Annotated in this window: 54 protein-coding genes, 1 tRNA gene and 1 other RNA gene (1 of these 56 only partly in view); 28 read left to right on the top strand and 28 right to left on the bottom strand. The window is 70.4% G+C overall.

What is annotated here, in order from left to right; genetic code table 11:
- The 3 genes in view from HGB44_RS05890 to HGB44_RS05880 are tightly spaced (each overlapping or abutting the next) and all read left to right on the top strand, a layout consistent with a single transcriptional unit that may run on beyond the window.
- Positions 1-433, top strand: the 3' portion of a protein-coding gene (locus HGB44_RS05890; protein ID WP_061081783.1) for a hypothetical protein. It extends 266 nt beyond the left edge of the window; only the last 433 of its 699 coding nucleotides appear in the window; its start codon lies off the left edge, out of view; the stop codon is at positions 431-433.
- On the top strand, positions 433-1137 hold the full coding sequence (locus HGB44_RS05885; RefSeq protein ID WP_061081784.1) for a maleylpyruvate isomerase family mycothiol-dependent enzyme: 705 nt from the start codon (positions 433-435) through the stop codon (positions 1135-1137). Before HGB44_RS05890 ends, HGB44_RS05885 begins: the two co-directional genes overlap by 1 nt.
- Positions 1134-2339: a flavin-containing monooxygenase gene (locus tag HGB44_RS05880; RefSeq protein ID WP_168443968.1), complete on the top strand. Its 1206-nt coding sequence runs from the start codon at positions 1134-1136 to the stop codon at positions 2337-2339. Before HGB44_RS05885 ends, HGB44_RS05880 begins: the two co-directional genes overlap by 4 nt.
- Positions 2340-2391: 52 nt before the next feature.
- Here HGB44_RS05880 and HGB44_RS05875 read toward each other — a convergent pair whose 3' ends face one another.
- The 7 genes from HGB44_RS05875 to HGB44_RS05845 form a co-directional block, all read right to left on the bottom strand.
- Positions 2392-2850 carry an SRPBCC family protein gene (locus HGB44_RS05875; RefSeq protein ID WP_061082478.1) on the bottom strand — a complete coding sequence of 153 codons (459 nt, stop codon included), beginning with the start codon at positions 2848-2850 and terminating at the stop codon, positions 2392-2394.
- Positions 2851-2912: 62 nt separating this feature from the next.
- The gene (locus HGB44_RS05870; RefSeq protein ID WP_168443967.1) at positions 2913-5168 is read right to left on the bottom strand and encodes an MMPL family transporter; all 2256 of its coding nucleotides are present in this window, start codon (positions 5166-5168) and stop codon (positions 2913-2915) included.
- A 158-nt stretch (positions 5169-5326) separates the two neighbouring features.
- Positions 5327-5818, bottom strand: coding sequence for an ester cyclase (locus tag HGB44_RS32665; protein WP_061082476.1), 492 nt, complete (start codon positions 5816-5818; stop codon positions 5327-5329).
- Positions 5815-6543 carry a hypothetical protein gene (locus HGB44_RS32660; RefSeq protein ID WP_061082475.1) on the bottom strand — a complete coding sequence of 243 codons (729 nt, stop codon included), beginning with the start codon at positions 6541-6543 and terminating at the stop codon, positions 5815-5817. The genes HGB44_RS32665 and HGB44_RS32660 overlap by 4 nt, the downstream gene beginning before the upstream one ends.
- A 12-nt stretch (positions 6544-6555) precedes the next feature.
- Positions 6556-7779 (bottom strand): cytochrome P450, encoded by a 1224-nt coding sequence (locus HGB44_RS05855; protein ID WP_061082474.1) that lies wholly within the window; start codon positions 7777-7779, stop codon positions 6556-6558.
- Between the two features lie 40 nt (positions 7780-7819).
- Positions 7820-9349, bottom strand: coding sequence for an NAD(P)/FAD-dependent oxidoreductase (locus tag HGB44_RS05850; RefSeq protein WP_061082473.1), 1530 nt, complete (start codon positions 9347-9349; stop codon positions 7820-7822).
- The gene (locus HGB44_RS05845) at positions 9336-10286 is read right to left on the bottom strand and encodes a UbiA family prenyltransferase (protein ID WP_061082472.1); all 951 of its coding nucleotides are present in this window, start codon (positions 10284-10286) and stop codon (positions 9336-9338) included. The genes HGB44_RS05850 and HGB44_RS05845 overlap by 14 nt, the downstream gene beginning before the upstream one ends.
- A gap of 116 nt (positions 10287-10402) precedes the next feature.
- On the opposite strand from HGB44_RS05845, the gene HGB44_RS05840 reads away from it, so the two are divergent.
- On the top strand, positions 10403-10894 hold the full coding sequence (locus HGB44_RS05840; protein ID WP_061082471.1) for a hypothetical protein: 492 nt from the start codon (positions 10403-10405) through the stop codon (positions 10892-10894).
- A 10-nt stretch (positions 10895-10904) separates the two neighbouring features.
- On the opposite strand, the gene HGB44_RS32655 is transcribed toward HGB44_RS05840, so the two are convergent.
- The 8 genes from HGB44_RS32655 to HGB44_RS05800 are packed head-to-tail and all read right to left on the bottom strand — an operon-like array spanning position 10905 to position 18321.
- The gene (locus HGB44_RS32655) at positions 10905-12398 is read right to left on the bottom strand and encodes a PEP-utilizing enzyme (protein WP_061082470.1); all 1494 of its coding nucleotides are present in this window, start codon (positions 12396-12398) and stop codon (positions 10905-10907) included.
- Positions 12395-13402, bottom strand: coding sequence for an NAD-dependent epimerase/dehydratase family protein (locus HGB44_RS05830; RefSeq protein WP_168443966.1), 1008 nt, complete (start codon positions 13400-13402; stop codon positions 12395-12397). Before HGB44_RS05830 ends, HGB44_RS32655 begins: the two co-directional genes overlap by 4 nt.
- Positions 13399-14451 (bottom strand): SDR family oxidoreductase, encoded by a 1053-nt coding sequence (locus tag HGB44_RS05825; protein WP_061082468.1) that lies wholly within the window; start codon positions 14449-14451, stop codon positions 13399-13401. The genes HGB44_RS05830 and HGB44_RS05825 overlap by 4 nt, the downstream gene beginning before the upstream one ends.
- Positions 14448-15368 carry an ACP S-malonyltransferase gene (locus HGB44_RS05820; protein ID WP_061082467.1) on the bottom strand — a complete coding sequence of 307 codons (921 nt, stop codon included), beginning with the start codon at positions 15366-15368 and terminating at the stop codon, positions 14448-14450. The genes HGB44_RS05825 and HGB44_RS05820 overlap by 4 nt, the downstream gene beginning before the upstream one ends.
- A complete protein-coding gene (locus HGB44_RS05815; protein ID WP_231972572.1) occupies positions 15365-16090 on the bottom strand; it encodes an SDR family NAD(P)-dependent oxidoreductase in 726 nt (241 codons plus the stop codon). Before HGB44_RS05815 ends, HGB44_RS05820 begins: the two co-directional genes overlap by 4 nt.
- Positions 16087-16773 carry a hypothetical protein gene (locus HGB44_RS05810; RefSeq protein WP_168443965.1) on the bottom strand — a complete coding sequence of 229 codons (687 nt, stop codon included), beginning with the start codon at positions 16771-16773 and terminating at the stop codon, positions 16087-16089. Before HGB44_RS05810 ends, HGB44_RS05815 begins: the two co-directional genes overlap by 4 nt.
- Before the next feature lie 5 nt (positions 16774-16778).
- Complete coding sequence (locus HGB44_RS05805; protein ID WP_061082466.1) at positions 16779-17945, bottom strand: beta-ketoacyl-[acyl-carrier-protein] synthase family protein; 1167 nt, start codon at positions 17943-17945, stop codon at positions 16779-16781.
- A gap of 31 nt (positions 17946-17976) precedes the next feature.
- Positions 17977-18321, bottom strand: coding sequence for a phosphopantetheine-binding protein (locus HGB44_RS05800; protein ID WP_061082465.1), 345 nt, complete (start codon positions 18319-18321; stop codon positions 17977-17979).
- A 321-nt stretch (positions 18322-18642) separates the two neighbouring features.
- On the opposite strand from HGB44_RS05800, the gene HGB44_RS05795 reads away from it, so the two are divergent.
- The 15 genes from HGB44_RS05795 (at position 18643) to HGB44_RS05725 (ending at position 34713) form a co-directional block, all read left to right on the top strand.
- On the top strand, positions 18643-19473 hold the full coding sequence (locus HGB44_RS05795) for a MaoC family dehydratase (protein WP_168443964.1): 831 nt from the start codon (positions 18643-18645) through the stop codon (positions 19471-19473).
- On the top strand, positions 19470-21548 hold the full coding sequence (locus tag HGB44_RS05790; RefSeq protein ID WP_082768532.1) for a tryptophan 2,3-dioxygenase family protein: 2079 nt from the start codon (positions 19470-19472) through the stop codon (positions 21546-21548). Before HGB44_RS05795 ends, HGB44_RS05790 begins: the two co-directional genes overlap by 4 nt.
- A 30-nt stretch (positions 21549-21578) precedes the next feature.
- Positions 21579-22169 (top strand): helix-turn-helix domain-containing protein, encoded by a 591-nt coding sequence (locus tag HGB44_RS05785; RefSeq protein WP_061082463.1) that lies wholly within the window; start codon positions 21579-21581, stop codon positions 22167-22169.
- Between the two features lie 536 nt (positions 22170-22705).
- Complete coding sequence (locus HGB44_RS05780) at positions 22706-24187, top strand: FAD-dependent monooxygenase (protein ID WP_061082462.1); 1482 nt, start codon at positions 22706-22708, stop codon at positions 24185-24187.
- Between the two features lie 52 nt (positions 24188-24239).
- Positions 24240-24566, top strand: a complete 327-nt coding sequence (locus tag HGB44_RS05775; protein ID WP_061082461.1) for a TcmI family type II polyketide cyclase — start codon at positions 24240-24242, stop codon at positions 24564-24566.
- A gap of 61 nt (positions 24567-24627) precedes the next feature.
- On the top strand, positions 24628-25896 hold the full coding sequence (locus HGB44_RS05770; RefSeq protein WP_061082460.1) for a beta-ketoacyl-[acyl-carrier-protein] synthase family protein: 1269 nt from the start codon (positions 24628-24630) through the stop codon (positions 25894-25896).
- A complete protein-coding gene (locus HGB44_RS05765; RefSeq protein ID WP_061082459.1) occupies positions 25893-27107 on the top strand; it encodes a ketosynthase chain-length factor in 1215 nt (404 codons plus the stop codon). The genes HGB44_RS05770 and HGB44_RS05765 overlap by 4 nt, the downstream gene beginning before the upstream one ends.
- 58 nt (positions 27108-27165) lie before the next feature.
- Positions 27166-27417 carry an acyl carrier protein gene (locus HGB44_RS05760; protein ID WP_061082458.1) on the top strand — a complete coding sequence of 84 codons (252 nt, stop codon included), beginning with the start codon at positions 27166-27168 and terminating at the stop codon, positions 27415-27417.
- A gap of 165 nt (positions 27418-27582) precedes the next feature.
- Positions 27583-28368 carry a 3-oxoacyl-ACP reductase FabG gene (gene fabG, locus HGB44_RS05755; protein ID WP_061082457.1) on the top strand — a complete coding sequence of 262 codons (786 nt, stop codon included), beginning with the start codon at positions 27583-27585 and terminating at the stop codon, positions 28366-28368.
- A gap of 40 nt (positions 28369-28408) precedes the next feature.
- On the top strand, positions 28409-29356 hold the full coding sequence (locus HGB44_RS05750; protein ID WP_061082456.1) for an aromatase/cyclase: 948 nt from the start codon (positions 28409-28411) through the stop codon (positions 29354-29356).
- Positions 29349-30839: an FAD-dependent monooxygenase gene (locus HGB44_RS05745; RefSeq protein ID WP_231972571.1), complete on the top strand. Its 1491-nt coding sequence runs from the start codon at positions 29349-29351 to the stop codon at positions 30837-30839. Before HGB44_RS05750 ends, HGB44_RS05745 begins: the two co-directional genes overlap by 8 nt.
- A gap of 9 nt (positions 30840-30848) precedes the next feature.
- Entirely contained in the window at positions 30849-32444 is a 1596-nt protein-coding gene (locus tag HGB44_RS05740) for an acyl-CoA carboxylase subunit beta (RefSeq protein WP_061082454.1), read from the top strand.
- Between the two features lie 15 nt (positions 32445-32459).
- Positions 32460-32660 (top strand): acyl-CoA carboxylase subunit epsilon, encoded by a 201-nt coding sequence (locus HGB44_RS05735; RefSeq protein ID WP_082768531.1) that lies wholly within the window; start codon positions 32460-32462, stop codon positions 32658-32660.
- On the top strand, positions 32657-33703 hold the full coding sequence (locus tag HGB44_RS05730) for a ketoacyl-ACP synthase III family protein (protein ID WP_061082453.1): 1047 nt from the start codon (positions 32657-32659) through the stop codon (positions 33701-33703). Before HGB44_RS05735 ends, HGB44_RS05730 begins: the two co-directional genes overlap by 4 nt.
- Before the next feature lie 2 nt (positions 33704-33705).
- On the top strand, positions 33706-34713 hold the full coding sequence (locus HGB44_RS05725; RefSeq protein WP_210751207.1) for an acyltransferase domain-containing protein: 1008 nt from the start codon (positions 33706-33708) through the stop codon (positions 34711-34713).
- 25 nt (positions 34714-34738) lie between these two features.
- On the opposite strand, the gene HGB44_RS05720 is transcribed toward HGB44_RS05725, so the two are convergent.
- Positions 34739-35227: a MarR family winged helix-turn-helix transcriptional regulator gene (locus HGB44_RS05720; protein ID WP_061082451.1), complete on the bottom strand. Its 489-nt coding sequence runs from the start codon at positions 35225-35227 to the stop codon at positions 34739-34741.
- A 92-nt stretch (positions 35228-35319) separates the two neighbouring features.
- Between HGB44_RS05720 and HGB44_RS05715 the strand changes: the two genes are divergently transcribed.
- Together HGB44_RS05715 and HGB44_RS05710 are read left to right on the top strand one after the other, a co-directional pair.
- The gene (locus HGB44_RS05715) at positions 35320-35826 is read left to right on the top strand and encodes a nuclear transport factor 2 family protein (RefSeq protein WP_061082450.1); all 507 of its coding nucleotides are present in this window, start codon (positions 35320-35322) and stop codon (positions 35824-35826) included.
- 89 nt (positions 35827-35915) lie between these two features.
- Positions 35916-36743, top strand: coding sequence for an AfsR/SARP family transcriptional regulator (locus HGB44_RS05710; RefSeq protein ID WP_168443963.1), 828 nt, complete (start codon positions 35916-35918; stop codon positions 36741-36743).
- Here HGB44_RS05710 and HGB44_RS05705 read toward each other — a convergent pair.
- Genes HGB44_RS05705 through HGB44_RS05695 form a run of 3 tightly spaced genes read right to left on the bottom strand, consistent with a single transcriptional unit; the run spans position 36676 to position 39425 of the window.
- Entirely contained in the window at positions 36676-38019 is a 1344-nt protein-coding gene (locus HGB44_RS05705; RefSeq protein ID WP_061082448.1) for an FAD-dependent oxidoreductase, read from the bottom strand. The genes HGB44_RS05710 and HGB44_RS05705 overlap by 68 nt on opposite strands.
- 54 nt (positions 38020-38073) lie before the next feature.
- Positions 38074-38718: an NAD(P)-dependent oxidoreductase gene (locus tag HGB44_RS05700; protein WP_231972569.1), complete on the bottom strand. Its 645-nt coding sequence runs from the start codon at positions 38716-38718 to the stop codon at positions 38074-38076.
- Positions 38719-38747: 29 nt separating this feature from the next.
- A complete protein-coding gene (locus HGB44_RS05695; protein WP_061082447.1) occupies positions 38748-39425 on the bottom strand; it encodes a hypothetical protein in 678 nt (225 codons plus the stop codon).
- Positions 39426-39599: 174 nt separating this feature from the next.
- Here HGB44_RS05695 and HGB44_RS05690 point away from each other — a divergent pair, with 174 nt between their 5' ends.
- A complete protein-coding gene (locus HGB44_RS05690; RefSeq protein WP_061082446.1) occupies positions 39600-40889 on the top strand; it encodes an NAD(P)/FAD-dependent oxidoreductase in 1290 nt (429 codons plus the stop codon).
- Positions 40890-40905: 16 nt separating this feature from the next.
- Positions 40906-42252 carry a cation:proton antiporter gene (locus tag HGB44_RS05685; RefSeq protein WP_061082445.1) on the top strand — a complete coding sequence of 449 codons (1347 nt, stop codon included), beginning with the start codon at positions 40906-40908 and terminating at the stop codon, positions 42250-42252.
- A gap of 291 nt (positions 42253-42543) precedes the next feature.
- Here the strand turns inward: HGB44_RS05685 and HGB44_RS05680 are convergent, their stop codons facing one another.
- Both HGB44_RS05680 and HGB44_RS05675 read right to left on the bottom strand, forming a co-directional pair.
- Complete coding sequence (locus HGB44_RS05680) at positions 42544-43191, bottom strand: endonuclease (protein ID WP_168443962.1); 648 nt, start codon at positions 43189-43191, stop codon at positions 42544-42546.
- Between the two features lie 298 nt (positions 43192-43489).
- Entirely contained in the window at positions 43490-43837 is a 348-nt protein-coding gene (locus tag HGB44_RS05675; protein ID WP_061080840.1) for a PLD nuclease N-terminal domain-containing protein, read from the bottom strand.
- A 364-nt stretch (positions 43838-44201) separates the two neighbouring features.
- Here HGB44_RS05675 and HGB44_RS05670 point away from each other — a divergent pair, with 364 nt between their 5' ends.
- The gene (locus tag HGB44_RS05670; RefSeq protein ID WP_061080839.1) at positions 44202-44945 is read left to right on the top strand and encodes a GntR family transcriptional regulator; all 744 of its coding nucleotides are present in this window, start codon (positions 44202-44204) and stop codon (positions 44943-44945) included.
- A gap of 224 nt (positions 44946-45169) precedes the next feature.
- Here HGB44_RS05670 and HGB44_RS05665 read toward each other — a convergent pair whose 3' ends face one another.
- The 4 genes from HGB44_RS05665 to HGB44_RS05650 form a co-directional block, all read right to left on the bottom strand.
- The gene (locus tag HGB44_RS05665; protein WP_061080838.1) at positions 45170-46231 is read right to left on the bottom strand and encodes an aspartate-semialdehyde dehydrogenase; all 1062 of its coding nucleotides are present in this window, start codon (positions 46229-46231) and stop codon (positions 45170-45172) included.
- Positions 46228-47499 carry an aspartate kinase gene (locus HGB44_RS05660; RefSeq protein WP_082768385.1) on the bottom strand — a complete coding sequence of 424 codons (1272 nt, stop codon included), beginning with the start codon at positions 47497-47499 and terminating at the stop codon, positions 46228-46230. The genes HGB44_RS05665 and HGB44_RS05660 overlap by 4 nt, the downstream gene beginning before the upstream one ends.
- Positions 47500-47678: 179 nt before the next feature.
- Positions 47679-48278, bottom strand: coding sequence for a recombination mediator RecR (recR, locus tag HGB44_RS05655; RefSeq protein WP_061080836.1), 600 nt, complete (start codon positions 48276-48278; stop codon positions 47679-47681).
- Positions 48279-48524: 246 nt separating this feature from the next.
- A complete protein-coding gene (locus tag HGB44_RS05650) occupies positions 48525-48872 on the bottom strand; it encodes a YbaB/EbfC family nucleoid-associated protein (protein WP_017562872.1) in 348 nt (115 codons plus the stop codon).
- Between the two features lie 413 nt (positions 48873-49285).
- Here HGB44_RS05650 and HGB44_RS05645 point away from each other — a divergent pair, with 413 nt between their 5' ends.
- Positions 49286-50551 (top strand): methyltransferase domain-containing protein, encoded by a 1266-nt coding sequence (locus HGB44_RS05645; protein WP_061080835.1) that lies wholly within the window; start codon positions 49286-49288, stop codon positions 50549-50551.
- Positions 50552-50684: 133 nt separating this feature from the next.
- Here HGB44_RS05645 and HGB44_RS05640 read toward each other — a convergent pair whose 3' ends face one another.
- Positions 50685-50900, bottom strand: a complete 216-nt coding sequence (locus tag HGB44_RS05640) for a DUF6243 family protein (protein ID WP_061080834.1) — start codon at positions 50898-50900, stop codon at positions 50685-50687.
- A 118-nt stretch (positions 50901-51018) separates the two neighbouring features.
- Here HGB44_RS05640 and HGB44_RS05635 point away from each other — a divergent pair, with 118 nt between their 5' ends.
- Positions 51019-51645 (top strand): TetR/AcrR family transcriptional regulator, encoded by a 627-nt coding sequence (locus HGB44_RS05635; protein ID WP_061080833.1) that lies wholly within the window; start codon positions 51019-51021, stop codon positions 51643-51645.
- Between the two features lie 144 nt (positions 51646-51789).
- Here the strand turns inward: HGB44_RS05635 and HGB44_RS05630 are convergent, their stop codons facing one another.
- A complete protein-coding gene (locus tag HGB44_RS05630; RefSeq protein WP_061080832.1) occupies positions 51790-53964 on the bottom strand; it encodes a DNA polymerase III subunit gamma and tau in 2175 nt (724 codons plus the stop codon).
- A gap of 108 nt (positions 53965-54072) precedes the next feature.
- Positions 54073-54168, bottom strand: an RNA gene (ffs, locus tag HGB44_RS05625) — signal recognition particle sRNA small type.
- Between the two features lie 182 nt (positions 54169-54350).
- On the opposite strand from ffs, the gene HGB44_RS05620 reads away from it, so the two are divergent.
- Complete coding sequence (locus tag HGB44_RS05620; protein ID WP_061080831.1) at positions 54351-55709, top strand: DUF2252 domain-containing protein; 1359 nt, start codon at positions 54351-54353, stop codon at positions 55707-55709.
- A gap of 102 nt (positions 55710-55811) precedes the next feature.
- Positions 55812-55896 (top strand) — tRNA-Ser (locus HGB44_RS05615).
- The last annotated feature ends 173 nt before the right edge of the window (positions 55897-56069 follow it).

Raw genomic sequence — 56069 nt, 5'->3', positions numbered from 1 at the left:
GGATTCACGACTGAGTCGGCACATCCTGGAGGACGCCAACCCGGTTGACTGGCTGCGGATGCTGTCCAACAACGCGCTGTGCCAGGTCTCGATCGCCGAGGGGTTCCGAGGTCCCAACCTCCACCTCGTCGGCGACGCGGCGGCCGCCGCCCAGGTGATCTCGGTGTCGGCGGCCGACCTTGCCTCGGGGGCGGCCGAGCAGGCCCTGGTCGTCGCCTACGACACCCTGCCCGAGCACCGCCACCACCCCTCGGGACGGGCCCCCGCCCGGGCGGCCGCGCTCTCCCTGGCGCTCTCTCCCGAGGGTGGCCGTGACGATCTGCCCCGTCTTCTGGAACTGGCCGACTCCCTGTCCGAAGCGGTGGACTCGCCCATGGAGGTCATCAGCCGCTGCGCGGAGGAGATCGCCCCTCTCACGGAAGGAGCCGTGTGATGCCGGGCAGGCGCCAGACGCGACCGCCGCTCGTGCTGCCCCGCACGGAGGTCCTGGAGGGTATCGAGTCCTCCCTGACACGGTTCGTCGGCCTGGTCGACTCCCTGTCCGAGCAGGAGTGGACGGCACCCACCCGCTGTGAGGGATGGCAGGTCCGGGACGTCGCCGGACACGTCGCCGGCCTGTTCGCCGATGTGGCCGTCGGACGGATGCGGGGACAGGGGCTGCCCGAGGTGACCGCACGCCAAGCCGCCGAGCGACACGACCGCACCCCGGCCGAGGTCGCCGGGGAGCTGGCACGCGCCGGGCGCCTGTGCCTGAGGGTCCTGGACGGCTATGACGACGACGCCTGGGCCGCGCGTGCCCCGGGTGGGTTCCCCGGACCGCTGCGCCGCGCCGTGCTGGTCCTGTGGTACGAGCTCTACCTCCATGCCGACGACGTCAGGCACGCCCTCAGGCGGTCCTCCGAACACGGTCCGGGGCTGCGCGCCAGCGTCGTCCACGTCGCCGAGACCCTGGGCCTGTGGGGATGGGGCCCGGCCACACTCAAACTCACCGACCTGGAGGAGCTCCCGATCCGGGGCGGCGGCCCGGAGGTCACCGGGGAGCCCCTGGACTTCCTGCTCACGGCCACCGGGCGGCGCGCGCCCGAGTTGATGGGGCTGGACAAGAACGTCAACGTCTACCGCGAGGTGGTGTCATGACCGTCACCGGAGGGCAGGAACGATCGGGAACGCGCCGCTCCTCTCCTGACGGGAGGGCCCCCGGGACGGTGACGCACACCGCTGTCGTGGGCGCCGGGGTGGCGGGTCTGGCCGTCACCCGCATGCTCGACGCCCAGGACGTCCCGGTCCTGGCCTTCGACCGCAACGACGGCGTCGCGGACGTCTGGCGCGAACGCTATGACGGCCTGCGGCTGAACTCGGTGCGGTGGCTCTCCCAGATGCCGGACATGCCGCTACCCCGGCGCTACGGCCGCTGGGTGACCCGTGACCAGTTCGTGGAGTACCTCACCGAGTACGCCGAGCCCGTGAGGCGCAGGATCCGGACCGGGATCGACGTGCGCCGAATCCGACGCGGTTCCCTCTCCCGGTGGGAACTGGAGACCGACGCGGGGATGGTCGCCGCACACCACGTGGTGCTGTGCACCGGGCTGTACCGCCAGCCGTGGATCCCGGACTGGCCGGGCCGCGGGGAGTTCCACGGTCGCCTGGAGCACGCCTCCGCGTACCGCCGGCCCTCCGACTACGAGGGTGAGGACGTGGTGGTCGTCGGCGCCGGGGTCTCGGGAGTGGACATCGCCTCCGCCCTGCTCGGGCGGGGTTCGGGGTCGGTGACGGTGGCGGTGCGCACCTCCCCCCACTTCCTTCCCCGGGAGATGTGGGGGGTGCCCCTGCAGAACCTGTCGGTCGGCAACCGCTATCTGCCCCTGTGGCTCCAGGACATCGGAGGCAACGTCATCCAGCGGCTGTCGGCGGGCGACCTGTCCCGTACCGCGCTCGGGCGTCCCAGGGGAGGCATGTTCACGCGGCTCCAACGCACCGGTGTCAGCCCCTCTGTGGACGACGGCGTGTTCCTGCCCGCCGTGCGCTCGGGCCGGATCAGGGTGATCGGCGAGGTCACCGGGCTCCACGCCAAGGGCGTGGTCACGGCCGACGGAGAGGAGCACTCCGCGGACACGGTCCTGGCCTCCACCGGCTACCGGACTGGTCTGGACTCGCTGCTGGAGTCGGTGCCGGTCCTCGACTCCAGCGGGGTGCCGCCGCTGTCGCGCCCGGCCACCAGGGCGCTCGCCGACGCGGGCCTGCACTTCGTGGGCTACGTGTCACCGCTGACCGGGCATCTGAGGGAGATCGGTCTGCGCGCCCGCTGGGTGGCCCGTGCGATCGCGGCCGAGCCCCGTTGACGTGTGAACGCCCCGGACGCGGGTCCGGGGCGTCGCGCACGTCCAAGGGGCCTCAGCGGGACGTGGACCCGTTCCGCAGGTACTCCCTGGCGTTGTGCAGTTCTCGGGGTACGTCCCGGGCCAGCCACCGGCCCACGGCCCGGTCCATGAGCCAGGACATCGGTGGTGAGAAGCGGAACTCGACCCTCCGGTGGACGAGTGTGCCCTCATCGACATCGCTGAAGTGGAAGAAGGCGTGGAACCGGACGAAGGAGTCCGTCCAGGACGGGAGACCCGAAACATCGATCCGGTCGCCCGCGGCGTTGACCGCCACTCGCTGCGTGGTGACGGGACCGGGCAGGCCCATGAGCCTCGGCCGGAAACGGAAGACCACCTCGTCCCCGTCGCGTTCGACGCGGTAGACCTTGGCCAGCTTGTCGTCCACCTTCTGGTACTCGTGCAGGTCCAGTACGAACTCGATGATCTCGCGCGGGGACTGCTCCATGACCAACCGCGCCTCGCCGTACGCCATGTCCTTCTCCCTCCGTCTGCGCCCGGGGCCTTCCCGGGCTCGTGGTGTGGCGTCCCAACCCCTCAGTCCGCGGACCGGACCGTCTCCGGACGCCCGCTCCGGACGCCGCTCCCCTCGGACGCCCCGTCGTCGTCCAACCCCTCACGCAGACCCACCCTCCGGTGAAACCGCCGCATGAACTTCGGAGCCCACCAGTTCGCGTGGCCCAGCATCCCCATGAGCGCGGGGACGAGGAACGCCCGGATCACGAAGGCGTCCGCGAGGATCGCCAGGACCACCCCCAGACCGGCCATCTGGATGAGGGAGACCTGGGAGAAGACCATCCCCGCGAAGACCACCGCCATGAGCAGGGCCGCCGCGGTGATCACGGCTCCGGTCTTCCTGATTCCGGTGACGACCGCGGCCGTGTTGTCACCGGTTCTGTCGTACTCCTCCTTCATCCGGGCCACCAGGAACAACTCGTAGTCCATGGACAGCCCGAAGGCGACGCAGAACATCAGGATGGGCATGGCGTTGTCGAGGTAACCCGTGGACGTGAACCCCAGCAGACCCTCCAGGTTGCCGTCCTGGAAACCCCACACCATGACTCCGAACATGGCCGTGAGGCTGAGGAAGTTGAGGACGACCGCCTTGATCGGGACGAGGACGCTCCCGGTCATCAGAAAGATGAGCGCGGCCGAGAACAGGGCGATGACCGACACCGCCCAGGGCAGGCGTTCGCTGATGACGTCCTTGTTGTCGACTGTCCTCGCGGCCTCGCCTGTGACCTCGGGCGCCCCTCCCTCGTAGGAGAGCGCCCGGATCTCGGACACGACGTCACCGGCCTCGTCGGAGTAGACGTCCATCTGGGGTTCGAGCAGTCCTTCCAGGTAGGACCCCTCGGCGTCGGCCATATCGGCGGTGCTCGGATCCGGGGCGACCGTCTCACCGTCCCTCCAGAGCCCGCCCGCGCCGCTCACGACGCTGATGCCGTCGATCTCCGAGATCTGCTCGGCCATGTCCCGTTGGACGTCCGTGCCGTCGGCGTCCGTGCCCGCACCGGGCAGGAGGACCCGTACGGGAAAAGCGGTGTTGCCAGGAAAGTCGTCCTTGAGCTCCTGCTGCACCTGGCTCACGGGGGTGTCCGAGGGCAGGACCCGGTAGTCGGACTTGCCGATGTCGACGCGCAGGAAGGGCACCGCCAGGAACACCAGGGCCACGGTCAGGACCACCGCTACGGGGAGCCTGTGGCGCAGGGACCAACCAGCGACCCCGGCCCACGTGCGCTCCTTCATGGTGAGCGAGGGCAGGTGGTGCAGCGACCCCTTCTCGATGTTGGGGCCCAGCAGGGTGAGCAGCGCGGGAAGGAGCAGGACACCGCACAGGACCGTGCCGAACACCACGGGGATCGCGGCGTAGGCGAACGACCGGAGGAACGGCAGGGGGAACAGCAGAAGGGTGCTCAGGGACAGACCGACGGTGATACCGCTGTAGACGACCGTGCGTCCGGCCGTGCGCATGGTGCGGCTGACCGCCTGGGCGGTGTCGCGGCCGGCTTTGAGCTCCTCACGGAAGCGGGAGACCATCAACAGGCCGTAGTCGATGCCCAGGCCCAGCGCCAACGCGCTGGTGAGGTTGAGAGCGAACACCGACACCTCGACCTGCTCCGCGAGTACGCGCAGCAGGAACAGTGTCAGCGCCGCGGAGACCAGGCCCACCGCGATGGGCAGCAGCGAGGCGACCACGCTGCGGAACACCAGGAGGAGCAGCACCATGCTGATGAAGACGGCGATACCCTCCGCGACGACCAGGTCGGCGACGATCTGGTCCTGGATCGAGCGGAACACCTCGGATTCGCCGCCGATCTGGGCGGTGATGGCCTCGTCGGTCTCGGTCAGGGAGACGTTCGCCTCACGCAGCCACTCGTTCTTGTCGTTCTCGGTACCCTCCAGCTCCACGAGGACGAGGGCGGAGTCGCCCTCGTCACTGCGCAGGCCGGGGACCTGGGGCTCCTCCCAGTAGGAGACGACGTCGGCGACACCCTCGCTCTCACGCACGCTGGTGACGAGGTCGGCCGCCGCGGAGACCACCTCGGGGTCGTCCACGTCCCCGGAGTCGGCCCTGACGAGGAACACCGCGTCGTTGTCAGGGGCGCCGAACCTCTCCTGCACTGTCCGTGCCACCCGGTCCGACTCCGTACCCGCAGCGTCGAAACCGCCCGCGGACAGGTACTGCGTGACGGTCACCCCGAAGGCAAGGGTGACCATGACGATGACGCAGGCCACCACGACGACGACCTTCGGTCTCCGCGTCGCGATGCTTGGACGTTCGGTCGTCACCGGAGCAGCCTTTCCGTACGTCGGTTTTGTACCATGCATTCGGGAACACGAATCTTGTCGCACATCGGCGATCAGAAAATTCCGAAGAACCCGAAAATCCTATCCTCCAGCGGAAATGAATGCGGGTTCCACGAAGAACTTCATCTACATGTCCGCACTTACGGCCTTGGCCTCCAGGTGATCGCGCTCCTCAGGTTGAAGGCGGATCGCATCACGCCCTCCAGGGGACCGTCGGCCGGCGGCAGCACGCCCAGCTGCCGGGCCAGGTCCATGACGTCCATATAGACGTCCATACGCGCGATCAGGCCGTCCTCGATCGTGAAGAACTCCGACATCCGCGCGACCCAGGGACGGCCGTTGGCCCGGAGCCCGTCGAACCGGCCCCCGGTGAACGTACCGCTCAGGAGAATCCTCGAGGCGACCCGTCCGTCGGGGGCGGCCAGCAGCGATTCGAGCTGGACGCGGGCGTCGGGGAAGGCGGCGAAGAACCCTCTCAGGTGGGCGTCCAGGTCTTCGGGGACGCGTAGTTCGCCGGTCAGCGGAAGGTACTCGCGCCCGCCGTGCTTCCAGCAGGCGAGCACGCCGTCCACGTCGTGGGAGTTGTAGGCCTCGTAGAGGCGCCGCACCACAGCCGTGCCGTCCGAGCTCACGGGGCGCCCACCTCCGTCGACACGGCCTCCTCCGCGTTCCGCCCGGCACCGCGCAGCATGTGCACACCGGCCGTGAACAGCCAGACGAAGCCCAGGGAGGAGAAGACGAGGAACAGGACTGTCGTGACCAGGAACGAGGCTCCGAGCGTGTAGATGAGCGAACCCACGACGAAGCTGGCGACTCCGGCCGACACCCCGAGGAGCGCCAGCCACCGCGGATAGAGAGCGCTCCCGAACATGGCCAACGAGTACAGGGGCATCGCCACACCGAAGAACACCAGGTACCAGAGGCCGAGCCCGGCGAGCAGCAGCAGGAGGAAGGCGTAGGCGACCGGGTAGGCCATCGCCTGGGCCTGCCCCTGGGCGGTTTCGTAGTAGTCCGCCAGGTGTTTGGCGGTGAACCCGTCCTGGGCCATCAGCGTGAGCATGACCGCGGCGGCCAGTACCGCCGCACCGTCCGCGTAGCGGACCAGGTCCCCGCGGACGACTCCGCGCAGCGACCGGCCGATGGCCAGCATCGCGAGCATGTCGATCACCTGCGCGATGACGATGCCCAGGTGCAGGGGGATCCAGAACGTGGTCTCGTGGACCTCCGTCATGAACTCGTCGGTGGGGATGTCCTGGTGGGGGTGGAGCGCGTTGACGACGACCGACAGGACGGTTCCCGTGATCGCCAGCCAACCGCCCAGGCGCAGGGCGGTGCTCCGTTCGGACGTGTTCTTCACGAGGGACGCACCTTACTTCTCGAGCCGCAGGGGCAGGTGGGACAGGGAGCGCAGGATCGCGGTGTCGCGCCAGCGGTGGTCCGGGGCCAGGCGAACACCCGGGTAGCGGCGAGCGAGGGTGCTCAGCAGGATCTCGGCCTCGGTCTTGGCCAGGGCCGCTCCGAGACAGAAGTGCGGCCCGTGGGCGAAGGTCATGTGCCTGTTGGCGTTGGCGCGCCCGAGGTCGAGCCGGTCCGGGTCGGTGAACACGCCCGGATCCCGGTTGGAGCCGCCCAGCATCACCACGACCTGTTCTCCCGCACGGATCCGCGTGCCCGCCACGTCGACGTCGTCCATCGCCACACGGGAGGTCACCTGCACGGGGGCCTCGTAGCGCAGCAGTTCGTCCAGCGCCGGCCCGGAGCCGAGCATGCCCGGGTCACGGACCAGGCGCTCGAACTGGTCCGGATGCGTGAGCAACGAGTACACGCTGTTGCCGAGGTAGTTCATCGTCGTCTCGTAACCGACGGTCACCAGCAGGACGCACATGAAGATGACCTCGAAGTCGTCCGAGGTGCGTCCCTCGGCGCGTGCCGCGATGAGGGAGGAGATGAGGTCGTCGCGGGGCTCCTGCCTCCGTGACTCCAGCAGGTCGACGAACCGGTTGCTGATCTCCATCATCGACTCGCCGCCCTCGGTGACCCGCTCCACCGGGGCGTCCCACTCCAGCAGTCCGGCCAGGGCCAGCGCCCTGTCGTACAGGAACTTCTGGTCCTCCTCGGCGTCGAACCCCAGGATCTCGGTGACGACCCGGATGGTCAGGGGGTAGGAGACGTCGTTCATGAACTCGGCCTCGCCCCGTTCTCCGAGGGAGGAGTCCAGCAGGCCGTCGACGATCTGCTGGATACGCCCTCGGAAGCTGGAGACGATACGCGGGGTGAACGTGGTGGAGACGACGCTGCGCAGCCTCCGGTGGTGGGGGTCGTCGAGGAAGTAGTAGAAACCCTGCATGAGCTGGTTGACGGTCTCGTTCGCCGCGAGCTGGCGGTCGAGGAAGCCCGATCCCGGACGCACGTGCCAGCGGCTGCTCTTGAGCACGCGGGCGACGTCCTCGTATCGGGGGACCACGTAGGCGAGGTAGCCCTCGTGCCAGAAGAGGCCGCTTTCGTCGCGCAGCCGCTCGTAGTGGGGGTAGGGGTTCTGTCGGAAGTCCGGGTCGGCGAGGTCGAGGGCGCCGGACAGGTCGGGAACGGTCATGGGTTTCTGCCTTCCTGCTTCTGGGCTGTTCACCCGCGGGTCAGACCGGGCCGGACGCGCGGTTCGGATCTCGGGGAGACCTCGTCGGGCCGCTGGTCCGATGCGCCACCGGCTCCGTCCCCCGCGCGGCCGCGCCCCCGACTTCGTCGACGATGTCGCCCGCCCACGCCTGGCCGCCGACCCTGACCTGCGAGGACGTACTCCCGGCGGGCTTGGGCAAGCGGGTTCGGCGCGGCCGGAACAAGGACCACTGCCGCCGCGCCTCGACAGCCAGTCGCCGACCGACCTGGCCCACGACACCCGTCCAGGGCGTGCCCCGCAGCCCCATGTCGTAGGCGGCCCTGAGCAGGAGTCCGGGGCCGAGGATCTCGTTGGGGGAGACCCGGTGGGAGAGTGCTCCGTCGACGAACATCCTCCGCAGGACCGGTGACTCCGAGATCTTGCGCAGCAGCGACCGCTCCAGGTCGCCGAGCTCGCCCGCTCGGGCGAAGTCCCAGCCGAGCCAGTACATGGCCGCGGCGTCGCGGTCGCGCCAGCGCGCCCATGAGCGGACCGCCCGGTCCACGGCGTCGGGTGCGCGGAGGTCGACACCTGACAGGTGCTCGGCCAGGACCTCGCTCTGACGGAGGGCGTCACTGATGCCCTGGCCAAGGGTTGGGTCCTTGAAGTGCCCGGCGTCGCCGATCAGCGCCCAGCCGCGCCCCGCCGACTCCCGGAAGTAGCCGGGCAGGTAGGCGGTGCCGACCGGCCTGGTCACCCGCCGGGCTCCGGCGAGGACCGGCCGCAGCGGTTCGCAGCGGGCCACGGCGTCGTCGAAGCTGTCGGGCAGTGACCGCTTGAAAGCGCCGAAGTCGGGGAGTTCGGGACAGACGAGGACGGTGAAGCGCCCGCTGTCCGAGTCGAAGGCGATGGTCAGGCGTCTGCCCTCGCGGTGGTGGCGCACCACGGCGGGCCCCTGTGAGGCGGCGCCCTCGTAGTCGGCCCAGTAGGCGAACCGCTCGTTGGGCGTCGTGTTGTAGGCGCGTGCGCCCACCAGTTCGGCCAGCCGCGAGTTGCGGCCGTCCGCGCCGATCACGAGCGGGGCCTCGATCACCCGGACCTCGCCGGATGTGCGTACCAAAACCCTGGAGACACGGCCGGAGTCGTCGCGGCACGCACCGACGAGGTTCGTTCGTGTGCGCACCTGGGCACCCGAATCCCGCGCGGCGTTCACCAGGATCTCGTCGAGAAGGTTCCGGTTGACGCTGATCCCGCCGGGAGGCCACCCTTCCTCCGCGTGCACTATGGCGCTCAGGTCGATGCCGTCGTAGGTGACCGAGGCGCCGGTGAGGAAGGGCGCTCCGGTCTCGGTGAGCCTGTCGAGCACGCCCAGCTTCTGCATGGAGCGCACACCGCTGACCTGGATCAGGTGGGTGGACAGCGTGTCACTGGGGAAACGGGCCCGGTCCACGACGACGACCCGGCGCCCGGAGGCGGCGAGGTGGGCGGCCAGTGAGGCTCCTGCGATCCGGGAGCCGACGATGACGACGTCCGCGTGTTCGTGGGGGGCTGCTGCGTTAGCCGAGGACATTGACGATCACCAGACCAAGGACGGCGAGACGGAGGGAGAGGAAGCCGTGGTTTCGGCGGTTGCGCCACCGGCCTCTCAGGCCGTTGCGCAACACGAGCGCCTGGAGCGCCCAGGCGGGGAGCAGCGCGAGTGGGGTCCAGGGGCTGAGCACCCCGAGAAGGACGGCCCCCAGAGCGAGGGACCAGGTCGCGGCGAAGAAGACGGAGACGAAGACACGGTTGCCGCGTTCGGTCGTCCGTGAGGCGACGGTGCGTCGGCCCACCTTCCGGTCGTCCTCTGCGTCAGCGCTGTTGGAGCAGATGAGGACCTGCACCAGCCACGCGCCGAAGAGGAGGCCCTGGACGACGGCCGCCGGGTCGAGGGCTCCCCGGGCAGCGGCGTAGGGGACCAGCAGGCTCGCCGCCAGGGTCAGTCCTGTGACGGTCTCCCCTCCGCCGGTGAAGCGGTAACTGAAGTTGATCCCGGCCGAGTACTGCACGCCCAGGACGACGACCGCCAGACCACCGACGAAGGCCCACCAGGGCTGGAAGGCGCTGACGACGCTGAACAGGACGACACAGGCCAGAGCGGCCGCGGTGGCGGAGAAGGCGAACACCTGTGCCTGGCGGACACTGAGCTGCCCGAGGACGAGGGGCTTGACCTGGCTGCGGCGGCGTTCGGGCGCGTAGTTGCGCACGTCGCTGCCATCGCGGTAACCGGTGATGTCGTCGAGGGCATGGGTGGCCCAGATCCCGAACGCGATCACCATGGAGAACAGCAGGCACAGCACCGCAGTCCGGACGCTGTTCCCGTGGGTGCCGGCCACGAGCGACCAGGCCACGACGGGCCCGAGCCAGATCTCGAACAGTCCCATCTTGCCCAGCCGGGCGAAGGAGACGGCGGTTCCGAGGACGGACCGGCCCGCCCGAGCGGTCTCCCCGGTGGAGGGGCCGTTCACCGGTGCCCTCCCCTGCTGGTCCCACGGTCGTGCGTCACCGCGCGGAGGGTTCGGGAAGGGCCTTCTGGTATATTCCCCGGCACCCCGTACCCGAGAATCGCGGAGGCGGTCCACGCATGCGGTCCCTTCGGCGACACCAGCTCATGCGTGCCCTGGTGTCCGGATGTGTCGCCACCGCCGCGTACACGGCGGCCAGTTCCCTGCTGCGGCACCGGCACGGCGGCGCCCACGCGGGTGAGGGAGCGGCCGCGCCGGTGGACCGGCCCGCCGCGGTGGCCGCGGAGCTGACAGGTGGCAGGGAACCCCGCCGGGAGCGGCGTGTCCTCGTCGACACCGCCGTGCACTGGGGATACGGGATCATGTGCGGTCTCGCCCGTCCCCTCCTGGAAAACGGGGAGGTCCGCGGCTGGCGTGCCGACGCCGCGCACCTGGCGGTGGTCTGGCTGCCCTGGCGCGCTCTTCTCGTGGTCCGCGACCTCAGACGCGGCACCCCTCTGCCAGAACCTCGCGTCCTGACGCGCGAACTGGTCAAACACGGGGTGTACGTGCTGGTCGCGGGCCGGGTCTACGACCTGTTGGACCGTGACACGGACGCACCGGGCGGGTAGGGGCACCACGTCAGCCTCCCGTGCTCTCGTCCTTGGGCGCCACCACGCCGCTCCAGCCGTCGACGGTCGCCCGCTTCCCCAGATCCCCGGGCCGAAGTTCGACTCCCGCGACGCAGGGGATGCCGAGTTCGCGGCACACGATCGCCACGTGGGAGAGCATGCTGCCGTACTTGGTGACCACCCCACTGGGCATGACGGCGAGAACGTAGTTCCCGTCGACCCGGTCGCCGACGAGGACGCGGTCGGGTTCGCCGTCGCTCTCGGCGCACAGGACGCCCTCGGCCCACCCCGGGGCGAGCGAGTACCCGGTGTTGGCCCCCGTGGCGGAGGAACGACGCAGCGGGCGCAGACCGTCGGCGCGCACCTGGACGTCGACCGGGTAGGCCAGCTCCGAAGCCGCACGCAGTTCCTCCGCGCGCTCGTGGACGAGCCGGTCCACGGCCCTGCCCCCGAGACCGCGGATCTCCTCGATCCCCAGGTAGGCGGCGGTTCGCGGGTCGTAGCCGAACGCTCCCCCGTCGAGCAGGAGCCGCACGCAGTGCAGCGAGCGCAGCCCGATCTCCTTCGAACGCTCCCGCTCCCCCAGGGCCAACCGCATGAACCTGACGACGCGCTCGTAGAGGGGGCCGCGCGCCGTTCCCATCGGGATGGCCACCTCCTCGACGGTCTGGCCGCCCCGGCCCCGGCCCGAGGACTCGTTGAGCACCGACGCCGCGGAGGACATGACCGAGGCGAAGGCGGTGAAGTCGGTCCCCTGGTCGGCCACCTCGTAGTTGTTGAGGCGGTCGAGGCCCTGTGTGAGGCCCTCTCCGCGAGCGCTGGCGTGGCCACCGTCCTCGTCGGTACGGTGCGCGCTCGCGCGCAGCAGCTCCATCGCGGTGTCCGGGTCGTACTGCGACTCCAGGATCCGCTTGGTGGCCGAGGCGGCGACGAACGCCACGCACGTGGTGCGGATGTGCAGCGCCCAGGCGGCGCGCCCCGCCCTGACCGCGGCCTCGCACGCCGCCCCCTTCTTCCAGGGGCTGTCGGAGGAGAGCGCGTCCATGGTCGCGCCCTCCGCCTTGGCCAGGACCGCCTGGGCGCGCCCGAAGGCGTGGGCGTTGGCCCCCAGGAAGGCGAGGGCTCCGCGCAGGCGGCCCCAGCGGTGGAACCGGCCGGGCCGCTCCCCGCGTCGGAGGTCGGGGGCGGGCCCGCCCAGGAGCAGGGCCCAGATGTCCTCCGGGGCCACGACCGGGAGCTCGTCGGCGAGCCTCTCGACGGTCGTCATGTTGAAGTACGGCCGGAAGCCGAAGTAGGACACGAAGGCGGGCCGGGGGCCGGAGGGCCGTTCGCGGCCGAAGCGGTCGGCGGCGTCGCGGAATCCGCGTTCCATCCCGGCACCGATGATCGACCAGGTCAGAGGGGAAAGGACCTCCGGAGCAACCTCGCGGAAGTTGTGTCCGCTGTGTACGGAGTTGCGCTCCAGACCGGGTGTGTCCAGCGAGAAGGTCGGTAGGTCCGTCACGGCAGGCGCTCCCTCAGTCGGTCGAATGCGTGGTCGAGGGCGCGAACCAGGTATCCGCGGTCCTCCGGGGGCGTCACACGTCCGGCTTCGACCAGTTCCCGGAGGCAGGACAGGTCCAGGTCCCATCCGGTCACGCAGTAGTCGAAGATCTCGCGCGACATCGGCAGGTCGATCCACTCCGGGCGCAGGACCGCGGCGAGCGCCGTGGCCAACGGCTCGCTGCGGACCCGCTTGGCGCGCACTCCGAACCTGGCGTTGACCAGATCGAAGATCTCGGCGTAGGTGGGAGAGGCCGGGTCCACGGCCCAGACCGAGGAGGAGCCCGTGCCGTGCAGCACCCTGTCCGTGACGATCCGCGCCATGAAGTCGCTCGGCGTCGCCCAGTAGCGGTTGCTGCCGACGACCGGAAGGGGCCACCCCGCCGCCAAGGGCCTGAGCAGTTCGAACAGGGCGGCGGGAGGTGCGTCCCGGAGGCCGGGGTACTCCTCGTCTCCCGGCAGGACGTGCCCGGCGCGGACCACGTCCACGGGCAGACCGGAGGCGCGGGCCACGAGTTCACCGCTGAGCTTGGCCCACTCGTAGAAGTTGCGGTGTCTTGCGGGGTCCGGAACAGTCGAGCTGCGTAGCCTCTGCTTGGTGGCGCCGACTCCCAGCAGGCTCGACACCAGGACCACGTTGCGCAGGGACGGGCAGTCCTGCGCGAACCGGAGTGCTCCGCGCAGCGGTGCGATGTGCTCGGACCGCGCCTCGGCGAGGGACAGCGAGAGGTCGAACCGGCCGGTCGCGACCACGACCGTGGTCACCGACGCGGCCAGTTCCGCGGCCTCGTCCGGGCCCAGTCCCAGGTCGGGACGGCGGGCGTCGCCGAGGCGCAGTTTGGCGTAGCGCTCCACGTGCGGCGCCGGGTTGCGTGTCAGGCCGACGACGTCGAGCCCCTCGGCGCAGAGGCGGCTGGCCACTCCGGTGCCGACCTGGCCGCTGGCTCCCACGATGAGAACGGTCATGCGGGCCACCCCGAGTAGTAGCTGTTCAGTCTGGTCGGCTCGTCGGCCAAGGGCATGCCGAGGGTGCGGACCAGGCTGCGAACGGAGACCTCGCGGCCGAGTCCCGAGCCGGAGTAGACGGTTCCGGAGGCGAAGTAGCGCATCCCGATGGCGGCGGCGGTGTCCGGGCTCTCGTGCAACCGGTCGGCCTGCCGGGAGACCGCCTTGAGCCAGGCGGGCGGAACGCGGACGGGCCTGGGGAAGGAGGACGGGTCGCGCCGACTGGCGATGGAGGCCTCACGGATGAACGACTCGACCATGGGGGCCGCGGCCGCCTGGCCTATGTTGACCACCTCGGGTGTGTCCGCGGGTTCGGAGCCGAGGAGCTCGACGACCCGGGCGGCCACCAGGTCGCGGGGGCACACGTCCAGGCGCGCGCCGGAGCTGTAGGGCAGGACCGGCCAGCGTCCACTGGTGATGAGGCGGGACAGGGGGACCTTGCGGGCTCCGGTGCTTCCGGACGCCGGAGTGTCGAGGTCTCCGGACAGTGCCGGGATGCGGGCGATGAACGCCGGGAGGTCGTTCTCCCGAGCGACGCGGGCGACCGCCCACTCCCCTCTCAGTTTGGCCCGTTCGTACTTGGTGAGGTGTTCGCGCTCCCGGAGGAGATGCTCGCCGACCTCGGCCCCGTAGTCGTATCCGACGTAGAGGGAACCCGCGTGGACGAGTCTGGCGCCCAGCCGGTGTGCCAGCGCGGCGGCGTTGGCCGCGCCGTCGATGTTGGTCTCGGCGAGGCGGGCCCAGGGAGCGGACCAGCCCACGTCCCCGGCGATGTTGAGCACCGCCGAGACGGTCCCGCGCAGCTCGTCCACGGTGCCGTCGTCCATTCCCCAGTTCGGGCGGCGCACGTCGCCCCGCACCCCCCTGACCGGGGAGAGGGAGTGGCGGTTGAGGGCCCGCGCCCGGTCCTCGTGGTCGGCGCCCCTGATCAGGGCGACGACCGGTTGGTCGATCCTGCGGAGGAGCGCTGCTCCGAGGAAACCCGTGGCACCTGAGATGAGTACCGTCATGTGGCCGCCTCCTCCGGTTCTCCCTGCGGTTCCAGTGCGGTGAAGCGCACGATCTTCTCCCTGCGGCCGAGTTTGTGCAGCGTGGTCCCGGGTCCGGCGTCCCGGATGTGGTGGACGCCCTCGTCGCGCACGGTGCGGACCGCGTCGATCCAGCGCACCGGCATCAGCAGGGCCCTGACGAGCAGTTCACGCACCTCGCCGGGGTCGGTGACGACCTCCGCGGTGACGGTGGAGACCAGGGGCGTGTCGCCGACCCGGAAGTCGACCGCGTTGACGGCCTCGCGCCAGGCGGGGACCACCCCGTTCATGAGAGGGCTGTGGAACCCGCCGCTGATCGGCAGGATCTCGGCGAGCAGTCCTTCACCTCCCGCGACGCGCACCGCCTCGCGGACCGCTCCGGCATCACCGGAGATGACCGTCTGGCGTCGGCCGTTCACACCCGCCACCTCCAGGACACCCGTGGTGTGTCCCAGGGCGCGCCTCCGCAGCCACTCGATTCCGGCCAGGTCGGTTCCCATGACCGCCGCCATCGCACCGGGGCGGCGGGTGTTGCCGCCCCGGCACAGCTCACCGCGCTTCAGAGCCAGACCGAAGCCGTCCTCCACACCGATGACCCCGGCCGTGGCCGCCGCGGCGAGCTCGCCCAGACTGTGGCCGAGGGTGAGCGCCGGCCTTCGTCCTGGTGGGAGCCTCTCGGCCTCAGCGACGCCTGTGGCGTAGATGGCGGGCTGCGCGTGGAAGGTGTCCTCGAAGTCGAGTACGCGCGGGTCGTCGGTACCGAAGTGGCGGCCCAACTCCAGCACGAGGGGGTGAGCGCGGTGCCGGTACAAGGCCTCGCGCAGTACGTCGGCCTTGATTCCCTGACCGGGGAAGGCCAGACCGAACACCTGGTCGTCGACTGTCCGGTCACCGCTCACGAGACCACCAGCCCGCCGTCGATCGACAGGACCTGGCCGGTGATGTAGTCGGAGTCGACGAGCAGGGACACGCCCATGGCCACGTCGGCGGGGGAGGCGAATCCCCGTGTGGCGGTCCTGCGGCGAAACTCCTCGGCCACCTCGTCGGGGACACCGCTCGTGAGCGAGGTCGGCATGAAGCCCGGGGAGAGGGCGTTCACGGTGACGTTGCGGCGTCCGCACTCCAGGGCCAGTGAACGGGTCATGCCGATGACCCCCGCCTTGGACGCGGAGTAGGCGGTCTGCCCCCTGCTTCCGAGCATTCCGGCCGGAGAGACGACGTTGACCACCCGGCCCCATCGGGAGCGCAGCATCTGGGGCAGCACCGCGCGGGCGGTGTGGAAGGAACCGACCAGGTTGACCTGGATCGTCTCCGTCCACTCCTGGACGGACTGGGTGGCCATGAGCCCGTCCCGGCGCACGGCGCCCGAGTTGACCAGGACGGACACCGCTCCGAGCTTCTCGGCGACAGTCCTGTGCATGGCCCGTACTGAGTCCCAGTCGCCCACGTCGGCCTGGACGGCCAGAGAGGGATGGGACAGCTCCGAACGGAGTTCGTCCACCGGTTCGGGATGGTGGGCGTAGTGCAGGGCCACGCTGTAGCCCTTGCCGTCCAGCAGCCTGGCGATCTCGGCTCCGAGGGCTCCGGAGGCACCCGTCACCAAGGCGACGCGCTCGTTCACACCGCCTCCCTGGCGCAGTGCTCCTCGATGAAGCGCTCCATCGCCGTGACGGCGGTGGCACCGGGGAGCTCGGCCGCGGACCGGGCCAGCGCGCCGGCCTCCGGTGCGCCGGCGGAGGGCATCAGAACCACCGCGGAGGCCAGGGAGGAACTCTCCTCCGCGAGCACGTGCTCGTTCCCGCTCGGCAGGTCGAAGGCGATGATCATGGCACCGCTGGACGTGCCGTTGGCGAGGGTCGACATGGCCACGGTCGTCAGCAGGGACAGGGACTCCGCGCCACCCGTGTAGTGCATCGTCGCACCGCGGTATCCCGTGGTGATACAGATGTTGCACAAGGGGTTGTTGGGCATGCGACGGAGCCAGTCGGTGGGGTTGGCCGGGTGCATGTAGAAGCGGCTCAGCCGCTCCACCCGGTCGGGAGCCTCCTCGGTCGCGTAGTCCGGAACGGGGATGGAGGGGTCCCAGTTGCTCACCGTGAAGAGGGCGAAACGCTCCAAGTCCGTGCCCTCGCCCAGACGCTCATGCAGCCTCCTCGCGGCGATGAACGGTGCGTAGAACGCGCGCTCCAGCAGTCTGCCGACCTTGCGTGGGACACCGCTCTTGGCGTGTGAGCGCAGGTCCTCGGGAAGTTCCTGGGACGAGAAAGTGTCCACGACACCGAACCGGTCGGGTGAAGCCGCCATAGCCGTCAGACCTTTCCCAGAATCAGGGTGGCGTTGTGGCCACCGAAGCCGAAACTGTTGTTCAGTACCCGGTCGAAGCGCAGGTCACGAGCGACGTTGGGCACGTAGTCCAGATCGCATCGCGGGTCCGGCTCCTTGAGGTTCATCGTGGGCGGCACGACCTGGTCGCGGAGCGCGGCCACGCACAGGACGGTCTCCACCGCTCCGGCCGAGGCCATGCTGTGGCCCAGCGCCCCCTTGACCGAGCTGATCGGGACCGTCTCCGCCGCGGCGCCGAAAGCCTGGTGGACGGCGAGCGTCTCGCACCAGTCGTTGTCGCGGGTGCTGGTCCCGTGCGCGTTGACGTAGCCGATGTCGCTCGGGTCGATCCGGGCGTCCTGCATCGCCCTGCGCATCGCGTACTCCGGTCCCGCCGCGTCCGGAGGCGAGGCCACCATGTGGTAGGCGTTCTGGGAGAAGCCGAAACCCTCCACACACGCCATCGGGTCGGCTCCACGCGCCCGCGCGTGCCGTTCGGACTCCAGCACGACGAAACCCGCGCCCTCGGACAGGAGGAATCCGTCCCGGCGCGCGTCGAAGGGGCAGGACGCCTCCTCCGGAGGGCAGTCCCGATTGGTCATGGCGTACAGGCTGCAGAAGGAGAAGAAGTCGATCTCACGAAGCAGGCAGTCCGCCCCGCCCGCCAGCACCACATCGGCCTGGCCGGACTCGATGAGCTTCATGCCCGAGCCCACGGCCAGTCCCCCACCGGCGCAGGCCCCGTAGAGACCGGTCGCCCGAGGTGCCGCGGCGGTCCGCCGAACACCGTCCACGATCAGGTCGGTCGGTCCGAGCAGGGGGTCCCGGTCGGGACCGGGCAGCACGCGCTCCCCGTGGGTGGCGACGACCGCGATGTCCGCGGAAGGGCCGGGGCCGCCCACGGGCAGCCCCGCGCTCTCCAGTGCCTCCCGGGCGGCGGCGACCCCGTAGACCACCGCCTGCGAGGTGTCCAGGTCCTGGTCAGCGGTGGCGGGCACCGGAGCGCCCACCCTTGTGCCAGCCTCGAAAAGCGGGAAGCGCTCCAGGGCCGTGCCGAAGCGCACCCCGTCTCGTACGTTGGTCCACGTCTGTTCGGCGGACCATCCGCCGGGGGTGACCGCGCCGACGCCGGTCACCCATACCCGGTTGGTCATCTCCTGTCCTCCCTGACCCCGTCGGGGCCCGTCAGGCGTGTGCGCCGACCCGGTCGGCGATGAACGCGACGATGCTCGACACGGTCAGCCGCCGGGAGACCTCCGCCAGGTCCTGGTCGGAGAGCTGGCCGCCCTTGTCCCCGCCCTCGGGCAGGAAGCGGGCCAGCTCCGTCAGCAACTGCTTGACCTCGCCGTCGTTGACCTCGATCCCGAACTCCCCCTTGAGCGCCAGGATCAGTTCCAGAAGGTCGAGCGAGTCGGCGTCGAGGTCGTCGACCAGACGCGATTCCATGGAGATGTCCTCGGTCTCCATTTCGAGGTTCTCGGCGATCTGCGCCTGGAGTCGGCGGAAGATTTCTGAGTTCTGGTCGGCCATGTTTCATACCTCGGCTTCTCTGAATGATCATTGCCAATCACGAGGAACCCGGAAATACGATGGGCTCTCGCTGACCTCGACACAGTCAAGCCGCACGTGAACTGCGGCGGCAAGCACAAGTCCGCACTTGCCGCCGTTCGCCAACAAGTCCGCACATACACCCGGAATTTTCCATAACCGCACTTACACCTTCCGCGCCGACCACGCGCCGAGTACCGTCCGCAGTAATCGCGATATCAGCATTGCCCCACCCCTGGATCCAATATCCGCGCGCCCTTTTACGGGGTGCCGCCGGGGAGGGCCGTTTCCTGGGGAGGACACTTGGTCGACCGCAGTCGCCTTGTGGGGCGCACACACAGGTCAGACACCATCACCATCGACCCGGACCACGCTGAGGCCTTCTCCGCCGTGGTCGGTCACGAGCCCCGGAGCCACCGCGGACGCCCGGTGGTGTCGCCCTTCTACGCGGCCTTCGTCGTCGCCCCGCTCTGGCGGAGGATCTACCAGGCGCCCGAGCTGGGCACCCGCGACCAGCTGGTCCTACACGCCGAGCAGCGCATGCTCTGGCACCGTCACCTGTACGCGGGTCAGAGGGTCTGGGCAACGCTCCTGGTCAGTGATGTCGTGGGGTTCGGGTTCAACGACGCAGCGATCATCCGCTGCCGGTTGCGCGAGGATGACGGCACCCTCCTGTCCACGATGGAGAGCACGCTGACGATCCGGGGGGACAGCGGTTTCTCCCCCCGTTCGACGCGTACGGCCAACCCGCGGCGGGTGGGGACCGCGGCGTCGGCCACGCACACCTTCGACACGGACGCCCCCCAGCGGTACGCGGATGTGGCCGACGACCACAACCCGCTGCACCTGGACGACGAAGCCGCACGTGAGGCGGGGCATCCCGGACGGATCCTGCACGGCATGTGCACGCTCGCCACGGGAGTCACCGCCCTCGCGGGACGCCTGTCCGACGGACGGCCGCGGAGGCTGGGTTTCGTACGCACCCGCTTCGCGCGTCCCGTCCTCCCAGGAAGCACCCTGGACCTCACCGCTCACACGACGACGGCCGCGGGCGTGTACGCGCTGACGGCGACCCTGGGCGGGCGGGCGGTCCTGAAGAACACCCTGATGGGTCTGGCCAAGGAGGAGCAGTGACCACGACCGAACCGTCCACCGGCCACGGAGCGCACGGGACCCCCCTCACCTACGCGTCCTACCTGCGACTCGACGACGTCCTCGGCGCCCAGGCCCCCCGCACCGACGTCCCGGACGAGCGCCTGTTCATCATCACGCACCAAGCGCTGGAACTGTGGTTCTCCGAGGCGCTGCGCGAGATCGACCGCGTGGTCCGCCACCTCGGTGAGGACCTGGTCGAGCCGGCCCGGCGCGGCGTGGTACGCCTGTGCCGGATCGTCGAGCTGTGGATCCAGCACCTGGACGTGCTGGACACCATGCCCAGCACGGAGTTCCAGGGGTTCCGCCACGCTCTGGGCAGCGCGAGCGGTCTGGCCTCGTCCCAGTTCCGGATGCTGGAGGTCAACTCCGGGATCGACCGGTACGATCTGCCCTCCAACGCCAGGGACGAGGGGGTTCGCGACCGCACCGCCGGCCCCAGCCTGCGACAGGCCTTCACCCACTACGCCGCACGTCACAGCGTCACCCTCAAGGACGTGTACGCGCGAGCCAACGAGTACTGCACGCTACGCTCCCTGGCTGAGGAGCTCGTGGAGTACGACATCCTGTTCAACCGGTGGAGGCACCGGCACCGGCTGCTGGTCCGCAGGGCGATCGGCGAGGTGCCCGGTACCGGAGGGACCAGCGGCGCCCACTACCTGCGGTCGACCATGGACAAGTGGTTCTTCCCCGAGATCTGGCAGGCCCGTTCCGAACCCCGGAGCCAGGAGCCGGCCGGTGCGCCTCCCGCGGTCGTGCCCCTGGACGGCTCGGTGTCCAGCGAACGCTCCCTGCTCGGCGGCAAGGGGTGGGGGATACAGCAGATGCACCAGTTGGGTGTTCCGGTACCTCCCGCCTTCGCCGTGACCTCCGAGGCGTGCGCGTCGTTCCACCGCGATGGCGCCAGGATGCCCGACGACCTGTGGGAGGGGATCCTGGTCCAACTCGGCGCCCTGGAGGAGCGGACGGGACGCCGCCTCGGCGACAGGTCCTCCCCGCTCACGGTCTCCGTGCGCTCCGGGGCCCCCGTCAGCATGCCCGGCATGATGGACACGGTGCTCAACGTGGGCGCGGCCTGCGCGGGCGACAGGTCGGCCGCGCTGCGGGAACTGCGCACGTCCGTCATCCGGGTGTTCGAGTCCTGGGACAGCGAAAGGGCCAGGACCTACCGCGGCGCGCACGGTATCTCCGACGACCTTTACACGGCGGCGGTCGTGCAGGCCATGGTGATGGGCGACGCGGACGAGGATTCGGGCACCGGGGTGTACGTCACCCGCGACCCCGTCACCGGTGACGCGGTGCCGTACGGCGAGTGGCTGCCGAGGGCCCAGGGGGAGCAGCTGATGTCCGGGGAACGCACACCGGACGCCCTGACGGAGCTGGAGCGGGCCCTTCCCAAGGCGCACGCTCGGCTGATCGAGTACGGGGCCCTGCTGGAGCGCACCCACCGGGACGTGGTGGAGATCGAGTTCACCGTGGAGTCGGGGGTCCTGTACCTGCTCCAGGTCCGCAGCTCCTCCAGGTCCGCCTGGGCCGCCGCGTGCTGGGCGGTGGACCTGGTGTCGGAGGGTGTGATCGGTGTCGGGGAGGCACTGGAACGCGTCCCGGAGTCACTGAGCCGCGACGGTGCCACCAGTACCGCCACCGGACAGGCCCCCCTGCTCACCGGTACCGGCGTGTCCTCCGGAGTGGCCGCGGGCAGAGTGGTCGACGACCCGGACGAGGCCGTGACCCTCGCCGCGGAGGGGACGCCGGTGATCCTCGGGCGTCCCTCCACCAGCACCCGGGACATCCACGGATTCCTCGCGGTGGAGGGCGTCCTGACCGAGCGGGGAGGCAGCACCTCCCACGCCGCCGTCGTCGCCCGTCAGCTCGGCCTGCCCTGCGTGGTCGGCTGCGGCGACGGTGCTCTGGACACGGTCCGCGGGAGGACGGTGACGCTGGACGGCGGAGCCGGGCACGTCTACTCCGGCCGGGTCCCGTCGTCCCCGGGGACGGCCGACCGCCCGTCCCCCTTCGAGGTGATCGAGCGGTGGCGTGACAGCGCGACCGGATGAACAGGTCCCGTACCGCGAGGAGAGGAAACCATGGTGAACGACGACCACGGCTTCGCCGTCATGTACCGGTTGCGCTTGAAGGGAAGGGGCGGGGCTGAGCGGATAGCCGCCGCGGTGGGCTCCGACCCGGCGTCGGTCGGCGCCGCGCTGGAGGACTTGGCCGAACGCGGTCTGGCCCTGTACCGCGAAGGCCGGATCAGCGGTTGGCTGCTGACCCCGGAGGGCCGTCTGGAGTGCGAGCGGCGGGTTGGTCGGTACCGCGCGTCCCTGGACACGGACGTGGTCGCCAAGCTCTACGACGACGACTTCCTCGGTCTCAACCAGGAGTTCAAGGCCCTGTGCGCCCGCTCCCAGGGTCCCGCCCACGACCACGGCGACACCCTGCGCCGGTTGGAGAGCGTACACGGTGGTGCCAGCCGGCTCCTCCGACAGTTCGCCGTCCACCTCACGTGGTTCCCCGTCGCGTACACGAGCCGGTTCGACACGGCCTTGGAACGCTTCCGGGAGGGGGACCGGGCCGCCCTGGTCCAGCCGTTCACGGATTCGTACCACGACGTGTGGATGGAACTGCACGAGGACCTGCTGCTCGTCCTTGCCCGTCGACGCGAGGACGAGGACTGAGCAGGGCGGCGTCCCCTGGATGACGGCCGGTCCTTGAAGCCCTCCGGAGCCCCGGGTGCGGCGGTGTCCCGTTGGTAGGCCCGCCCACCAGGGCTTCTTCTTGTCCGGAGCGCCGCCCCAGGGTCGCGACCAGTCCTTTCCCGGCGGGAAAGGGCCGAACGCCGAACCCGCAGGAAGAGAAACCGCAGGCCAGGCATTGTCCGTCCACTATCTGCGGACATAGATTCCGTGCTTGTAATTCGCATACACGAACTGTATGGTCTTCAAGGGTAACGAGGAACGGACAGTTCGGCCCCGAACTCGCCGAACACCCGACTCTGACACGCTCCGTGACCCCCCGCCACAATCGAAGCGCGGCATCAAAGCCAATTCCCGCGACACCTTGACCTCTCCAGGGTTGCCGGCAACCCGACATTCACCGACTCCGCGTGAATGTCAGTCGAATTCAAATCACCACGGCGCACACCGTCCCATCAAGGGGAGCAGTGGGCCTTCTGTTGCGATTCCCCTGAACAGTCAACGGAAAAGAGGGTTTCATGGAATCCCCCGTCATCATTGTTGGGGCAGGCCCGGCGGGGATGATGCTCGCCGGAGAACTCGCCCTGGCCGGGGTTCGGCCCCTGGTCCTGGAACGGTTGGCGGAGCCGTCCGGAGAATCGCGCGGCCTGGGCTTCGGACCGCGCACGATGGAGATCTTCGAACAGCGCGCGCTCCTGGCGCGGTTCGGTGAGATCACCCCCCGCACCGCCGGGCACTTCGGCGGTGTCCCCCTCGACTTCTCCGTCGTGGACGGGGCGCACTTCAGCGTCGACAGCGTTCCGCAGTCCCGCACCGAGGAGGTCCTGGGCGGGTGGTTGGAGGACCTGGGAGTTCGCATCCGCCGTGGAGTCGAGGTCACCGGCCTGTCCCAGGACGAGTACGGCGTGGACGTCGAGACGGTCGGTCCCGGGGGACCGGAGACCATACGCGCCTCCTATCTGGTGGGATGCGACGGCGGTCGCAGCACCGTCCGCACCGAGGCGGGGTTCGACTTCCCCGGGACGCCTCCGACGCTGGAGATGTACATCGCCGACGTCGCCGGATGCTCGGTGCGGCCCCGCCCCATCGGTGAGCCCGTCGCCGGTGGGATGGCCATGGCGGCTCCGATCGCTGAGGGAGTCGACCGGATCGTGGTGTGCGAGCTGGGCAACGAGCCCGGGGCCCGCTCCTCGACCCCTCTCTTCGGCGAGGTGGCCGCTTCCTGGAAACGGATCACCGGTGAGGACATCTCCCACGGCACCCCGCGGTGGGTCAGCAGCTTCACCGACTCCGCACGGCTGGTGAGCGAGTACCGCCGAGGTCGGGTCCTGCTCGCGGGCGACGCCGCACACGTCCACCTGCCGGCCGGGGGCCAGGGGATGAACGTGGGCGTCCAGGACGCGTTCAACCTCGGCTGGAAGCTGGCCGCGCGCGTGCGCGGCCAGGCGGACGACGCGCTCCTCGACACCTACCACTCCGAACGTCACCCGGTCGGGGAACGGCTGCTGCGCAACACACGCGCCCAGGGCACGCTCATTCTCGGCGGAGACGCCTCGCGCCCCCTGCGCGAGGTGCTCACGGAACTGGTCGCCCACGACGACGTGGCCCACCACCTGGCCGCGATGGTGGCCGGGCTGGACGTGCGCTACGACGTGGGTCCCGACAGCCACCCGCTGAGCGGTCTGCGCCTTCCGCGGACCCACCTCGTGGTCGAGGGCCGCACGACCACGACCGCCGAACTGCTGCGCACCGGACGCGGACTCCTGCTCGACCTGTCGGAGGAGCCCGGCCAGGCAAGGACGGCTCTGCCGTGGTCCGACCGGGTGGACACGGTCAGCGCCCGTCTGTCCGATCAGGACGCGAACGGCCCGCTGGCCGCGACCGTGAGCGTTCTGGTGCGCCCCGACGGGCACGTCGCCTGGACCTCCCTGGCGACCGCGGACCTCACCGGCGCCCTGAACCGCTGGTTCGGTCCGCCGACGGACCAGCCCGCCGCCTGAGACCGCAGGCCGGCCACCACATGACGCACCACGGACCAGAGGAGACCCGCCCATGCACAGCACCCTGATCGTCGCCCGCATGTCCGGAGAGCACGAACAGGACATCGCGAAACTGTTCGGTGCCTTCGACCAGACCGAGATGCCCGAGCTGATGGGAACTCTGCGTCGTCAGCTGTTCACCTTCAACGGCCTCTACTTCCACCTCCAGGACTTCGGGTCCGAGGGGTCGGCGTCGATCGACCGCGCTCGCTCCCACCCGCTGTTCCAGCAGATCAGCGCGGACATGCGTCCCTTCGTCGAGGCGTACGACCCGGCCACTTGGCGCTCTCCCGCCGACGCCATCGCCACACGCTTCTACCGCTGGGAGCGTCAGGCGTGACGCCGGTTCCGACAACGACCACACATGACGACAGGAGCGGATCCGTGAGAGGGAGGCAGCGATGAGCCGCCGCGCGGTGATCACCGGTATCGGTGTCGTGGCCCCGGGAGGCGTGGGCCGCAAGGAGTTCTGGAGTCTGGTCAGCGAGGGCAGGACGGCGACCCGGGCACTGTCGTTCTTCGACCCCTCGCCCTTCCGGTCGCGCATCGCGGCCGAGGCCGACTTCACTCCCGAACTGCACGGCCTGACCAGCCAGGAGATCCGCAGGATGGATCGTTCGGCCCAGTTCGCCGTCGTCGCCTCCCGCGAGGCGGTGCAGGACAGCGGCCTGGAGGTGGGGGAGGCGCTCGCTCACCGTACCGGCGTCAGCATCGGCAGCGCCGTCGGCGCGAGCATGAACCTCGAACGGGAGTACCGGGCGGCCAGCGACGACGGGCGGCTCAGCCTCGTCGACCACGCCTACACCGTCCCCCAACTCTACGGGTGGTTCGTCCCCAGCACCCTGGCCGCGGAGACCGCCTGGGCCACGGGCGCGCAGGGACCGGCCACCGTGGTCTCCACGGGGTGCACCTCCGGCCTGGACTCGGTGGGCTACGCGGTCGACCTCATTCGGGAGGGTACGGCCGACGTGATGATCGCCGGGGGCACCGACGCCCCCATCTCGCCCATCACCGTCGCCTGTTTCGACGCCATCCGCGCCACCAGCCCGAACAACGACGATCCCGAGCACGCCTCGCGTCCCTTCGACAACACCCGAAACGGCTTCGTACTCGCGGAGGGCTGCGCGGTGCTCGTCGTGGAGGAACTGGAGCACGCGCGCAGACGCGGCGCTCAGGTGTACGCCGAGATCCGGGGTTTCGCCTCGCGCGCCAACGCCTACCACATGACCGGGCTGCGCCCCGACGGCAGGGAGATGGCGGACGCCATCCGGGCCGCGATGGCCGAGGCGCGTGTGGCCCCGGAGGAGATCGACTACGTCAACGCGCACGGTTCGGGCACCAAGCAGAACGACCGGCACGAGACCGGCGCGTTCAAGGAGAGCCTGGGCGAACACGCCTACCGGACACCCGTCAGTTCGCTCAAGTCCATGGTGGGCCACTCGCTGGGCGCCATCGGCACGATCGAGATCGCCGCCTGCGCCCTGGCCATACGCAACGACGTCGTGCCCCCCACGGCGAACCTCACCACACCCGACCCCGAATGCGATCTGGACTACGTGCCGGTCACCGCGCGCGAGTGGCGGACCGACACGGTCCTGACGGTCGGCAGCGGTTTCGGCGGGTTCCAGAGCGCGATGGTGCTCTCTGACGTGGAGGCGGGTGCCAGATGAAGGCGACGGCGGTTGTCACCGGAATCGGCGTGGCCGCGCCCAACGGCCTGAGGACCGAGGAGTTCTGGGCCTCCACGTGTGCGGGCCTCAGCGGGATCGACACGGTGAGCCGTTTCGACCCCGCCTCCTATCCCTCCCGTCTGGCCGGGCAGGTCCGGGGGTTCGACGCGAAGGAGCACCTGCCCAGCAGACTGCTGCCGCAGACCGACCATATGACCCAGATGGGGTTGGCCGTGGCGGACTGGGCACTGGCTGACTCGGGAGTGGACACCTCCACTCTTCCCGAGTACGGGATGGGCGTGGTCACCGCCGCGTCCGCCGGAGGTTACGAGTTCGGCCAGACCGAACTGGAGAAACTCTGGACCAGGGGCCCCCGGCACGTGAGCGCCTACCAGTCCTTCGCGTGGTTCTACGCGGTCAACACCGGCCAGATCTCCATCCGCAACAAGATGCGCGGTCCCTGTCAGACGCTGGTCAGCGACCAGGCGGGCGGACTCGACGCGATCGGCCAGGCGCGCCGACGCGTGCGCGGCGGCGTCCCCCTGGTCATGACGGGCGGCGTCGACGGCTCGATCTGTCCCTGGGGGTGGCTGGGGCACCTGTCCAGCGGCCGGGTCAGCACGGCCGAGGACCCGGAGCGCGCCTTCCTTCCCTTCGACGCCGCCGCGGGAGGCCATGTGGTCGGCGAGGGAGGGGCCCACCTGGTCGTGGAGGAGGCCGGGGCCGCGCAGGCACGCGGTGCCCGCCCCTACGGGAGGATCGCGGGGTATTCCGCCACCTTCGACCCCGCGCCCGGGAGCGGGCTTCCCTCAGCGCTGCCCCGCGCGATCGAGCAGGCGCTCTCCGACGCGGGCAAGGCCCCCGAGGAGGTGGGGGCGGTGTTCGCCGACGCGGCGGCCGTCCCCGAGCTGGACCGGGCCGAGGCCGAGGCGATCAGTGGCGTCTTCGGGCCCGGAGGAGTCCCGGTGACAGCACCCAAGACCATGACCGGCCGCCTGCACGCTGGCGGCGGGCCCCTGGACGTCGCGACGGCGCTGTTGGCGCTGCGGGACGGTGTCATACCGCCCACGGTCAACACCGAACTCTCCTCCTCCTACGACATCGACCTGGTGTCCGGGGAGGCCCGCGAGAGCGCGGAGCTGGACACGGTCCTCGTCCTGGCGCGCGGCCAGGGCGGTTTCAACAGCGCGATGGTCCTGTGTGCCTCCTGAGGCTCGCGCACAGCCCTCCCTCACACCGAACGACACAACGATCCGAAAGGCAGTGCCCATGACGACGCAGATGACGATCAACGACCTCAAGACGGTTCTCGTCAAGGCCGCGGGCGAGGGCGAGGGCGCCGGCCTGGACGGCGACATCGCGGACATGCGCTTCGAGGAGTTGGGCTATGACTCCCTGGCCCTGATGGAGGCGGGAAGCCTCATCGAGCACGAGCACGGCATCCGTATCGACGAGGAGGAGCTCGCCGGGGCGGAGACCCCCGGCTCGCTGCTGAAGACCATCAACGCCTACCTGGCCTAGGACGTGTTCCGAGGGCACGGCCTGTGACCACAGGTGTGGTGCGTGGGCGGCGGTGACGCCGCCCACACCGGCGGGCGCGGGCGGCGAACCGGCCGAGGGCGTCCATGCGGGAGCCGCGCCCCGCGCGACCGAAGGACTGAGAAGAGGAAGAGGAGGAGAGCAGGTATGCCCGAGCAGGATCTCCCGGTCGCACTGGTCACCGGGGCCACCAGTGGCATCGGCCACGCGGTCGCCACGGAGCTGGCCGAACGGGGTAAGCAGGTGTTCCTCTGCGCCCGTGACGCCGAGGCCGTCGACACCACCGTCCAGCAGTTCCGCGACAAGGGGTACGACGTCGGGGGGACCACGTGTGACGTGCGTTCGGCCGACGACGTGCGTGCCTTCGTCACGGAGGCCGTGGAGCGCTTCGGAACCGTCGACATCCTGGTGAACAACGCCGGCCGGGGAGGCGGCGGGGTGACCGCCGACATCCCTGACGAACTGTGGTTCGACGTCATCGACACCAATCTCAACAGTGTCTTCCGGGTCACCCGGGAGGTGCTCACCACCGGCGGCCTCCGGCACAAGGACCGCGGCCGGATCATCAACATCGCCTCCACCGCGGGCAAGCAGGGCGTCGTGCTGGGCGCTCCCTACTCCGCCTCCAAACACGGTGTCGTGGGCTTCACCAAGGCGCTGGGCAACGAGCTGGCGCCCACGGGGATCACGGTCAACGCCGTGTGCCCCGGATACGTCGAGACGCCCATGGCTGAGCAGATCCGGCGGCGCTACGCCGCGCACGAGCAGACCACGGAGGAGGCCATCCTCCAGCGTTTCCAGGCCAAGATCCCCCTGGGCCGGTATTCCTCACCGGAGGAGGTCGCGGGCATGGTCGGCCACCTGACGACCAGGGCCGCGGACTCGATCACCTCCCAGGCCATCAACGTCTGCGGCGGGCTCGGCAACTTCTGAGCCCCACACCACCGCACAGCGAACGAGGAGGAAGGCGAACATGCCCTTGCCACAGGAGAACGGAACCCGCGAGGTCGAGCACACGAGCGTCATCCAGGCACCGGCCGAGGATGTGTACCGGCTGATCGCCGACGTCCAGGACTGGCCGCTGATCTTCCCGCCCAGTGTGCACGTCGAGCACGAGTCACGGAGCGGCCAGGAGGAGGTGATCCGTATCTGGGCCACCGCGAACGGTCTCCCCAAGACGTGGACCTCCCGGCGGCGGCTGGACCCCCGGGGCATGCGCGTCGACTTCCGCCAGGTGGTCTCCAGTCCTCCGGTCGCGAGCATGGGCGGCGCGTGGACGGTGGAGGCGCTGGCCGGGGGCCGCAGCCTGGTCCGGCTCTCGCACGACTACCGCGCGCTGGACCAGGCGGACCTGGACTGGATCGACCAGGCCGTGGACCGCAACAGCGAGTCCGAACTCGACGCCCTCAAGCGGAGCGCGGAAGCGGGCCTGGGCGGGAACCGGACCCGGCTGACCTTCGAGGACACCGTACGGGCCAAAGGACGTGCCGAGGACCTCTACGCCTTCGTCAACGACGCCGGCCTGTGGAGGGAGCGCCTGCCCCACGTGGCTCGGGTGGTCCTCACCGAGGACACCCCGGGGCTGCAGACCCTGGAGATGGACACCCGCTCCCAGGACGGCTCGGTGCACACCACCGAGTCGGTCCGGGTCTGCTTCCCGTACGAGCGGATCGTCTACAAGCAGCTCCGCGTCCCCCCTCTGATGACCCTGCACACCGGTGCGTGGAGCTTCACCCAGGAGGGGGAGGAGGCCGTGGTCACCTCCCGCCACACCGTGGTGATCAACGAGGCCCGGATCGGGCCGCTCCTGGGTGCGGACAAGAGTCTGGAGGACGCGCGCGATTTCGTCCGCTCGGCGCTCGGACGCAACAGCCTGGCCACCATGAACCTGGCCAAGGACCATGTCGAGTCCGGTGGTTGAGCCCGTGGACGTGGTCGTGGTCGGAGCCGGACCGGTGGGCCTGATGCTCGCCGGCGAGCTCCGGCTCGGCGGTGCCGACGTGGTCGTGCTGGAACGGCTGACGGCTCCCATCGAGGAGTCCCGGGCATCCCAGCTCGGACCCCGGACCGCGGAGTTGTTCCTCCAGAGGGGCCTTTGGGAGGCGCTCGGCGACCCGCCGCAGGAGAACACGGGTCACTTCGGCGGCATCCCGCTGGCCGCGGGCGGCGCCGACGGCCCGGTCCCCGGCAACCGGAAGGTGCCGCAGCCTCGAACGGAACGGATACTGCACGACTGGGCGACCGGGCTGGGCGCCAAGGTCCTACGCGACCACGAGGTGGTCTCGGTGGAACAGACCGCCGACGAGGCCGTGCTGACCGTACGGACCCGGGGAGTGACGGCATCCTGGCGCGCTCGTCACGTGGTGGGCTGCGACGGCGCCGAAAGCGTCGTGCGCCGCGACGCGGGCATCCCCTTCGACGGCACGCCCGCCGAACGGGAGGTCCTGCGCGCCGACCTGAAGGGCGCGCGCGTGTCGAACCGGCGCTTCGAACGCCTTCCCCGGGGAGTCGCCGTTTCCTCGACCAGCCCGGAGGGGGTCACGCGGGTCATGGTCCACGAGTACGACCGCGCCCCCGGGACCGCCCCGCCGTCCTTCGCGGAGGTCGCCGCGGCCTGGGAGCGCGTCACCGGTGAGGACGTCAGCGGCGCGACGGCCCTGTGGACGGACTCCTTCGACGACGCCCAGGGACAGGCCGCCGTCTATCGCAGGGGAAGACTGTTCCTCGCGGGGGACGCGGCCCGCGTCCATGTTCCGGCCGGGGGGCAGTCACTCAACACGGGGCTGCACGACGCGGTCAACCTCGGCTGGAAGCTGGCCGCACGGGTACACGGCCGGGTCGGCGACGACCTCCTGGACACCTACGACGCCGAACGGCGACGGGCCGGCCAGCGCGTTCTGGCCAATGTCGCGGTCCAGAACCTCCTGCTCTTCGGAGGGTCCCGCTACGACCGCATGCGGGACCTGTTCGGCAACCTGCTGGAGACGCCCGTGTTCGCGGAGTCGCTGGCCGACATGGTCAACGGCGTCGGCGAGCGTTACCCGGCTCCCCACGAGAGACCCGACGACCCGTTGCTGGGTCGACGCCTGCCGCCCTGCCCGAAACCGCGGGGAACCGCCTTCCTGCCCCCCGACCGGGGCGTCCTGCTCCTGGACTCCGACGGGCCCCTGGCCCGCGCGTCGAGGGAGGGGGCGGCTCCCTGGGTCGACCGTGTGGACGTGATCGACGAGCGGGACCTGGTGGGACTGCTCCCCTCACCCGTCAGAGCGGCCCTGGTACGGCCCGACGGGCATGTCGCCTGGACCGACCGGTGCGACCGGTCACTGGGTGACGCGCTCCACCGTTGGTTCGGCCCGCCCGGCCACGCGCCGGAGGGCTTGTCGGACGTTCGAGAAGGGATGTGACGAACGGCCATGAGCACCTCGTCCGAGTTGTCCGCCCTGGCTCCCGAGCCCGTTCCCTCCTGGAGGCGTGCCTCCAGTGAGTTGCTCAGCACCCGGGAGCGCCTCGCCTCCGGGCCGGGGGCCAAGGCGACACAGGCCCAGCACGACAAGGGGAAGCTGACCGTCCGCGAACGCCTGGACGTCCTCTTCGACGAGGGCACCTTCGTCGAGGTGGGGCCACTGCGCCGACACCGGGCCACGGGTTTCGGGTTGGAGGACAAGCGCCCCCACACCGACGGAGTGGTCACGGGATGGGGCACGGTCCACGGGCGCAGGGTCTTCTGCTACGCGCACGACTTCCGCATCTTCGGCGGCGCGCTGGGCGAGGCGCACGCGGCCAAGATCCACCGCATCATGGACCTGGCGATCGCGGCGGGAGCACCGCTGGTCAGCCTGAACGACGGAGCCGGGGCCCGTATCCAGGAGGGCGTCACCGCCCTGGCCGGATACGGGGGGATCTTCCAGCGCAACACCCGCGCCTCCGGGATGATCCCGCAGATCAGCGTCATGCTCGGCCCCTGCGCGGGCGGCGCCGCCTACTCACCCGCGCTGACCGACTTCGTCTTCATGGTCCGGGGGATCTCCCAGATGTTCATCACCGGACCGGACGTGGTGCGGTCGGTGACCGGGGAGGAGGTCACACACGACGGTCTGGGCGGAGCCGACGTGCACGCCGCCGTCTCCGGCGTCTGCCACGTCATCCACGACGACGAGCACGCATGTCTGGAGGACGTGCGCTACCTGCTCTCGCTGCTGCCCCAGAACAACAGGGAGTCCGCACCGCGGGAGCCGTGCGACGACCCGGTCGACCGCCGTTCCACACGCCTGCTGGACCTCGTGCCGCCCGATGGCGGACGTTCCTACGACATGCGCCGGGTGATCGGCGAGATCGTCGACGACGGCGAGTTCATGGAGATCCAGGAGGGCTGGGCGCGGAACATCGTGTGCGTGCTGGCCCGCCTCGACGGACACGTCGTGGGCATCGTGGCCAACCAGCCGAGTGTCATGGCGGGGGTGCTCGACATCGACGCCTCCAAGAAGGGCGCCGGGTTCGTGCAGACGTGCGACTCCTTCAACATCCCCCTGGTCTCCCTGGTCGACGTCCCCGGCTTCCTGCCCGGAGTCGAGCAGGAGCACCAGGGGATCATCCGGCACGGCGCACAACTGCTGTACGCCTACTGCAACGCCACCGTGCCCCGGGTCTCCGTGATCCTGCGCAAGGCCTACGGAGGCGCCTACATCGTCATGGACTCCCAGTCCGTGGGCGCCGACCTGACCTACGCGTGGCCGCTGAACGAGATCGCGGTGATGGGGGCCGGCGCCGCCGCCGACGTGATCTTCCGTCGGCGCATCGCCGAGGCCGACGACCCCGGGGCCCTCCGGGAACTGCTGATCAAGGAATACGAGTCCGAGCTGATGCACCCCTACCACGCGGCGGAGCACGGGCTCGTCGACGACGTCATCCCGCCCGACGAGACCCGCGAGGTCCTGGTGCGGGCGTTGCGTGCCCTGCGCGCCAAGCACGCCGACCTTCCCTCCCGCAAACACGGCAACCCCCCGATGTGAAGGAGACCCACCAGCATGAACCGGATCCCGGGCGCACCCGATCCCTGTCTGAGGATCGTGCGGGGAAGGCCGTCCGTCGAGGAGACCGCCGCGCTGGTCGCGGTGAGCATGCTCCTGGAGAGGAACGCGTCCCGCCGGTCAGAGGAGGCGCCTCCCGGTCCCGTGCCGTGGAACAGGCCCCGGGACCTGTCAGCGCTCAGTTGGCAGGCACGATGAGATCGCCCCTGTACGTCGCCTCCTGCGCGCTCCACCTGCCCACGGTGGTGTCCGCCGCCGAGGAACTGGCCGCCGGCCACTGCGAACAGGAGACCGTCACCGCCACGGGAGCGACGGGGGTCGCCGTCGCGCACGAGGAGTCGGCGCCCCGGATGGCGGTGCGGGCCGCCTCCCTGGCCATGGAACGCGGAGGCCGTGAGCCGGCCGACATCTCCCTCCTGCTGCACGCCAGTGTCTTCTTCCAGGGACACGAGGTGTGGGCACCCGCCTCCTACATACGCCATGAGGCCCTCGGCGTGGGCGGGCAGTCGATCGACGTCTCCCAGGCCTCCAACGGCGCGATGGCGGCGATCGACCTGGCCGCCGCTTACCTGGCGGCTGATCCGGCGTGCGGGGAAGCACTCGTCACCACCGGTGACCGCTGCCCCTCTCCGGGCTTCGACCGCTGGCGCAGCGACCCCGGCACCGTCTACGGCGACGGCGGTACCGCGCTCGTGCTCTCCCGGACAGACGGCTTCGCCCGCCTACGCTCCCTGGTGACGGTCAGTGATCCGGGCCTGGAGCGCATCCACCGGGGGGACGCTCCCTTCACCAGCGCACCGTTCACCCACCGCTCCACCGTCGACCTGGAAGCCGCCAAGCGTGAGTACATCGCGGCCGAGGGCCTGTCCCCCACGGTCGCGCGGGTCAACGCGGGGCAGAACGGCGCGGTCAAACACGCTCTGGCCGAGGCCGATGTGGAACTCGGTGACATCTCCCGGGTGGTACTGCCGCACCTGGGTCTCAAACGGCTGCGGGCGGGATTCCTGCGCCGTTTGGACCTGGATCCGCAGATCACCACCTGGCCCTGGAGCCGCGGGGTGGGCCACCTCAGCGCGGGTGACCCGATCGCCGGCCTGGACCACCTGGTGGGCACGGGAGCGCTCGGGCCGGGTGACCTGTGTCTGCTCGTGAGTGTCGGCGCCGGATTCACCTGGTCGTGCGCCGTGGTGGAGATGTTGCACAGCCCTGGTTGGGCGTCCGGCTCAGGAAACGGAGAATGACCATGACCGCCGCGGAAACCCGCACAGAGAGGGCCCTCCCGTCCCCGGTCGCCCTGCTGCTTCCCGGACAGGGCGCCCAGCACGTGAGGATGGCCGCAGGGCTTCACGGAGAGGTCCCGACCTTCACCGAGGCCGTGGAGGAGGTTTTCGCGGCGATGGGCCGCGAGGGCCGGGCTCTGCGCTCGGACTGGCTGTCCGCACGGCCCCGTGTCCACATCGACCACGCCACACGGGCCCAGCCGCTCCTGTTCGCCGTGGACTACGGCCTCTGCCGCCTGCTGCTGGGCCAGGGTGTGCGGCCCGCGGCCCTGCTGGGGCACAGCATGGGTGAGGTGGTGGCGGCCGTCGTCGCCGGGGTCTTCTCCCTGGAGGACGCCTGCGCGCTCGCCCTGGACCGCGTGGAGCGGGTGCTGCGGGCTCCGGCCGGAGGTATGGCCGCGGTCTCGGCGACACCGCGGGAGCTGGAGCCCCATCTGCACTCGGGTGTGGCCGTGGGCGGGGTCAACGCGCCGAGACAGACCGTCCTGGCCGGACCCGAGACCGGTCTGGACACCGTCCTGGGCCAGCTCCGCGAGCGAGGGTTCAGCCTGCGCCGCATCCCGTCACTGACCGGGTTCCACAGTCCGCTCCTGGACGAGGTGCTCAAGGGCTCGGAAGACCTGTTCGAGGGCGTGCGGACACGCGCGCCCGAGATCCCCGTCTACTCCGGTTACACGGCGGCCCTCCTGACGGCTGACCAGGCGGGCGACCCGTCGTTCTGGGCGGGGCAGCCGGCCGCGCCGGTGATGTTCTGGCCGGCTCTGGAAAGACTGCTCGCCGACGGCCCCTTCACCCTGGTCGAGGCCGGACCGGGTCAGGGCCTCTCCCAGCTCGCCAGGAGGCATCCGGCGGTACGGGCCGGGCACAGTGCCGTCCTGTCCATGCTTCCGGCCCGCCCTGGAACGGCCGAGGACGACCTGCGTTCGGTGCGCACCACGCTGGAGAAGCTGCGGAACCGGGAGGCGCCGTGAGGGCGCGGACGGCACGGTGCGCTCCTCAGCCGGAGCGCACCTCCTTCGCCCAGGCCTCCAGGCCGGCGGCGAAACCCTGCGAATCCCGGGGATCCAGGTGCTCGAACACGCGCAGGAGCGGAGCGGCTCGCTTGGCGATGAACACCCGCATCGTCTCCCGATGGTCCTCGGCCAGGGCCACCAGCACACGCCGACGGTTGGCGGGGTCCTTGCGCCTGACGACCAGCCCCGCCCACTCCAGGTCCCCCACCAGCTCACTGACGGTGGACAGCCCGACGCTCAACCGAGCGGACAGCTCGCCCACACCGAGTTCCGGTTCGTGTGCGAGCTGTACGAGCACACCGCCGTGACGGCCGGTGAGGCGGTAGCGGTCGAAGAGGTCCTGGAGGTCCTTGGGCATCTCCGTGTGGGCGCGGCGGTAGTAGACCTCCAGCATGGGGACGAAGCGCAGCGCTCCCTTGACGAGATCGAGGTCCAACGCCTGGGCTTCGCCCACGCTTTCCTCCTGGCTCATGGGTGGATGGTATCCCAAACGCTCCCAGAACCTCCCCGTACCCGGACCGTAGTGAACAGCCAGATCAACACGGCAACGAAGGAGACCACAGGATGAGCGACACAGAGATCACCGAGGTCAGCGCCTCAGTCCTCACCGGCCTGTCGGGGCTGCCCTCCCGGCTCGTGGACACGGTGAACCGCTCCGAGATCGAGGACCTCATCTCACGGCACTACCTGTCGCCCGACGAGCGGCGTGTCGACGACGGGTGGCTGACCTCCGTGTACACCGAGGACTTCGTCATCGTCCTCCCCCACGGCACCTATGAGGGCTACGACGGGATGCGTGAGGCCCTGGAGAACGCGTCCTCGATCTTCGAGGCCAGCCACCATCTGGTGTCCAACCACGTGATCGACCTGAAGGGCGGTTCCGCGTCGATCCGTTCCGTGCTCATCGCTACCCACCTGGCCGACGCCGAGGCCCCCGCGCAGGCGTACACCACCGGCGCCATCTACCGTTTCGAGGCCCTGTACACCGCTGACGGCTGGCGGCTGGCCCGGGCCGAGTTCGACGGTGTGTGGACCGCGGGTGAACCGCCCTTCGAGACCACGAACCCCTGAGCCCGGTGCCGCCCGTCCTGTTCCGCCCGGGGCGGGCGGCCCGCCTCCCGCCCCGGAAGCCCTGTTCACGAGGAAGGTGAAGAGCCGTGATGACGTTCCGTGTCCTCGGCATGCTGGAGGTCGGGTTGGACGACCGGACGTACTCACCCACCGGTGGCAAGATTCGCCAGCTCCTCGCCCTGTTCCTGTGCCGGGCCAACGAGGTGGTCAGCCCGGAGGCGCTCATGGAGGAGCTGTGGGGGGACGCGCCCCCTCGAAGCGCGACGGTGACCTTGCAGTCACACGTGTACCAACTGCGCAGAGCCCTGGACAGGGCCTTCCCCGAAGCCGGGTTGGGCAGGGCTCTGGTCACCCGTTCCCGGGGGTACATGTTCTCCGTCCCCGAAGGGCGGGTCGACGCGTTGGAGTTCGAGCGGCTCGTCCTCCAGGCACGACGCCTGGCGGAGCGGGGCCGGCCGACCGAGGCCCTGGAGGCGTCGCGCGCCGCGCGGAACCTGTGGCGGGGCGAGGTACTGAGCGACGTCCAACGCGGTCCCCTGCTGAACGCGCACGCCGTTCGCCTGGCTGAACTCCGGCTCACCGCGATACGAGCGTGCGTGGCGGCCGACATGGACCTGTTCCGCTACGGCGAGCTGGTTCCGCAGCTGCGCACGCTGGTGGCCTACTACCCGTTCGACGAGTGGTTCCACGTCCAGCTCATCAGGGCGCTGGCCGGGGACGGCAGACGCGGGGACGCGTTACTCAGCTACGACCACGTGTGCCGCCTGCTCGACGAAGAACTCGGCCTGGAGCCTTCGGCCGAACTCAGAAGGCTCCGGGCCGAGATCCTCTCGGGCGATGTGCGGCGGTTCAGGGGACGACCAGCTCGGGACGGCTCGGAGAGGTCACCGTCTCCGGACGGAGTCCACGCATCATGACCCGGGTGATGATGCGCGAGTAGAGCCAGGTGGCCGCCTTCGAGCCCGTCTCTGAGGAGAGCACGGCCCTGGTCAGCGAAGAATCCGGCGCGGAGGAGCCCGGCGCGGAGGCGTCGGGTTCGCTCTCGGGACGGGGGATCACCTGTCCGAAGAGTTCGCGCTGGATGAACTGCTGGACCCTCTGGGTCCCGGTGTCGGGGAACCACCGGCGTCTTTGCACCCGTGCGAGGAATTCGGGGTTGAACGTGCGCTCGAAACGGTCGGGGTGGCGCTGTGCGCGCGACAGGGGACCGGCCAGTATGTTGGCGGCCGCCACCGCGTCCTGGACCGCCAGGTTGATCCCCACACCGCCGACCGGGGTCATGGCGTGCGCGGCGTCCCCGATACACAGGTAACCAGGGGTGTACCAGCGCTCCAGCCGGTCCAGCCCGACGTTGAGCAGGGCCACCTTCTCCCAGTCCGAAACCTCGCTGACCCGGTCGCCCAGGAAGGGCAGCAGCTCGCGCAGCCGCTCCTGGAGGCGTTCGACCGGTTCGCGGCGCAGTGCGTCGAACCCGCCCTTACGGATGACGTAAGCGATCTGCCAGTAGTCTCCGCGGTCGATGGCGAACGCCATGGTGCCCTCACCGGTGCGTCCGTTGAGGCCCTCGACCTGCTCGGAGGCACGGGAGACCCGCAGCCACAGGACGTCCATCGGCGATCCGAGCCGGCGGGGACGCAGGCCGGCGAACTCGCGCAGCCGCGAGTTGCGTCCGTCGGCCGAGACGGTGAGCACCGACCGCAGCCGATGGGTTCCCTCGGGGTCGGTGTACTCCACCCCGCGCACGGCGTCGCCCTTCCGCAGCAGAAGGGTGCTGGTGGCGTTCATGAGCAGGCGGAAGTTGGGATAGCGGCGTGCCTCACGGGCCAGCATGTCAAGGAAGTCCCACTGCGGGATCATCGAGATGTAGGGGTGCGACCCGGGAACGGATCCGAGATCGGCCTCGATGGTGCCGGCGTGCTCGCTGCCCACCGTGACCTTCCGGACCTTGCGGTGCGGTATCCGGTTCACCTCCTCACCGAGGCCGATGTCCTCCAGCACCTGGAGGGTGGAGGGGTGAACGGTGTCACCACGGAAGTCGTTGAAGAAGTCCGCGTGCTTCTCCAGCACGGTGACGTCCACGCCCGCACGGGCCAGCAGGAGCCCGAGCATCATGCCCGCGGGACCCCCTCCTGACACCGCGACGGTCGTCTCACCTCTGGATGTCCTGGGCTGTGAGGGGTTGGAGAGGGGCATCTGGTCAGCCTTCCGTCTTGGGGTGCCGTCCTGCCGAGGCGCCGTCGAACTCCCTCAGCGGGAGACGCCGACCGCCTGCTTGAGTGTCGCCGGGTCCTCCAGCGCGGCCAGTGCCGCGTGGGCCAGGTCCGCCCGTGAGATCGAGAGCCCGCCTGAGACGTTCGTACCGAGGGACATGCGGTGCAGACCGGTGAGTGGTCCGTCAGTCAGGCGCGGCGGCCTCAGGATGGTCCAGTCGGTGTCGCTGGCGGACAGGGACCGCTCCATCACCGCCAGGTCGCGGTAGGCGTCCCGGAACACCCAGCCCACCAGTGGTGTGACCACCTTCTTGATGACCATGGACTCCCGGGCGGGGGGCGGCCCGAGCGGGGAGGCGCTCACCGCGACCAGCCGTGGTCGGGGATGATCCTCCACCGCCCGCAGGATGGCGCTGATCCACGTGGACGCGGGGAACCCGCCGCGGGCGCTGGCTCCCAACGCGGAGATGACGGCGTCGCCGTGGGCGAGCGTCTGAGCCAGCCTCCCCAGGTCGGGTGTGTCCATACGGACGGTCTCCAGGCGCACGTGGCTGAGGGGAAGGCGGCCGGGGTCGCGGACGACCGCCTGCACCCGGTGTCCCGCTCGCAGGGCCTGTGCCACGACATGCCGTCCGGTGCCTCCGGTGGCACCGAACACGGTCACGTGCAGGGTTCGCCTCATCGTTTCCTCCCTCACCTCCCGAGGTGCGGTCAGACCGGTCGGCAGAGGATCGGCAGGGCCACCATGCCGTTGGCCTTGATCTGTTTGCGTACGAACCGGTGGAAGCTCGGCCGGGTGAGCTGGTTGACCATGAAGGGCACCGCTCCGCCGGGAAGCCGTGCGTAGTTGACGAAGGCGAAACGCCCGTCGTCTACCGACCTCAGCGGGGCGGAGTTGTCGATACCGGTCTTGGCGGTGTACCAGCCGGTCAGCCCCTCCCAGACGCCGATCCCCGCTTCCTTGTCCCGGGCGGTGAAGTGGTTGAACAGGTAGACACCCGTGGCAGGGCTCTCCGGATCGCCGATACGCGCGGGGTTGTCGGCGGACATGACCAGGTCCGCGCCCAACTGGTCGAACCGCGCGGAAGCGATGACGTCGTCGTTGTGCCCGGGGGAGGCGGTCTCCACGAGCATCATCACGTCGAAGCGGGGCGATCCCTTCAGCGGCGGTATGAGCACCGCTTCGAAGACCCTCGTCCGGACGACGTCGTCGCGGGTTGACAGCCGCCGGGCCGTGGACAGGCACTCCTCGATCGCGTCGTCGCGCTCGGAGCTGCTCCGGACCAGGGGCGCGTGCGGCGGGTCCACCGACAACCCGACGTAGACGAACCCCGAGGTCGAGGGGGATCGGAACTTCGGTTTCGGGTACCTGGCGCTTGCCGTGGACATGGTCAACGTCCTCTCCTGACTTCTCCTTGGACACCATAGTTCGACTTCCCGAACTATACACAATGAAAACGAAGGTCCACTTCCACCCGCATTCCACGGCTTCTCCAACCACTTTCCAGGGGCCTGGACAAAGCTGGGGAAAGCATCAGCCAAAAGCCCAGGAAGGGACGCACGATGAACGACGCTCCCCGTGAGGACACCGTCTATGACGCCGTCATCGTCGGCGGCGGACCCGGAGGCGCGGCCTGCGCGATGACCCTGGCACGGGCGGGTCGGTCCGTTCTGCTTCTGGAGAGGACCGTCTTCCCCCGGTTCCACATCGGAGAGTCCCTGCTCACCTACACAGTCGACGTGTTGGCACGCCTCGGTGTACTGGACCGCGTCCTGGCGAGCGGGTTCGTCGTCAAACGGGGCGTGGAGCTGAGCGGGCCCGAGGGCAACTCCTACCGCATCGGCTTCGACGAGATCGGCGAGGGCTACCGCGACTGGACCCTGCAGGTGGAACGGGCCGAGTTCGACCAGATCCTCCTCGACGCCGCGGCGGCCGAGGGCGCCAAGGTGGTGGAGGGCGCCCGGGTCACCGCCCCGGTGCTCTCCGGAGACCGTGTGAGCGGGGTCCGCTACACCCTTGACGACGGCTCCAGCTCCACCGTGCGCGCCCACTACGTCGTGGACGCCAGCGGACGGACCGGAGTGATCTCACGCGCGCTGGGGCTGCGCAGGAACGACGAGAGCATCCGCATGGTGGCGGCGTTCAAGCACTACGCCGGAACCCACGAACTCCACAACCCGGGGGCCAAGGGCGACATCCAGCTCGGCAACCACCCGGACGGCTGGGTCTGGGGCATCCCGATCCGCAAGGACGTCATCAGCATCGGCACGGTGGTCCCCGTGGACGTCATGCGCCAGGGCAGGGCCGAGGAGGTCTTCGAGGAGCACCTGTCCCGCATTCCGCGTATCCACGCGCGCACCCGGGGCGCCCGGGTGGTCAGGGAACTCACCGGGGAGACCGACTACAGCCACTACTCCGAGCGGTTGGCCGGCCCCGGCTACTACATCGTCGGCGACGCGGGTTGCTTCACCGACCCGATCTTCTCCGCGGGGGTCTTCCTCGCCCTGGTCACCGGTATGGAGTCAGCCGCCTGTGTCAACGCCTCCCTGGACGGGGCGGGCCCCGGGCGCGAGCGCGAAATCGCCACCTCCTACGAGGACTTCTGCAAGACCGGTTTCGACACCTACCACCGGCTGATCCGGGCCTTCTACGACAACGGCTACAGCGTCTACCGCTATCTCACCGGAGCGATCGACGACCCCACCCAGCTCGGAGGCATCCTGCGCCTCCTCAACGGTGACTTCTGGAACGAGCACGATCCCGTCTCCCGCAAGCTCCGCGAGGTCCCCCAGTGGGGGATGTTCGAGAGTTTCACCCCCGACTACAACTGTCCGGTCCACGGAGACCGCTGACCCTTGGGAGGTTCCCGTGGAATCGATCCCCACACTGACCGCCCACGTCTTCGCCGCCCTGGCCGCCATCGTCCTCGTGGCATCGGTGTTCGGGCGGATCGCGGTCCTCCTCAGACAGCCGCGCGTCGTGGGCGAGATGGTCGCCGGCGTCCTGATGGGACCGTCCCTGCTGGGATGGTTGCTGCCCGACGTGCAGGAGGCCCTGTTCCCCGCCGAGGTCCGTCCCGCCCTGTACCTGCTCAGCATGATCGGGCTGGTGTTCTTCATGTTCCTGGTCGGCGCGGGCATCCGGCACGGCGTCCTCGACCGCCGCTCCACCCGTGGAGCGCTGTCGGTGGGCGTGGTCGGAGTGGTGGTCCCCCTCGCCCTGGGCGTCACCGTCGCCTGGGCCCTCGCCGACCAGATCTCCGACCCCGGGACGCCGCGCCTGCAGGTGTCCCTGCTCCTGGGCGGCGCGCTCACCGTCACGGCCTTCCCGATGCTCGCGCGGATCCTGAACGAACGAGGCATGCAGTCCTCACGCCTTGGCGCGGTGACCCTGCTGGCCGCGTCGGTGGACGACGCCGCCGCCTGGATCGTCCTGGCGGTCATACTCGCGCTCGCCTTCGGCGGCTCCATGGCCGGTGTGGCGGCCTCGCTGGTGGGTGTCGCGGTCTTCACGGTGGTGATGCTCAAGCTCGCGCCGCGCCTGCTGGCACCGATCGCCCGGTCGGTGGAGCGGAACGGACATCTCACGCCCGGGGCACTCGCCGTGGTGGTCCTGCTGATCCTCGGCGCGGCCTGGACGACCCACGAACTGGGAATCCACTTCGTCTTCGGCGGATTCATCGTCGGCATCAGCCTGCCGGCCTCTCCCGCGCTGCGCGAGTGCGTACGGAACCGGTTGATGGACATGAACGTCGGTCTGCTGCTGCCGGTGTTCTTCATCTACACCGGACTCAACACCGACCTGGGCGGGCTGGTCAGCGGCAGCGCGCTGCTGGCCGTCATCGCCATCACCGCCGTGGCCTTCATCGGCAAGTACCTGTCCTGCCTGTTCGTGATGCGTGCCCTGGGTCATTCCTGGCGGGTCGCCTCCGCCGCGGGCGGGCTGATGAACGCGCGTGGCCTGATGGTCCTCATCTTCATCAACATCGGGCTTGAGCACGGGGTGTTGTCACAGGACCTGTTCTCGATCCTCGTCCTCGTCGCCGTGGTGACCACGGTCGCCGCACTGCCCATCTACCGGCTCTCCCTGCCCGACTCGCTGGAGGCCGCCGAGCGCCTCGACACGGCCGACCCCGACCCCGAACCCGAACCCGCGACGCCGCCGCGCGAGGCACGGGAGAAGGAGGCCGAGACAGCGATGGCCAACGAACCATGATCGGTCGCGTCCCCAGGAACGGGTGACCTCGTACCGCACCGCGTTCTCCCCGGGCCACAAGCCCGCGGGGGGATCAGAGGGGTGGGCCGGAACACGGCCCGCCCCATCACTCCGCGGGGCGCCGGAGACCGCACCACCGACCTGGGGCATCGGCCGGAAGCGGCGCCGGTGGAGAGCGTCGACCTCCCCCGTACGGCGCCCGCGCGGAAGCCGCTTGGCGTCCTCGCGCGCGGAGGCCATCCGGGCACGGCACACGGGAGGAGCACCGGGTGCGCCTCCTCCCCCTACCGCTCACCCGACCCTCTCGCGGACGCGGTCGGCGAGGTCCCCGTCGCGTGCGATCCGGGCGAGCCCGGCCGCCAGGTGCGCGATGTCGTCGCCCTCCACGAGTCTGGCGAGCTTGTCCCCGTCCTCCGGCAGGCCGACCTTCCTGGCTCCGCCCAGCACGTACTTGTCGGTGTAGGGCCGCAGCCAGGGCCACACCGCCTGGACCTCCCGGCAGAACATCACGGCGCCCGTCGGCCCGATCCCGGAGAACTCCTGGACCATCGACTCCACCCGGCTCGCCCGGTGACCGGAGCGCTCCCCGAGTCTGCGCAGGTCGCCCTGGTACTCCTCGCGCACCCGGTCGACGCACTCGCCGAGCCGGGTGGCGGTGCTCTCGTCGTAACGCACGTAGTGCCCGCGCCCCAGCGCGTCCACGCGGTCCTGCCAGCTGAGCGAGGCCATCCCGTCGGGGGTCGTGCCGCCCGCCTCGTTGAGCTCCCTGGCGGCGGCGATCGCGATCCGCGCCGAGATGCGCGCGGACAGCAGGTTCACCAGCACCAGCAGCTGCCACAGCGCGGAGGGTCTGTCCGCCATCCGGATCCCGGCCTCGGCGGCGAGGGTCGTCCCCGCCTCGTCCACCACGGCGCGGGCGACGTCGGCGTTCCTGGCCATCTCCCGGTCCCCTTCCAGGTGTGGTCGGATGCGTCCTGGTACGGGGCTGATACCCGGTCAGGGGGCGCTGACGCGATATCCACAGGGCCGTGTACGACTCCCCGCACCGACACCGACGGCCGTGAACACCTCTCCGGACCGCCCCGGGCCCGTGGGGACGCCCCTCCCGCGGCCCGGTCCGCCGGGGTCCGGGAGCGGGGGCCGCCTCCCCCGGCCGGCGCCGGACACGGGAGAGCCCCGGAACCGGGTCCCGTCCCGGTTCCGGGGCTCCTCCCCGCCGCGGTGCCCGGCTCCGGGCTCAGGCGTGGCTCAGTCCGTTGCGGTGGGGCGGCGCGTCGCTGTGCTGGCCGACGCTGGCCGGGATCGTGTGGCGCGCCTTCCCCTTGTCGATGCCGAGGAAGCGGTTGAGGTGGCCCTTGCGGCCCACCACGAACCAGGCGATCGCCCCGAACAACGGGAACCAGAGGATGAAGATGACCCACAGCAGCTTGCCGCCCGCGGAGGTGTCGCGGTCGACCAGCGCCGAGATGACCGCGGCGAGGAGCAGGACCAGCAGCGCCAGTCCCACGAGCGCCAGGATCACCCCGAAGGTCCCGCTCATCCAGGTGACGGCCGTGTCCGCGCGGTCCGCGAGGTTCGTGATCATGGTTTCCCCCAACAAGGCACACTCCCTATTGTTACGCAGAGTAACTGGTTGCGCGGGGGATCCCGTGGCGTTTCCCGGTTTCGGGCGTTTCCACTACGCAAGGACGGGGTTCCGATTCCACGGTGACTTTCCGAACTCGGGTCACTACTTTCAGGTAAGCCCACCTGTCGGGCCCCTGCGCTGCTTTACTGGGAACCATGGGCGAGCTTCGGCGATCTGGCAGGTTCACTCCCCTCCTCCCCCCCGGATTCCCCACCGGAGACGGTGGCGGCCCCGGCACCGGCGACCACCGCGTCCCCGTTCCCCCGGCGGAGCGCAGAGACCAACGGGCGACGGGAGGCCGCGCGGCCGAGGCCGCGTAACCGTGGGCAGGCAACCCAGGTACCTCTGGCTGGCCGAACAGCTGCGCGGACCGATCCTGAGCGGGGAGCTGCCGCCCGGCACGCGTCTGCCCTCCCGGACCCGGCTGGCGCGCTCCTACCGCGTCAGCGAGCAGATCTCCCGCACCGCGCTCCGGCTCCTGGTCACCGAGGGCCTGGTCGAGTCCAGGCCGGGCTCCGGGTACTACGTGCGCACCGTCCCCGAGCTCTTCCGCATCTGCCGGACCGACTCCTCCTCCGGCTCCGGCCTGGGGCGGCTCAGCCGCGAGGCGATCGGCACCGAGCAGGAGCAGTGCGCGCCGCCGCTGAGCCTCCGGTTGCGGCTGCGCGAGGGAGAACCGGTGTACCGCACCACCTCGCGCGGGCTGTCCTCGGAGCTGCCCATCACCCTGCACCGGTCCTGGGAGCCCGCGTCCCTGACCGCGGGCACCCTGCGCACCCCCTTCGACAGCTCGCCCGGCAGCGGACTGCTCGAACGGCTCAGCGCGGCGGGCCACCCCGTCGACCGCGTGGTGGAGGAGGTGGGCGTACGCGCCCTGCGCGACTCCGAGGCCTCCCTGCTCGGATCGGCGCCGGGGATACCCGTGCTGGTGGTGGAGCGCACCCACTTCAGCGGCAACCGGCCGGTGGAGACCTCCGACCTCATCGGCTCGTCCGAGCAGTGTCGACTCCTCTACAAACTGACACTGGCCCGGCCCCGCCGCCCCGGCGACCCGCGGCGGTACTGACCCGGGCACACGCGGGGCCGGCACCCTCCGGGACGGGCACCCGGACACCCGGGCGCCGACCCCGGACACGCGTGAGGGCGGCGGCTCCCTCCCGGAGGAGGGGGCCACCGCCCTCACCGTTCACCGAACACCACGCCGGTGCGGACATCGCCGGACGTCTGCTCCGCCCAACCGTTCCCCGTCACCCGGAGTGACCGGCTGGAGTCGCCCGACGGTGTGCGCGGTCAGGCCCGGGTGAACTCCCCGGCCACGACCTCGGCGATCTGCGCCGTGTTGAGCGCGGCGCCCTTGCGCAGGTTGTCCCCGCACAGGAACAGGTCCAGCGACCTCGGGTCGTCCAGCGACTGGCGGATGCGGCCGACCCAGGTCGGGTCGGTGCCCACGACGTCGGCCGGGGTCGGGAACTCGCCGTTGGCCGGGTCGTCCTGGACCTGGACGCCCTCCGCGGAGCCGAGCAGCTCACGGGCGGCGTCGGCGGGCACCTCCTCGGCGAAGGACGCGTGCACGACCAGCGAGTGGGTGGTGATCACGGGGACGCGGACACAGGTGGCCGAGACGCGCAGGTCGGGCAGCCCCAGGATCTTGCGGGACTCGTTGCGGACCTTGAGCTCCTCCGAGGACCAGCCGCCGTCCTTGAGCGAACCCGCCCACGGAACGACGTTGTAGGCCAGCGGCGCCGGGAACGGACCCAGCTCGCCGACGGCGGCGCGCACGTCGCCCGCCGTGTCGCCCAGGCTGCGGTCGGCGCCGGCCTTTGCCATCTGGTCGCGCAGGGTGTCGATGCCCTCCTGGCCGGCGCCGGAGGCGGCCTGGTAGGAGGAGACCACCAGGTCGGTGACGCCGTAGGCGCGGTGCAGGGCACCGATGGCCACGATCATCGACAGGGTGGTGCAGTTGGGGTTGCTGATGATGCCGCGCGGACGGTTGCGGACCTGGTCCGCGTTGACCTCGGGCACCACGAGCGGGACGTCGGGGTCCATGCGGAACGCGCCGGAGTTGTCGACGGCGACCGCGCCGCGGGAGGCGGCGACCGGAGCCCACTCCTTGGACACCTCGTCGGGGACGTCGAACATGGCGACGTCCACGCCGTCGAAGACCTCGGGGGCCAGGGCCTGGACCACGACGTCCTCGCCGCGCACGCGCAGGACCTTGCCCGCGCTGCGCGGGGAGGCGACGAGGCGGATCTCGCCCCAGACGTTCTCGCGCTGGGTCAGGATGTCCAGCATCACGGTGCCGACGGCGCCGGTGGCGCCGACGACGGCGAGGGTGGGAAGACGGTTGCTCATCGGCCGGTACCTCCGTACACGACAGCCTCGACCTGGTCGGCGTCGAGCTGGAACTCACTGTGGGCGGCGCGGACGGCCGCGTCGATCTGGTCCTCCTCGACGATCACCGAGATGCGGATCTCCGAGGTGGAGATCATCTCGACGTTGGTGCTCGAACCGGCGATGGCGTCGAAGAAGCGGGCGGTGACGCCCGGGTAGGAGCGCATGCCCGCGCCGATCAGCGACACCTTGCCGATCTTGTCGTCGTAGCGCAGGGACTCGAACCCGACCTTGTCCTGCACCTTCTTGAGCGCGGCGACGGCCTCCTTGCCGAAGTCCTTGGGGACCGTGAAGGAGATGTCGGTGCGCGAGGTGGAGACCGCCGACACGTTCTGGACGATCATGTCGATGTTGATCTCGGCGTCGGCCAGGGCCCGGAAGATCGTCGCGGCCTCACCGATCTTGTCGGGCACGCCGACGACGGTGATCTTGGCTTCGCTCCGGTCGTGAGAGACACCGGAGATGATCGGCTGTTCCATGCCTTCGCTTTCCTCGACTTCCGGGACGACCCAGGTCCCTGGCTTCTGGCTGAAAGATGAACGGACGTGAAGGGGGATGTTGTACTGACGCGCGTACTCGACACAGCGCAGGTGCAGGATCTTGGTCCCGGACGCCGCCATCTCCAGCATCTCCTCGTAGGAGACCTGGGGGATGCGCTGGGCGGTCGGCACGATACGCGGGTCGGCGGTGAACACACCGTCGACGTCGCTGTAGATCTCGCAGGCGTCGGCCTCCAGGGCGGCGGCCAGCGCGACGGCGGTGGTGTCGGAGCCGCCCCGGCCCAGGGACGTGATGTCCTTGGTGTCCTGGGAGACGCCCTGGAACCCGGCGACGATGCAGATCGCGCCCTCGCCCACGGCCTCCTGGATCCGACCCGGCGTCACGTCGATGATCTTGGCGTTGCCGTGCAGCGACGTGGTGATCACACCGGCCTGGGAACCGGTGAAGGACCTGGCCTCGAACCCCAGGTTCTCGATGGCCATCGCCACGAGTGCCATGGACATGCGCTCACCCGCGGTGACCAGCATGTCCAGTTCGCGCGCTGGCGGCATCGGGCTGACCTGCTCGGCCAGGTCCAGGAGTTCGTCGGTGGTGTCGCCCATGGCCGAGACCACGACGACGACGTCATATCCCGCCTTTTTCTGAGCGACGATCCGCTGGGCTACTCGCTTGATGGCTTCCGCGTCTGCCACGGAAGACCCACCGTACTTCTGCACGATTAGGGCCACGATCGATGCTCCTGAGGAGTTGGGATCAAGACAATGAAATGGAGTGTAGCCACAGACGTCCTCGTCCACCCCATCTGACCTGCGACGGGATGGCGTGGCGTCTTGACATACCAGCGGTGGGGCTTACCCGGCCAGGCGGAGGTTACTCGTGTTTCGCGCGGATGAACGGCGAATGTGAGCTAGAACTCCAGGCTGCGGCGGCCCTCGAAGGCACGGCCGAGGGTGACCTCGTCGGCGTACTCCAGGTCGCCGCCGACGGGCAGGCCGCTGGCCAGACGGGTCACCTTCAACCCCATGGGTTTGACCAGCCGCGCCAGATAGGTCGCGGTGGCCTCCCCTTCCAGGTTGGGGTCCGTGGCCAGGATCAGCTCGGTCACCTGGCCGTCGGCCAGGCGGGTCATGAGCTCCTTGACGCGCAGGTCGTCGGGGCCCACGCCCTCGATGGGGCTGATGGCGCCGCCCAGGACGTGGTAGCGGCCCCGGAACTCACGGGTGCGCTCGACGGCGACGACGTCCTTGGACTCCTCGACCACGCAGATGACGGCGGGGTCGCGGCGGACGTCGCGGCAGATGCGGCACTGGTCCTCTTCGGCGACGTTGCCGCAGACGGAGCAGAAGCGCACCTTCTCCTTGACCTCGACGAGCGCGCTGACGAGGCGTTTGACGTCGGCGTGCTCGGCGGACAGGAGGTGGAAGGCGATGCGCTGCGCACTCTTCGGACCGACGCCGGGCAGCCGCCCGAGCTCGTCGATCAGATTCTGCACCGCGCCTTCGTACATCGCCTACCCATCAGTGCCGGACCGGATCTGTCGGGGCGGTCCGCATCCCCACCCCCACCGTATCCGGCGCGGCGGACTCGCGCGTACGCGGAGGTCCGCCTCACCTGCACCCGGGGCGGAACCGGAACCGCCCCACCCGCCGTGATCTTGTACTTATAGCGAGTCCCGAGCGCCGACATCGACTATAAGTACAAGATCATCGCAGTTCAGACCCCCTGCTCACACCGGCGACAGTTCCGGTCCGGGCTAGAAGCCGGGGAGGCCGGGCATGCCGCCGGGCATCCCGCCCCCGCCCAGGCCCTCGGCGAGCGGGCCCATCTTCTCCTGCTGGAGCCGCTCCACCTGCGCCTCGGCGTCGCGGATGGCCGCCAGGACCAGGTCCGCGACGGTCTGGGCGCTCTCGGCGGGGTCGGCGGGGTCGATCGCCTCGGGGGCGACGGTCACGTCCTCGACCTGCCCTCGCCCGCTCAGTTTGACCTTGACCAGGCCGCCGCCGGAGGTGCCCTCGACCTCGGCGTCCTCCAGCGCCTGCTGGGCCTCCACGAGCTGCTGCTGCATCTGCTGGGCCTGCTGGAGCAGGGCCTGCATGTCCATTCCGCCAGGGTTCACGGCCATCTCCTCGCCGCACTCATGGTGCTGGGTCTCGCTGTCATGTCGCTGTTGCTGTGAGCGTAACCGGTCATCAGTGAACATGCGGGCGGACCGGTCGGCCACGGGAGGGGCGGACCGGCCACCGGGGTGGGACGGCGCTGATCGCGGTGCGCGCCGGGGGGCAGCGGGCCCCTCGGAGCCGCCCCGCCCCGAGCGACGAGGCGGAGTCGGCGCCGGGGTGCGCCGCGCCCCGGTGGGAGGACGACTCTCCCGAAAGGGCACCTACCAGGAGTGAGAACCAGGAGTGGCGTTAACATCACTCTCGGTTGAAAAGGTGCTCTGCGGGGCACGGGAGTCCCGGTAGTGCACGCGAGCACCACCGGTAGCGCTGAGAGCCACGGGGGAGTGAGGACGTGTTGACCGCCAGAGAGCGCCACTCGGCGCTGGTCGAGGCGATGGTCGCGGACGGCACGCTGACCGACGCCGCCCTCACCGACACGTTCCGTTCGGTGCCCAGACACCGGTTCATCCCCGAGACGGGCGCGCTGACCGCGCACGGGACGGCCCTCAACGCCAACAACAACCCCGAGCTGTGGCTCGCGGCCGTGTACGCCGACAGCGCCATCGTCACCCAGATCGACGATCCCGACCCGTCCGCGTACCTGGAGGCGCCCGACCCCCGGATCCCCGGGTTCCGGGCCCCCGGCCAGCGGGACCCGGAGTCCCGGGACCAGCGCACCCACGACGACCGGGAGTCCGACCCCTGGAGCCGGGGGTCGAGGGGGCCCGGCCCCCGGGAACGGGCGGAGGCGGCGACCTCGTCCGTCTCGGCGCCCCGCGTCCTGGCCCGCCTGCTGGAGCTGTCCGACCTCGCCAACGGGCAGCGGGTCCTGGAGGTGGGCACCGGGACCGGCTGGAACACCGCCCTGCTGGCGCACCGGCTCGGCGACAGCGCCGTCACCTCCGTGGAGACCGACCCGCGCCTGGCCGGGGTCGCCCGCGAGGCCCTCCGCGCGGAGGGCTACTCCCCCGCCGTCCACCTGGCCGACGGCTACGAGGGATACCCGCCCGGCGCGCCCTACGACCGGATCACCTCGACCTGCGGCGTGCGCCGCGTGCCGCCCGCGTGGGTGGAGCAGCTGCGCCCCGACGGCCTGGTGGTGTGCCCGTGGGGACTGCTGGAGGGGGCCGGGGTCATCGCGCGCGTGGAGTGCCCCGGGGACGGCTCGGCCCGGGCGAGCTTCCACGGCGGTGTGGGGTTCGTGCCGCTGAGGACCCCCGACGACCAGCCCCGCCCGGTACGGGACTCGGGGCAGCAGCCCGACGAGTACCGGCTCACGCAGACCGACCCCGTGGCGCCGCTGATGACCTTCCCGTCGGCGTTCGCGCTCTCGGTGATGGTGCCGGGCTGGCGGGTGCGGCGGCGGTGGATCGGCACCGGGTCGGGCGTGTGGGTGTTCGACCGGGGCGGCGCCTCGTGGGTGCGCGTGTACCCCTACGGAACCTCGTGGATGATCGAGCAGGGCGGCCCGAGGAGCATCTGGGACGAGTTCGAGGAGGCCCTGGAGCTGTGGACCCGGTTGGGCGCGCCCGATCCGGACCGGTTCGGGCTCTCGGTGGGTGCCGACGGCACGCACCGGGTGTGGCTGGACTCACCGGACGGACACGGCTGGACGGTGTGACCGCCGCGGGGCGGGGACGCCGGGACCGGACGCCGGGCGGGAAGCCATGAGCGCACCGGTGGCGCACGGTGGGGGATCGTACGAGGCGCGCGAACGCCGACGGCCCCCTCGGAGGGGGGCCGCCGCCGCGCGCTCACGCCTGTCCCTGGGCGCCTTCGGTCTTCTCGGACGCCGTGTTCGCGTCCTTGCCCTGCTTCTCGCGGAGCTTGCGCAGGAGCTCCTGCTTGCGCTCCACGGCGTCGTCGCTGGGGCCGCCCCGGCCGCCGCCCTTGCCTCCGCGAAGCGTGGAGCGCGAGACGGTGTTGCGCTGTCCGCCCATGCCCAGAAGATTGTCGCTGTTCCTGCCCACGCGGACCTCCTTTCCCTCCAGGCGAGGCGAAACGCCTCGCCAAGTCGATCCGACCTCCGTAGGATATCGGCACCAAGACGATACGTCTCGTCATTTTTCAGCGGTTAACGTGGCAGGTATGGCAGAGAACACCACACAGGAAGAGACCAGGGTCCGCCGCGCTCCCGACCCCCGCCGCCGCAGCGAACGCGCGCGGCGCGCCATCGTCGACGCCGCCGCCGAGCTGATGGGCGAGGTCGGCTACGCCAGGCTCACGATGGAGGCGATCGCCGCCAGGGCCAGGGTCGGCAAGCAGACCATCTACCGCTGGTGGCCCTCCAAGGCCGCCGTGGTCCTGGACGTGTTCACCGCGCTGACCGGCGGGGTCGCCGGTCAGCCCCTGCCCGACACCGGCGACCTGGCCGAGGACATGCGGACGGTGCTCCGCGCCACGGCCGACGAGTTCCGCATCCCGGAGATGGACCGGACCACGCGCGCGTTCACCGCCGAGATCCAGCAGGACCCGGCCTTCGCCGAGATCGTCCAGGAGCGGCTGCTGGGACCGAACACGCGCGTGTTCGAGGACCGGCTGCGCTCCGCGGTGGCGGCGGGCGAGGTGGACCCGGAGATCGACCTGCGGCTGGCCACGGAGCTGTTCCTCGGACCGTTCCACCAACGTTGGCTGCTGCGCACCGGGCCGCTCACGCACGAGTACGTGGACGAGCTCGTGGACATGGTGCTGCGGGCGCTGCGCCCCCGGAACTAGCCGCGAGGACGCCCGTCGCCCGCAGAGGTGGTTCGGGCGCCCACGGGGCTTGGGAGGCACCACCGTGTCTGCTCCGACCCGGTTCCCGTGCTCCGGGCGCCCGGAGCACGGGCCGAAGCGAAGCGCAGGCCCCGAAAACACTGCCTAGAGGGACGGGTCCGGGGCCTCGTGTTCGATCTCGTCGATGACCCGGCCGCCGAGCTCGGACTCGATCAGCCCGGCGCCCGACGCCCCCGGGGCACCGGAGGACACGGAGGCCCCAGCGCCACCGGGGCCGCCCGCGGAGGCGGTCCCGGCAGGCGGTGCCGCGGCCTGAGGCCGCGGCGGAGCAGGTTGGGGCGCCGGGGCCCGGACGGGCTCGGCCACGGGCGGGGAGTCGCCGTACTCGGGCGGCGGCGCGGCGGCCGCGTCCTCGTAGGGGTCGGGCGGCGGTTCCTGGAGTCCGGTGACGATACGGTCCGGCGGCGGACCGGTCGGCGCGGGCTCCGGAGCCGTTGCGGGTTCGGGGGCCGAAGCGGGCTCCGGTCCGGAGGCCGCCTGCGGCGCGGGTTCGGGCGCGACGGGCCGTGCGGGCTCGGCGGCGGGAGCGTCCCATCCGCCGGACTCGGCCGGGCGCGCGGGCTCGGGCCTGCGCGCGGCGGAGGCCGTGACGGCGCTGCCCGCGGCGGCGACGCGCACCTCCATGCCCAGGACCTGCTGGATCGCTGTGGCCACCACCTGGTCGCTGCCGCTGTTGCTGAAGCCCTTGGCCTCGTTGGGCCGGGAGAAGCCGAGCAGGACGGCGTTGCCCTCCACGCCGACCGGACGGACGTCGCTGCCGCTCAGCACCATCCAGGTGAACCGGCGGAGGCCCTTGACCGCCTCCAGGATCTGCGCCCAGGCGCCCTGCACGCGCCCCAGGTCCAGAGAACCGCCGGACGCCGCGGGCGACTGGCTCCGCGTGGGGGCGGCCTGGCGGGCCGGGGCGTCCCAGCCCGCGGGCTCGGACCGCTGCGGGGCCGGGGCGGCCGGGGTCTCCGGAGCGGCCGGAGCGGCCGCCGGGGCCGGAGCCGCGGCGGCGCGCACGGGTTCGGAGGGCACCACCGGGGAGGCCGGGGTGACCGGCGCGGGAGCGGGAGCGGGCTGGACCGGGGCGGCGGGAGGGGCGGCGGCGCCCGAGGCGATCCGGCGCTCCATCTGCTCCAGGCGGGCCAGCAGGGCCGCGCCCTGGTTTCCGTCCGCGGCCGGAAGCAGCACCCGCGAGCACATGAGTTCCAGCAGCAGCCGGGGCGCGGTGGCGCCGCGCATCTCGGTCAGGCCCTGGTTGAGGATGTCGGCCGCGCGGCTCAGCTCGGCCGGTCCCAGGCGCGCGGCCTGGTCCTTCATCCGCTCGGTCGCCTCCGGGTCGACGTTGACCAGGCCCTTGTCCAGGGCGTCGGGCACGGCGGCCAGGACGACCAGGTCGCGGAAGCGCTCCAGCAGGTCCGTGGTGAACCGGCGCGGGTCGAGCCCGCCCTCCACCACGCGGTCGACCAGGCCGAACACGGCGGCGCCGTCGCGGGCGCCGAGCGCGTCGACCATCTCCCCGAGCAGGCTGGAGTCGGTGTAGCCCAGCAGGGAGACGGCGCCCTCACGGGTGATGCCGCCCTCGTCCGAACCGGCGATGAGCTGGTCCAGCACCGAGAGCGTGTCGCGCGCCGAGCCCGCGCCCGCGCGCACGACCAGCGGCAGGGCGGCCGGATCGTAGGAGACCCCCTCCTCCTTGAGCAGGTCCTCCATGAGCTCCTTGAGGGTGCTCGGCGGGATCAGGCGGAACGGGTAGTGGTGGGTCCGCGAGCGGATCGTGCCGATGACCTTCTCGGGCTCGGTGGTCGCGAACACGAACTTCAGGTGCGGCGGGGGCTCCTCGACCAGCTTGAGGAGGGCGTTGAAGCCCTCCCGGGTCACCATGTGCGCCTCGTCGATGATGTAGATCTTGTAGCGCGAGCTGACCGGGGAGAAGAAGGCGCGTTCGCGCAGGTCGCGGGCGTCGTCCACACCGCCGTGGGAGGCTGCGTCGATCTCGATGACGTCGATGCTGCCGCCGCCGTCGGGGGCCAGGGCCACGCAGGAGTCGCAGGTGCCGCAGGGGTCGGGGGTGGGCCCCTCCGCGCAGTTGAGGGAGCGGGCCAGGATGCGGGCGCTGGTGGTCTTGCCGCAGCCGCGGGGGCCGCTGAACAGGTAGGCGTGGTTGATCCGTCCGCTGCGCAGCGCCTGGCGCAGCGGGTCCGTCACGTGTTCCTGGCCACGCACCTCGCCGAACGTCGCGGGCCGGTACTTGCGGTACAGCGCGATGCTCACGGTGTGATTCCTCCCCTGGTCCCTGCCACGTGTCCATTCAACCCGCGAGCGGTGACAGCTCGCGCCGGTTGGCGAGGACCGGGAGGGGTTCGACCGGGCCGGAGAAAGAGAAAGGACCCCCCGCGCACCCGCCAGAGCCCATTTATCCTTGCTGCCTTCCGGCCCTGGGGAGGTTCATAGGGTGACGCCGCACGAGGGGTCTGCCCCGAGTGTATCCGAACCCCGGACTGCTCGGGCAACCCCCGTGTCCCGTCCCCTCCCCGGAACGCGCCGGCCTCCGGAAGCACGGGCGTTCGGACGGAACGCACCTCCCGGACCGGGCGTCTCATCCCGGGCAGAGGGTCCACGGGCCCCGAACCGGCACATCACGCAACCTCTCAGAGATCATGGACGACATGGGCATGCTCGACCAGCTCGATTCCACCGACAGCTCCACGGAGCGCCGCGACCTCATCGTGGCCACGCTGGAGAACGCCTTCTCGGACCTGATGGCCGCCGACCCGGCGGCGTTCCGCGTCAAGTTCCGCAAGATGGCGGCCAACCCGTTCGCCTTCTACCGTGGCAGCGCCGCGCTCTTCTACAACGACGTCTCGGGCATGGACGACCCCTGGGCCGACGAACGCACCTCGCGGGTGTGGATCCAGGGTGATCTGCACGCGGAGAACTTCGGCACCTACATGGACTCCACCGGGCGGCTGGTGTTCGACGTCAACGACTTCGACGAGGCCTACCTCGGCCACTTCACCTGGGACGTGCTCAGGTTCGCGGCCAGCATCGGGGTCATGGGCTGGCAGAAGGCCCTGTCCGACGAGGACATCAGCACGCTCCTGCCGTACTACATCGACGCCTACATCGCCCAGGTGCGCGAGTTCGCGACGACGGGCAACGACTCGGAGTTCTCCCTCAAGCTGGGCAACACCGACGGCACCGTGCACGACGTGCTCCAGCAGACGCGGCTCAACAGCCGCGCCGAGATGCTGTCGTCCATGACCACCCGCGACGGGTACACCCGCCGCTTCGCCGAGGGCCCCCGGGCGCGCCGCCTGGACGACGCCGAGCGGGAGCGGGTCATGGCCGCCTACGAGGCCTACCTGGACACCATCCCCGAGGACCGGCGGTACGCGTCGATCAACTACGCGGTCAAGGACGTGGTGGGCAGCGGCGGCTTCGGTATCGGCTCGGCGGGCCTGCCCGCCTACACCCTGCTCATCGAGGGCCAGTCGGAGGCGTGGGACAACGACATCGTGCTGTCCATGAAGCAGGGCAACGTGGCCGCTCCCTCCCGGGTGGTGACCGACCGGCGCATCATGGACTACTTCCAGCACCACGGGCACCGCACCGCGGTGTCCCAGCACGCGCTCCAGGCGCACGCCGATCCGCTGCTGGGCCACACCGAGATGGGCGGTGTGGGCTTCGTGGTGAGCGAGGTCTCCCCCTACACCAACGACCTGGACTGGGACGACCTCACCGAGCCCTCGGAGATCGTGCCGGTGCTGGACTACCTGGGGCGCGCCACCGCCAAGGCGCACTGCGTGTCCGACTCGCACGCGGACGCCACGCTCGTGCGCGGCCAGACCGAGGAGGCGGTCATGGCGGTGCTCGACGGCCGCGAGGCCGAGTTCACGCGGTGGTGCGTGGACTTCGCGCACCGGTACGCGGCCCAGACCCGGGCCGACTACTCGCTGTTCGTGGACGCCTTCCGCAACAACGCCATCAGCGCGGTGAGGTCCAGCCGGGCCCTGTGATCCCGGGGCCGGGGAGCCCGTTTCCGGTGCCGTTCGGAGGTGCCCGGGCGGGGCCGCGGAAACCTGTTCAGAGCACCCCTGAAGGCATGTAGAGTTGTTCGCGGAGGATTCGCCTAGTGGCCTAGGGCGCACGCTTGGAAAGCGTGTTGGTGGCAACGCCTCAGGGGTTCGAATCCCCTATCCTCCGCGGCGGCTAGCAGCCGAAACGAAAGGCCCCGACCGGACACCGGTCGGGGCCTTCGTCGTGTTCCCTCCCCCGCACGGGACTCACGCCAGAGGCGCGACGCACTCCGCGGAAGCGGCCGGAAGGACAGACGACGGAGTCCGGCCGCACCGCCGCCAGGACTGCCGGAGGCAGCG

It is taken from the genome of Nocardiopsis alborubida (genome assembly GCF_012396365.1).
Classification (GTDB): Bacteria; Actinomycetota; Actinomycetes; order Streptosporangiales; family Streptosporangiaceae; genus Nocardiopsis; species Nocardiopsis alborubida.
This window is presented reverse-complemented; position numbering and strand designations above follow the sequence as displayed.

Excerpts from the sequence above, each read along its gene's own strand:
- HGB44_RS05785 (WP_061082463.1), top strand. The coding sequence starts at position 21,579 with ATGGTGAACGACGACCACGGCTTCGCCGTCATGTACCGGTTGCGCTTG.
- HGB44_RS05825 (WP_061082468.1), bottom strand. The coding sequence starts at position 14,451 with ATGACGGTACTCATCTCAGGTGCCACGGGTTTCCTCGGAGCAGCGCTC.
- HGB44_RS05770 (WP_061082460.1), top strand. The coding sequence starts at position 24,628 with ATGAGCCGCCGCGCGGTGATCACCGGTATCGGTGTCGTGGCCCCGGGA.
- HGB44_RS05855 (WP_061082474.1), bottom strand. The coding sequence starts at position 7,779 with ATGACCGTTCCCGACCTGTCCGGCGCCCTCGACCTCGCCGACCCGGAC.
- HGB44_RS05750 (WP_061082456.1), top strand. The coding sequence starts at position 28,409 with ATGCCCTTGCCACAGGAGAACGGAACCCGCGAGGTCGAGCACACGAGC.
- HGB44_RS05760 (WP_061082458.1), top strand. The coding sequence starts at position 27,166 with ATGACGACGCAGATGACGATCAACGACCTCAAGACGGTTCTCGTCAAG.
- HGB44_RS05780 (WP_061082462.1), top strand. The coding sequence starts at position 22,706 with ATGGAATCCCCCGTCATCATTGTTGGGGCAGGCCCGGCGGGGATGATG.
- HGB44_RS05765 (WP_061082459.1), top strand. The coding sequence starts at position 25,893 with ATGAAGGCGACGGCGGTTGTCACCGGAATCGGCGTGGCCGCGCCCAAC.
- recR (WP_061080836.1), bottom strand. The coding sequence starts at position 48,278 with ATGTACGAAGGCGCGGTGCAGAATCTGATCGACGAGCTCGGGCGGCTG.
- HGB44_RS05720 (WP_061082451.1), bottom strand. The coding sequence starts at position 35,227 with ATGAGCCAGGAGGAAAGCGTGGGCGAAGCCCAGGCGTTGGACCTCGAT.
- HGB44_RS05680 (WP_168443962.1), bottom strand. The coding sequence starts at position 43,191 with ATGGCCAGGAACGCCGACGTCGCCCGCGCCGTGGTGGACGAGGCGGGG.
- HGB44_RS05775 (WP_061082461.1), top strand. The coding sequence starts at position 24,240 with ATGCACAGCACCCTGATCGTCGCCCGCATGTCCGGAGAGCACGAACAG.
- HGB44_RS05810 (WP_168443965.1), bottom strand. The coding sequence starts at position 16,773 with ATGGCGGCTTCACCCGACCGGTTCGGTGTCGTGGACACTTTCTCGTCC.
- fabG (WP_061082457.1), top strand. The coding sequence starts at position 27,583 with ATGCCCGAGCAGGATCTCCCGGTCGCACTGGTCACCGGGGCCACCAGT.
- HGB44_RS05735 (WP_082768531.1), top strand. The coding sequence starts at position 32,460 with ATGAACCGGATCCCGGGCGCACCCGATCCCTGTCTGAGGATCGTGCGG.
- HGB44_RS05730 (WP_061082453.1), top strand. The coding sequence starts at position 32,657 with ATGAGATCGCCCCTGTACGTCGCCTCCTGCGCGCTCCACCTGCCCACG.
- HGB44_RS05830 (WP_168443966.1), bottom strand. The coding sequence starts at position 13,402 with ATGACCGTTCTCATCGTGGGAGCCAGCGGCCAGGTCGGCACCGGAGTG.
- HGB44_RS05705 (WP_061082448.1), bottom strand. The coding sequence starts at position 38,019 with ATGCCCCTCTCCAACCCCTCACAGCCCAGGACATCCAGAGGTGAGACG.
- HGB44_RS05885 (WP_061081784.1), top strand. The coding sequence starts at position 433 with ATGCCGGGCAGGCGCCAGACGCGACCGCCGCTCGTGCTGCCCCGCACG.
- HGB44_RS05725 (WP_210751207.1), top strand. The coding sequence starts at position 33,706 with ATGACCGCCGCGGAAACCCGCACAGAGAGGGCCCTCCCGTCCCCGGTC.
- HGB44_RS05690 (WP_061082446.1), top strand. The coding sequence starts at position 39,600 with ATGAACGACGCTCCCCGTGAGGACACCGTCTATGACGCCGTCATCGTC.
- HGB44_RS05650 (WP_017562872.1), bottom strand. The coding sequence starts at position 48,872 with ATGGACATGCAGGCCCTGCTCCAGCAGGCCCAGCAGATGCAGCAGCAG.
- HGB44_RS05635 (WP_061080833.1), top strand. The coding sequence starts at position 51,019 with ATGGCAGAGAACACCACACAGGAAGAGACCAGGGTCCGCCGCGCTCCC.
- HGB44_RS05840 (WP_061082471.1), top strand. The coding sequence starts at position 10,403 with ATGCGGTCCCTTCGGCGACACCAGCTCATGCGTGCCCTGGTGTCCGGA.
- HGB44_RS05875 (WP_061082478.1), bottom strand. The coding sequence starts at position 2,850 with ATGGCGTACGGCGAGGCGCGGTTGGTCATGGAGCAGTCCCCGCGCGAG.
- HGB44_RS05695 (WP_061082447.1), bottom strand. The coding sequence starts at position 39,425 with ATGTCCACGGCAAGCGCCAGGTACCCGAAACCGAAGTTCCGATCCCCC.
- HGB44_RS05700 (WP_231972569.1), bottom strand. The coding sequence starts at position 38,718 with ATGAGGCGAACCCTGCACGTGACCGTGTTCGGTGCCACCGGAGGCACC.
- HGB44_RS05675 (WP_061080840.1), bottom strand. The coding sequence starts at position 43,837 with ATGATCACGAACCTCGCGGACCGCGCGGACACGGCCGTCACCTGGATG.
- HGB44_RS05715 (WP_061082450.1), top strand. The coding sequence starts at position 35,320 with ATGAGCGACACAGAGATCACCGAGGTCAGCGCCTCAGTCCTCACCGGC.
- HGB44_RS05620 (WP_061080831.1), top strand. The coding sequence starts at position 54,351 with ATGGACGACATGGGCATGCTCGACCAGCTCGATTCCACCGACAGCTCC.
- HGB44_RS05880 (WP_168443968.1), top strand. The coding sequence starts at position 1,134 with ATGACCGTCACCGGAGGGCAGGAACGATCGGGAACGCGCCGCTCCTCT.
- HGB44_RS05740 (WP_061082454.1), top strand. The coding sequence starts at position 30,849 with ATGAGCACCTCGTCCGAGTTGTCCGCCCTGGCTCCCGAGCCCGTTCCC.
- HGB44_RS05665 (WP_061080838.1), bottom strand. The coding sequence starts at position 46,231 with ATGAGCAACCGTCTTCCCACCCTCGCCGTCGTCGGCGCCACCGGCGCC.
- HGB44_RS05800 (WP_061082465.1), bottom strand. The coding sequence starts at position 18,321 with ATGGCCGACCAGAACTCAGAAATCTTCCGCCGACTCCAGGCGCAGATC.
- HGB44_RS05805 (WP_061082466.1), bottom strand. The coding sequence starts at position 17,945 with ATGACCAACCGGGTATGGGTGACCGGCGTCGGCGCGGTCACCCCCGGC.
- HGB44_RS05710 (WP_168443963.1), top strand. The coding sequence starts at position 35,916 with ATGACGTTCCGTGTCCTCGGCATGCTGGAGGTCGGGTTGGACGACCGG.
- HGB44_RS05850 (WP_061082473.1), bottom strand. The coding sequence starts at position 9,349 with ATGTCCTCGGCTAACGCAGCAGCCCCCCACGAACACGCGGACGTCGTC.